The sequence below is a fragment of the bacterium genome, assembly GCA_035691305.1.
In the GTDB taxonomy this organism is placed as follows: Bacteria; Sysuimicrobiota; Sysuimicrobiia; order Sysuimicrobiales; family Segetimicrobiaceae; genus DASSJF01.
Genome location: DASSJF010000069.1, coordinates 1 through 57,671, shown reverse-complemented (window position 1 = coordinate 57,671; position 57,671 = coordinate 1). Strand labels below are relative to the sequence as shown.

46 protein-coding genes and 1 tRNA gene (1 of these 47 running past the window's edge) are annotated in these 57,671 nt (G+C 70.8%); 35 read left to right on the top strand and 12 right to left on the bottom strand.

All coding sequences use genetic code 11. The annotated features are described in order from the left end of the window. The 10 genes from VFL28_12695 to VFL28_12650 form a co-directional block, all read left to right on the top strand. A protein-coding gene (locus tag VFL28_12695; GenBank protein ID HET7265521.1) for a ribonuclease J crosses the window boundary here: on the top strand, positions 1-1,442 show its 3' portion. 355 nt of this gene lie to the left of the window's left edge; the window shows 1,442 of its 1,797 coding nt (coding positions 356-1,797); its start codon lies beyond the left edge, outside the window; its stop codon occupies positions 1,440-1,442. Between the two features lie 54 nt (positions 1,443-1,496). Beyond that, on the top strand, positions 1,497-4,073 hold the full coding sequence (locus VFL28_12690) for a DNA translocase FtsK (GenBank protein ID HET7265520.1): 2,577 nt from the start codon (positions 1,497-1,499) through the stop codon (positions 4,071-4,073). Positions 4,074-4,171: 98 nt separating this feature from the next. After that, a complete protein-coding gene (locus VFL28_12685; GenBank protein HET7265519.1) occupies positions 4,172-5,191 on the top strand; it encodes a RodZ domain-containing protein in 1,020 nt (339 codons plus the stop codon). Between the two features lie 43 nt (positions 5,192-5,234). After that, positions 5,235-6,500: a competence/damage-inducible protein A gene (locus VFL28_12680; GenBank protein HET7265518.1), complete on the top strand. Its 1,266-nt coding sequence runs from the start codon at positions 5,235-5,237 to the stop codon at positions 6,498-6,500. Next, positions 6,497-7,102 carry an RNA 2',3'-cyclic phosphodiesterase gene (gene thpR, locus VFL28_12675; protein ID HET7265517.1) on the top strand — a complete coding sequence of 202 codons (606 nt, stop codon included), beginning with the start codon at positions 6,497-6,499 and terminating at the stop codon, positions 7,100-7,102. Before VFL28_12680 ends, thpR begins: the two co-directional genes overlap by 4 nt. A 157-nt stretch (positions 7,103-7,259) precedes the next feature. Next, on the top strand, positions 7,260-8,408 hold the full coding sequence (recA, locus tag VFL28_12670) for a recombinase RecA (protein HET7265516.1): 1,149 nt from the start codon (positions 7,260-7,262) through the stop codon (positions 8,406-8,408). Positions 8,409-8,605: 197 nt separating this feature from the next. Next, entirely contained in the window at positions 8,606-9,181 is a 576-nt protein-coding gene (locus tag VFL28_12665) for a regulatory protein RecX (protein ID HET7265515.1), read from the top strand. Continuing rightward, positions 9,174-12,251 carry a UvrD-helicase domain-containing protein gene (locus VFL28_12660; GenBank protein HET7265514.1) on the top strand — a complete coding sequence of 1,026 codons (3,078 nt, stop codon included), beginning with the start codon at positions 9,174-9,176 and terminating at the stop codon, positions 12,249-12,251. Before VFL28_12665 ends, VFL28_12660 begins: the two co-directional genes overlap by 8 nt. Next, positions 12,248-13,378: a DNA repair exonuclease gene (locus tag VFL28_12655; protein HET7265513.1), complete on the top strand. Its 1,131-nt coding sequence runs from the start codon at positions 12,248-12,250 to the stop codon at positions 13,376-13,378. Before VFL28_12660 ends, VFL28_12655 begins: the two co-directional genes overlap by 4 nt. Next, positions 13,375-15,564, top strand: a complete 2,190-nt coding sequence (locus tag VFL28_12650) for an AAA family ATPase (GenBank protein HET7265512.1) — start codon at positions 13,375-13,377, stop codon at positions 15,562-15,564. Before VFL28_12655 ends, VFL28_12650 begins: the two co-directional genes overlap by 4 nt. 5 nt (positions 15,565-15,569) lie before the next feature. Here VFL28_12650 and VFL28_12645 read toward each other — a convergent pair whose 3' ends face one another. Then, positions 15,570-16,214 (bottom strand): SCO family protein, encoded by a 645-nt coding sequence (locus VFL28_12645; protein ID HET7265511.1) that lies wholly within the window; start codon positions 16,212-16,214, stop codon positions 15,570-15,572. Between the two features lie 265 nt (positions 16,215-16,479). Between VFL28_12645 and rny the strand changes: the two genes are divergently transcribed. The 7 genes from rny (at position 16,480) to selB (ending at position 23,973) form a co-directional block, all read left to right on the top strand. Then, on the top strand, positions 16,480-18,039 hold the full coding sequence (gene rny / locus VFL28_12640) for a ribonuclease Y (protein HET7265510.1): 1,560 nt from the start codon (positions 16,480-16,482) through the stop codon (positions 18,037-18,039). 27 nt (positions 18,040-18,066) lie between these two features. After that, positions 18,067-18,849, top strand: coding sequence for a TIGR00282 family metallophosphoesterase (locus tag VFL28_12635; GenBank protein ID HET7265509.1), 783 nt, complete (start codon positions 18,067-18,069; stop codon positions 18,847-18,849). A 221-nt stretch (positions 18,850-19,070) separates the two neighbouring features. Then, the gene (locus tag VFL28_12630) at positions 19,071-19,364 is read left to right on the top strand and encodes a stage V sporulation protein S (GenBank protein ID HET7265508.1); all 294 of its coding nucleotides are present in this window, start codon (positions 19,071-19,073) and stop codon (positions 19,362-19,364) included. 76 nt (positions 19,365-19,440) lie between these two features. After that, on the top strand, positions 19,441-20,301 hold the full coding sequence (locus VFL28_12625; protein HET7265507.1) for a PHP domain-containing protein: 861 nt from the start codon (positions 19,441-19,443) through the stop codon (positions 20,299-20,301). Positions 20,302-20,345: 44 nt separating this feature from the next. Beyond that, positions 20,346-20,561, top strand: a complete 216-nt coding sequence (locus tag VFL28_12620) for a zinc ribbon domain-containing protein (GenBank protein HET7265506.1) — start codon at positions 20,346-20,348, stop codon at positions 20,559-20,561. 12 nt (positions 20,562-20,573) lie between these two features. Next, positions 20,574-21,983: an L-seryl-tRNA(Sec) selenium transferase gene (gene selA / locus VFL28_12615; protein HET7265505.1), complete on the top strand. Its 1,410-nt coding sequence runs from the start codon at positions 20,574-20,576 to the stop codon at positions 21,981-21,983. 7 nt (positions 21,984-21,990) lie between these two features. Further along, complete coding sequence (selB, locus tag VFL28_12610; GenBank protein ID HET7265504.1) at positions 21,991-23,973, top strand: selenocysteine-specific translation elongation factor; 1,983 nt, start codon at positions 21,991-21,993, stop codon at positions 23,971-23,973. Between the two features lie 96 nt (positions 23,974-24,069). Here the strand turns inward: selB and VFL28_12605 are convergent, their stop codons facing one another. Then, complete coding sequence (locus VFL28_12605) at positions 24,070-24,192, bottom strand: hypothetical protein (GenBank protein ID HET7265503.1); 123 nt, start codon at positions 24,190-24,192, stop codon at positions 24,070-24,072. Between the two features lie 414 nt (positions 24,193-24,606). Continuing rightward, entirely contained in the window at positions 24,607-25,656 is a 1,050-nt protein-coding gene (locus VFL28_12600) for a DUF3048 domain-containing protein (protein HET7265502.1), read from the bottom strand. Positions 25,657-25,797: 141 nt separating this feature from the next. Between VFL28_12600 and VFL28_12595 the strand changes: the two genes are divergently transcribed. Next, positions 25,798-25,892: transfer RNA gene (locus VFL28_12595), tRNA-Sec, on the top strand. Between the two features lie 62 nt (positions 25,893-25,954). On the opposite strand, the gene VFL28_12590 is transcribed toward VFL28_12595, so the two are convergent. After that, positions 25,955-26,290, bottom strand: a complete 336-nt coding sequence (locus VFL28_12590; GenBank protein ID HET7265501.1) for a hypothetical protein — start codon at positions 26,288-26,290, stop codon at positions 25,955-25,957. A 493-nt stretch (positions 26,291-26,783) separates the two neighbouring features. Here VFL28_12590 and VFL28_12585 point away from each other — a divergent pair, with 493 nt between their 5' ends. Further along, the gene (locus VFL28_12585; protein ID HET7265500.1) at positions 26,784-27,992 is read left to right on the top strand and encodes a CoA transferase; all 1,209 of its coding nucleotides are present in this window, start codon (positions 26,784-26,786) and stop codon (positions 27,990-27,992) included. Between the two features lies 1 nt (position 27,993). On the opposite strand, the gene VFL28_12580 is transcribed toward VFL28_12585, so the two are convergent. Further along, positions 27,994-28,395 (bottom strand): PPOX class F420-dependent oxidoreductase, encoded by a 402-nt coding sequence (locus VFL28_12580; protein HET7265499.1) that lies wholly within the window; start codon positions 28,393-28,395, stop codon positions 27,994-27,996. 251 nt (positions 28,396-28,646) lie between these two features. Here VFL28_12580 and VFL28_12575 point away from each other — a divergent pair, with 251 nt between their 5' ends. From VFL28_12575 to VFL28_12535, 9 genes are all read left to right on the top strand, one after another. Next, entirely contained in the window at positions 28,647-29,183 is a 537-nt protein-coding gene (locus VFL28_12575; GenBank protein ID HET7265498.1) for a MerR family transcriptional regulator, read from the top strand. Further along, positions 29,180-30,517, top strand: a complete 1,338-nt coding sequence (locus VFL28_12570; GenBank protein ID HET7265497.1) for an efflux RND transporter periplasmic adaptor subunit — start codon at positions 29,180-29,182, stop codon at positions 30,515-30,517. Before VFL28_12575 ends, VFL28_12570 begins: the two co-directional genes overlap by 4 nt. Positions 30,518-30,593: 76 nt before the next feature. After that, on the top strand, positions 30,594-33,761 hold the full coding sequence (locus tag VFL28_12565) for an efflux RND transporter permease subunit (GenBank protein ID HET7265496.1): 3,168 nt from the start codon (positions 30,594-30,596) through the stop codon (positions 33,759-33,761). 13 nt (positions 33,762-33,774) lie between these two features. Then, positions 33,775-34,635, top strand: a complete 861-nt coding sequence (locus tag VFL28_12560) for an ABC transporter ATP-binding protein (GenBank protein HET7265495.1) — start codon at positions 33,775-33,777, stop codon at positions 34,633-34,635. Positions 34,636-34,877: 242 nt separating this feature from the next. Beyond that, positions 34,878-36,221 carry an extracellular solute-binding protein gene (locus VFL28_12555; protein HET7265494.1) on the top strand — a complete coding sequence of 448 codons (1,344 nt, stop codon included), beginning with the start codon at positions 34,878-34,880 and terminating at the stop codon, positions 36,219-36,221. A 153-nt stretch (positions 36,222-36,374) separates the two neighbouring features. After that, positions 36,375-37,232, top strand: coding sequence for a sugar ABC transporter permease (locus VFL28_12550; GenBank protein HET7265493.1), 858 nt, complete (start codon positions 36,375-36,377; stop codon positions 37,230-37,232). Continuing rightward, entirely contained in the window at positions 37,229-38,128 is a 900-nt protein-coding gene (locus VFL28_12545; protein HET7265492.1) for a carbohydrate ABC transporter permease, read from the top strand. Before VFL28_12550 ends, VFL28_12545 begins: the two co-directional genes overlap by 4 nt. 7 nt (positions 38,129-38,135) lie before the next feature. Continuing rightward, positions 38,136-39,323: an amidohydrolase family protein gene (locus VFL28_12540; protein HET7265491.1), complete on the top strand. Its 1,188-nt coding sequence runs from the start codon at positions 38,136-38,138 to the stop codon at positions 39,321-39,323. Then, a complete protein-coding gene (locus VFL28_12535; GenBank protein ID HET7265490.1) occupies positions 39,320-40,165 on the top strand; it encodes an NAD(P)-dependent oxidoreductase in 846 nt (281 codons plus the stop codon). Before VFL28_12540 ends, VFL28_12535 begins: the two co-directional genes overlap by 4 nt. 38 nt (positions 40,166-40,203) lie before the next feature. On the opposite strand, the gene VFL28_12530 is transcribed toward VFL28_12535, so the two are convergent. The 4 genes from VFL28_12530 to VFL28_12515 form a co-directional block, all read right to left on the bottom strand. After that, on the bottom strand, positions 40,204-40,929 hold the full coding sequence (locus VFL28_12530; protein HET7265489.1) for an aspartate/glutamate racemase family protein: 726 nt from the start codon (positions 40,927-40,929) through the stop codon (positions 40,204-40,206). Between the two features lie 14 nt (positions 40,930-40,943). Next, positions 40,944-41,819: a carbohydrate ABC transporter permease gene (locus VFL28_12525; protein ID HET7265488.1), complete on the bottom strand. Its 876-nt coding sequence runs from the start codon at positions 41,817-41,819 to the stop codon at positions 40,944-40,946. Then, positions 41,816-42,763 (bottom strand): sugar ABC transporter permease, encoded by a 948-nt coding sequence (locus VFL28_12520; protein HET7265487.1) that lies wholly within the window; start codon positions 42,761-42,763, stop codon positions 41,816-41,818. Before VFL28_12520 ends, VFL28_12525 begins: the two co-directional genes overlap by 4 nt. Positions 42,764-42,867: 104 nt before the next feature. Then, positions 42,868-44,364 carry a glycosyltransferase family 39 protein gene (locus VFL28_12515; GenBank protein ID HET7265486.1) on the bottom strand — a complete coding sequence of 499 codons (1,497 nt, stop codon included), beginning with the start codon at positions 44,362-44,364 and terminating at the stop codon, positions 42,868-42,870. A gap of 565 nt (positions 44,365-44,929) precedes the next feature. Between VFL28_12515 and VFL28_12510 the strand changes: the two genes are divergently transcribed. The 5 genes from VFL28_12510 to VFL28_12490 all read left to right on the top strand — a co-directional run bounded on the left by VFL28_12510 (position 44,930) and on the right by VFL28_12490 (position 50,501). After that, a complete protein-coding gene (locus VFL28_12510; GenBank protein ID HET7265485.1) occupies positions 44,930-46,120 on the top strand; it encodes an Nramp family divalent metal transporter in 1,191 nt (396 codons plus the stop codon). A gap of 97 nt (positions 46,121-46,217) precedes the next feature. After that, on the top strand, positions 46,218-47,465 hold the full coding sequence (locus VFL28_12505) for an acyl-CoA dehydrogenase family protein (GenBank protein ID HET7265484.1): 1,248 nt from the start codon (positions 46,218-46,220) through the stop codon (positions 47,463-47,465). 22 nt (positions 47,466-47,487) lie between these two features. Then, positions 47,488-48,642 (top strand): N-methyl-L-tryptophan oxidase, encoded by a 1,155-nt coding sequence (gene solA, locus VFL28_12500; protein ID HET7265483.1) that lies wholly within the window; start codon positions 47,488-47,490, stop codon positions 48,640-48,642. After that, the gene (locus VFL28_12495) at positions 48,639-49,982 is read left to right on the top strand and encodes an MFS transporter (GenBank protein HET7265482.1); all 1,344 of its coding nucleotides are present in this window, start codon (positions 48,639-48,641) and stop codon (positions 49,980-49,982) included. The genes solA and VFL28_12495 overlap by 4 nt, the downstream gene beginning before the upstream one ends. Positions 49,983-50,039: 57 nt before the next feature. Continuing rightward, positions 50,040-50,501, top strand: coding sequence for a hypothetical protein (locus VFL28_12490; protein HET7265481.1), 462 nt, complete (start codon positions 50,040-50,042; stop codon positions 50,499-50,501). A gap of 30 nt (positions 50,502-50,531) precedes the next feature. On the opposite strand, the gene VFL28_12485 is transcribed toward VFL28_12490, so the two are convergent. Next, positions 50,532-50,972 (bottom strand): hypothetical protein, encoded by a 441-nt coding sequence (locus tag VFL28_12485; GenBank protein ID HET7265480.1) that lies wholly within the window; start codon positions 50,970-50,972, stop codon positions 50,532-50,534. Positions 50,973-51,089: 117 nt separating this feature from the next. Here VFL28_12485 and miaB point away from each other — a divergent pair, with 117 nt between their 5' ends. Beyond that, entirely contained in the window at positions 51,090-52,445 is a 1,356-nt protein-coding gene (gene miaB, locus VFL28_12480; GenBank protein ID HET7265479.1) for a tRNA (N6-isopentenyl adenosine(37)-C2)-methylthiotransferase MiaB, read from the top strand. On the opposite strand, the gene mutL is transcribed toward miaB, so the two are convergent. Together mutL and mutS are read right to left on the bottom strand one after the other, a co-directional pair. After that, positions 52,430-54,226 carry a DNA mismatch repair endonuclease MutL gene (mutL, locus tag VFL28_12475; GenBank protein HET7265478.1) on the bottom strand — a complete coding sequence of 599 codons (1,797 nt, stop codon included), beginning with the start codon at positions 54,224-54,226 and terminating at the stop codon, positions 52,430-52,432. The two genes, miaB and mutL, sit on opposite strands and share 16 nt — an antisense overlap. 7 nt (positions 54,227-54,233) lie before the next feature. After that, positions 54,234-56,759 carry a DNA mismatch repair protein MutS gene (gene mutS / locus VFL28_12470; protein HET7265477.1) on the bottom strand — a complete coding sequence of 842 codons (2,526 nt, stop codon included), beginning with the start codon at positions 56,757-56,759 and terminating at the stop codon, positions 54,234-54,236. A 216-nt stretch (positions 56,760-56,975) separates the two neighbouring features. Between mutS and VFL28_12465 the strand changes: the two genes are divergently transcribed. Continuing rightward, on the top strand, positions 56,976-57,671 hold a 696-nt coding region (locus tag VFL28_12465; protein HET7265476.1), incomplete at its 3' end, for a hypothetical protein.

Sequence of the window (57,671 nt, the reverse complement as noted above, 5' to 3'; positions counted from 1 at the left end):
GCCACGGCCACGAAGACCACGTCGGCAGTCTCCCGTATCTGCTCCGCGCCGCCTCGGTGCCGGTGTACGGCATGCCGCTGACGCTCGGCCTCGCGCGGCGGCGGGTGGAAGAGACGCCCGACACGCCCGCGATGCGCGCGGTCCCCTGCGAGACGCGGCGGCCGTTCCGCGTAGGGCCGTTCGACGTCGAGTTGGTGCACGTCAACCACAGCATTCCGCAGGCGTGCGCGGTCGTCGTGCGCACCCCCGCCGGCACGCTCGTCTCGAGCGCGGATTTCAAGTTCGACCAGACCCCCATCGGCGAGCCGCCCACCGACTTCGCCCGGCTGGCGGAGATCGGCGAGGCGGGTGTCCGTCTTTTATTGATGGATTCGACCAACGTCGAGCGGCCCGGCTACGCGCCGTCGGAGCGCGTGGTGGGCGCCGCGCTGGACGAGATCGTCGGGCGGGCGCGCGGCCGGGTGTTGCTGACGACGTTCGCCAGCAACGTGCACCGGCTGCAGCAGGCCTTCGAGACGGCAGGCCGCCACGGGCGCAAGGTCGCCGTCGTCGGTCGGAGCATGGTCGACACTGTGCAAATCGCCTCCGAGCTCGGTGTGCTGCGGATCCCCCGCGGGGCGATGGTGCCGGTTGAGCACCTCAAGTCCCTCGCGGACGCCCACGTGATGATCCTGACGACGGGCAGCCAGGGCGAGCCGATGTCCGCCCTCAGCCGCATGGCGACGGGCCAGCACCGGTCGGTCGCCGTGCGGGCGGGCGACACGGTGATCCTGGCGGCCACGCCGATACCGGGCAACGAAGGCATGGTCGCCCGTACGATCGACCAGTTGTACCGGCAGGGCGCGGAGGTCCTCCACGGCGGGCCCGTCCACGCGTCCGGACACGCCTGTCAGGAAGAACTGAAGTTGATGCTCACGCTATTGAAGCCGCGCTGTTTCCTTCCCGTGCACGGCGAGTACCGGCACCTGGTCCTCAACCGGCGTCTGGCATCGTCGGTCGGCGTGCCGGAGGAACGCAGCCTGGTAGCGGAGAATGGGCAGGTCGTCGCCGCCTCCGCGGACCGGCTCATCCGCGCGGGGACGGTGGATGCTGGCTCCGTGCTGGTGGACGGGCTCGGCGGGGTGGGCCCGATCGTGCTGCGGGACCGCCGGCAGCTGGCCAAGGACGGCGTCTTGATCGCTCTCGTAGCGATCGACCGCCAAACCGGCGAGTTGCTGATGCCGCCGGACATCGTGTCGCGCGGGTTCATTTACGTGCGCGAGTCCGGCGAACTGATCGAAGACTCGAAGAAGCGGATCGTGGAAACGGTCGCCCGGTGCCGCGAGCGCGGCACCACCGAATGGGCGGCCGTCAGGTCGGCCATACGGGAGGCGCTGGGACGGTATCTGTTTGAGAAGACGCACCGGCAGCCGATGATCCTGCCGATGCTCGTCGAGGTGTAGCACTCGTCGTAGGACGGCCGTCGTCGTATTGCGTCGCAGCATAGGAGGCCGCCAGTGCCGAAGCACAAGGCGTCGTCCCAGTTCGGTTACGCGCGGGCGGTAGGCGCGGGGCTCATCGCGCTCGCCTTCCTCATCGGGGTCAGCCTTTTTCCGCACCAGCACGCGCCGCTGCCGCGGTTCATTGCGGCGCGCGGCGGCCAGGCATTCGGCCTCGGACTCTGGGCGCTTCCGTTCCTCTGCCTGCTCGTCGGTCTCGTCGTGCTCGCGCGGGGCAACTTCGCATTGAGCGCGCGAATTTGGGGCCTGCTCAGCGGATGGACCGTCGTTCTCGTCGCTCTCCATCTCCGCTATCCCGCGGGGCGAGAGCTGCTTGCCGCGTCGGGCCGCAAGGGCGGAGGGTACGCGGGCGCGTTGCTGACGCTCGTGCTCCGGCGGGTCACCGGCGAGCCGGGCTTGTGGCTTGCGACGGCTGGCGGCGCCGTGGCCGCGGCGATGCTGCTGTGGGGCCGTTCGGTCGACGACCTCGGGAAGTTCGGCCTGACGCTGTTCCTCGGGTCGGGCCGGGCCGCCGCGCGCGCGGGCCGCGCGTTCGCGGCGTGGGGCGGCGCCGCGTCGATCTCGCTCGGGCGCGCCGCTGTGTGGCTGCTGCTCATAGCGCTCGCCGGGGTTCGGGCGCTCGGGCGCCTCGCATGGCGGGCCGCGCGGGCGTTGCCGTCGTTCGCGGGACGCCTGACGCTGCGGGCCGCGACCGGAGCGGCCGCGGCGGTGCGCGCGCTGCGCAGACCCGCGGCCGCTCCGGCGCTCCCCATCGCGTCCGCCACGCCTGCGGTCTCCGCGGCGTCCGAAAGTGAATCACCGCTCCTGGCGGCGGAGGAGGGGAAGGACGGCGCCGGCGAGCTTGACGCGGCGATTCCCGAGGGTGCCTTGCCCGACGAGGCCGCTCAGGGCGAGGTGCCGGGGTCCGACGCCCCGTTCGCGGAGCGCACCACCGCCGTGGATGGTGCCCCGGATCTTACGCCGCCCGCCGAGGCGGCCTCGTCGGGAGCGCCGTCTTCGTCGCGGCGCTCTAAACGGCGGCGCGCCGGCGTTGCGCAGGAATCGCTGCCGTTTCCGGCCGAGGCGCGCCGGGCCTACGTCGTGCCGGACCTCTCGATCCTCGACGCGTACGCGGCGAAGGCGAAGGCCGGAAAGGTCGATCCGGATGAGGTGGCCCGCAACCTCGAGCGCACCCTCGCGAGCTTCGGCGTCGAGGCCAGGGTCATTCGCTGGGAGACCGGACCCGTCGTCACGCGGTATGAGCTGCAGCCGGCCCCCGGCGTCAAGGTGCAGAAGATTACGAGTCTGCAAAACGATATCGCGCTGTCGCTCGCGGCGAGCAGCGTCCGGCTCGAGGCACCGATTCCCGGCAAGTCTGCGATCGGCGTCGAGTTGCCCAACGAACGGCCGAGCCTCGTCCACTTGCGCGAGATTCTCGCCAGCGACGAGTTTACGCACGCGACGACCTCGCCGCTCACGGTCGGCGTCGGCAAGGGAATCGCGGGCACGCCGATCGTGGCGGATCTCATCGCGATGCCGCACCTGCTGATCGCGGGCGCCACCGGCGCGGGCAAGAGCGTCATGCTCAATGCCATGATTGCCAGCATCCTCTTCCGGGCCACCCCGGAGCAGGCGCGCTTTCTGATGATCGACCCCAAGCGCGTGGAGTTGACGAACTACAACGGAATCCCGCACCTGCTGAGTCCGGTCGTTACGGGCGCGCGGGAGGCCGCCGCAAAATTGCGATGGGCGATCCAGGAGATGGAGAGCCGCTACGAGATGTTCGCGAAGGATGGCGTGCGGAACATCCAGGCGTTCAACGCCAGCCATCCGGACCGGCCGCTCGCGTTCATCCTCATTATTATCGACGAGTTGGCGGATCTGATGATGGTGGCGCCGGCCGATTTCGAGGAGATCATCTGCCGGCTCGCGCAGATGACCCGCGCGACCGGGATCCATCTGCTCGTCGCGACGCAGCGGCCTTCCGTCGACGTCATCACCGGTCTCATCAAAGCCAACATTCCCTCGCGCATCGCGTTTTCCGTGTCGTCGCAGGTAGACAGCCGGACGATTCTGGACCACCCCGGCGCGGAGAAGCTGCTCGGCCGCGGCGACATGCTCTTCTCACCGCTCGGCGCGGTCCGGCCCACCCGCGTGCAGGGCGCCTTCATCAGCGACGCCGAGACCGAGCGCCTCGTGCAGTTCTGGCGCACGCAGGGCGAGCCCGCCTACGTGGACGCGCTGTTGCAGGCCACGGCCGGCGAGGCCGCGGAGGAGGCCCCGGGTCGGGACGCACTGCTGGCCGACGCGGCGCGGCTGGTCGTGCGCGCCGGATACGCGTCGGTGTCGCTGCTCCAGCGCAAGATGCGCATCGGCTACGTGCGGGCGGCCCGCCTCGTCGATCAGATGGAAGAGCGGGGCATCGTGGGCCCCTCGCAGGGCTCCAGCCCGCGCGAGCTGCTGGTCGGTCTCGACGATCTCGAGCGTCTCCTCCGGGCCGCGCCGGCGGCGGATGCAGGCGGGGACGGCGCGGCGCCCGACGCCGCGTCCCGCGGCCGGGCGCGCGCCGCGGCGATGGTGGAGGACGCCTCGTAGCGGCGCGCCCGCCGCCGCGTACGGTCGATCGAGCGATCGCCGCGGCGGCCGTGTGTACCGGAGGAAACGTCTCCCGGCCCCCAGAACATCGCAACGCCATGGCGTCAGTCGGTATCGGTGAACGTCTTCGCAACGCGCGTGCGGCCCGTGGTCTGACGCTCGAGGACATCGAGGCGGCGACGCGCATCAAGCGGCACTACCTGGAAGCCCTCGAGCGCGAAGCGTGGGACGAGCTCCCCGGCCCCACCTACGTACGCGGATTCCTGGCATCGTACGCGCGCCAGCTCGGTATCTCCGTCGACGAGATCCTGGGTTTGTACGCCGCGCCCGCGCCGGGCGCCGGCGCGGTGCGCGCGGCACCCGCGACCGTCCCGCGGCCGGTGGAGGTGCGGATCACGCCGGCCAACCCGCGGTCGCGGCTTCGCCGGATCGTCACCGCGATCGCCGTCGTGTTCGTCGCCGGCGCGGTGGTACTGGCCTATATCCTCGTGGGTCAGCTGCGTCAGTTCGCCGCGACGCGTCCGCATCCGGAGGTCTCGATCCCGAGCGTCCCCGCCGCCGGTTCGCCGCCCGGCGGGGCGCCGTCCGGCGCGTCCGCGGTGACGCCCGCGTCGGGCGGTCAGCAGGGAACGGCGCCGGGATCCACCACCGCGGGCCAGATGGTCACCCCCACCTCCGGCACGCCCGCGACCAGCGGCACCCAAGCGGTCACGACGACCGGCGCACAGGGGATCGTGGTGAGCGCGCAGGCCACGGACCGATCGTGGGTCCGCGTGGTCTCGGACGGCGCCGTGGTCTTCGAGGGGTTCTTGAGCGCGGGCGACCACCAGGTCTGGCATGGAAAGCACCAGGTCAGCGTCCGCCTCGGCAACGCGAGCGCATTGGATCTCTCTGTGAACGGACAGCCGCTCGGTCGCCTCGGCAACCCCGGCGACGTCGTCGAGCGGACGTTTTCCAGCGGCGCGCCTGCCGCGGCACCCGCGCCGCCGCCGGTCGCGCCCGCCGCGGTACCCTCGCCGCCGCCGGCCGCGCCCGCGCAGCCCGCTCCGCCCAAACCTTCGCCCCCTCAGGCCCCCGTCGTCACGCCCACGGGTCCGCAGCCGCAGGAACATCAGTGACGGCACCCGTGGCGGACCTGAGACGCGGAGAGGCGCTTACCCGATGACGCGCGCGGAACTCATCTCCGTCGGTACCGAGCATCTGCTCGGGCAGATTACGGACACCAACGCCGTTTGGTTGTGCAACGTGCTCGCGGCGGCCGGGATCGCGGTGTTCTACCGGTCGACCGTGGGCGACAACGTCGGGCGCGTGCAGGAAGTGTTCCGCCAGGCGCTCAACCGCGTCGATCTCATCGTCGCCACCGGCGGCCTCGGTCCCACCGACGACGACCTCACGGTCGCCGCCGTCGCGGAGGCGCTCGGCCTCCCGATGGAGCGCAATGAAGAGGCGTGGACCCACGTGCAGGAGTTCTTTCACCGGCGCAACCGCCCGCTGTCGAGCCAGCAGGTGAAGCAGGCCATGATGCCGCGCGGCGCCCACATGATCCCAAACACCCGCGGCAGCGCGCCCGGCGTGATCGTCGAGCACGAGGGGAAGATGCTCATCTTCACCCCGGGGGTACCCCGCGAAATGAAAGGGATGATCGAGGATCACGTGATTCCGTTCCTGCGCGAGCGCGGGCTCGCCGGGACGGACGTCATCCGCTCGCGGATCCTGCGGGTGGCGCTCGGCGAGTCCATCGTGGAAGACCGCGTTCGCGACCTGATGCGCGCCGGCACCAACCCGACGATCGCGCCGTACGCGCACACCGGCGAATGCCATCTGCGCGTCACCGCACGCGGCCAGGAGGCCGACGTCGACGGGCTGCTGGACGAGACGGAACTCCGGATCCGCGAGCGCCTCGGCCACGCGCTCTACGCCGTCGGCGAGCAGACGCTCGAAGAGACCGTCGCCCGCCTGCTGGCCGACGCCGGCCTCACGATCGCCGTCGCGGAATCGTGTACGGGCGGGCTGCTCGCCCACCGTCTCACCCGGACCGCGGGCGCGTCGATGTATCTCGACGGCGGTGTGGTTGCCTACAGCAACGCGGCGAAGAACCGGTGGCTCGGGGTGCCGGCCGATCTGATCACACGGCACGGCGCGGTGAGCGCGGAAGTGGCGCGCGCCATGGTGGAGGGCGCGCGCGCCCACGCGGAGACGGATCTTGCGATCGCCGTGACAGGCATCGCCGGACCGACCGGCGGCACGCCGGAGAAGCCCGTCGGCCTGGTGTTCATCGCGCTCGCGCACCGCGACGGCACAGACGTCCGGGAGATGCGCTACGGCACCGAGCCCGGCCGCCAGGGCGTGCAGTACCTGGCGTCGCAGACCTCGCTCGACATGATCCGGCTTCATCTCCTCGACCGCGGAGACCGCGGGCCGCGGTGAGCCGCGGCACAGACGAGGATCGCCGTCGCACCTTCATCGCGGTTTTGCTCGGGCCGGACATTCGCACGGCCGCGTCGCGGATGCGCGGGCCGCTCACGGCGTCCGCGGATCGGCTCCGCTGGGTGTCCCCGTCACATCTCCATCTGACGCTGCAGTTTCTCGGTGACATCACGGTGCGTCAAGTCGAGGATGCAGCCGAGGCGGCACGGGTCGCCGCGGCCTCTACCGCGCCGTTCACCGTCACTTTCGCGGGTCTTGGGGCGTTTCCGTCGCCGGCCGCGCCGCGCATCGTGTGGGTGGGGGTGACGGCCGGCGCCGATCGGCTGGCCGCACTCGCCGGATCGCTCGCGGCGGCGCTGCGCGACCGCCGAATCCCGTTGGATCCCCGCCCGTTCTCGCCGCATCTAACGCTCGCGCGCACGCGGGGGCAGGGCCGGCCGCCCGATCTTACGCGAGAGCAAGAGGCGCTTGCCCGCGTGGTGATCGGTGAGCAGCCGGTGACCGAACTGGTCGTGGTCAACAGCGTGCTCGGCGCGTTCGAGCCGGTCCACACCGTGGTCGCCACGGGGCGTCTTGGAGAGGGCAGCCGGGGTGCCGGGTAGCATGGTGGCGAAGTCTTTCCGCGATAACTTAGTGGCTGGGGAAAGTTCACGCCGTGGCTTGACAGACGAACAAGTGTTTGGTACCTTGTAGCCACGAATTTATTACACGAAAAGTCGCATCAGCGGCCGTCGACGCGGCGAAGGACGGTGCTTCTAGATGAACGAACGGCAGCGTGCCCTGGATCTCGCCCTCGCCCAGATCGAGAAACAGTTCGGCAAGGGGTCCATCATGAAGCTCGGCGAGCACCAGGCCAAGCTGAGCGTCGACGTGATTCCGACCGGCGTGCTCGCGCTCGATGCCGCGCTCGGCGTAGGTGGTGTGCCGCGCGGCCGGATCGTGGAGATCTACGGCCCCGAGTCGTCGGGCAAGACGACGCTCGGGTATCATATCGTTGCGGAGGCGCAGCGCGAGGGCGGCGTCGGCGCGTTCATCGACGCCGAACATGCGCTCAACACCGAGTACGCCCGCAACGTCGGCGTCGACATCGACAACCTCCTGATCTCCCAGCCGGATTCCGGTGAGCAGGCGCTCGAGATCGCCGAGATGTTGGTGCGGTCCGGCGCGATCGACGTGATCGTAGTCGACTCCGTAGCGGCGCTCGTCCCGCGCGCGGAACTGGACGGGGAGATGGGCGACGCGCACGTCGGCCTGCAGGCGCGGCTCATGTCGCAGGCGATGCGGAAGCTCGTCGGCGCGATCAGCAAGTCCCACACCACCGTCATTTTCATCAACCAGCTGCGCGAGAAGGTGGGCATCATGTTCGGCAACCCCGAGGTCACGAGCGGGGGCCGCGCGCTCAAGTTCTACGCCTCGGTGCGCATGGAGATCCGCCGGACGGAGTCGCTCAAGTCGGGCGACCAGGTGATCGGCCAGCGCGTGCGGGTCAAGGTCGTCAAGAACAAGCTCGCCGCGCCGTTCCGGGACTGCGAAGCCGACATCATCTTCCCGCGGGGCATCAGCAAGGCGGGGAGCCTGCTCGACACGGCCGCCCTCCACGGCGTGGTCTCGCGGACAGGGACTTGGTTCGCCTACAAGGACATGAAGATGGGGCAGGGCCGCGACAACGCGCGCGAGTTTCTCGAGACGAACCCCGAACTGGCGCGCGAGATCGAGGCCAGGACACGCGAGAAACTGGGCATCGCGCGGTCGCCGTCGCCCACCGTACCCGCACCCGACGGGTCGCCGAACGGCAACAGCAACGGCGTCGCTCCCGAGGCCAAGCACATCGCGCCGTCCGGGGACGGCCGGCGCGAGCCTGTGGCTGCCGCGGTGGTGAAGGGAGTGGCGCCTCGCGCCCAGCGGTGAGCGGCGCAGGGCGGGACCCTGCGGTCCGGTACCGGTCTCGCGGCCGACACCGTTCTGACGGTGTCGGCCGCGCGTCGTCCGGGGGGCCGGCTCTCGACGCCGCGGAGCCGGCGCGCATCGCGCTCCTTCGGACGGCCGGAGGGTCGAGCGCGGGCGAGGTTCGATGGCTCGTGTTGGACGGCGGACGCCGGCTTCGCGTGGACGCCGAGGAGGTCGCTCGGCTCGGGCTGGAGCCCGGCCTTGTGCTCGCGCCGGCGGTGCTGGCACACCTTGAACACCGGGATGCGTGCCGGTGCGCGCGCGAGGTTGCGCTCCGTCTGCTGGGCGCTCGGCCGCGCAGCATCGCCGATCTGCGGGCCCGTCTGCGGCGCGCCGGCGTAGCGCCGGAGGCGGCTGCACAGGTCGTCCGCGATCTGACCGTGGACGGCTATCTCGACGATCTCGAGTTCGCGCGAACGTGGGTGCGCGGCCGTCTCGCCGTGCGCGCGTGCGGCGCCCTGCGGCTGCGTTCGGAATTGCGCGAAAAAGGTGTCGCCGCGCCGGTGATCGAGCAGGCGATTCGCGAGGTGTACGGAGAAGAAGATGCCGCGGCCGCAGAAGAACGGCGCGCGCGCGATCTCGCCGAGCGCCGGCTCCGCGGCTACGCACATCTCGCGTGGGAGGTAAAGGTCCGGCGGCTGGCCGGTCTCCTCCAGCGCCGGGGATTCGCCGCACCAACGATCGCACACGTTCTTCGGACGGTGCAACGGAGCCGTGAAAGCTCGGATGCGTAGCGGGCGCGAGACGCGACCCGCGCCCGGCGGCGCGGACATAGGTCAGCTTCCCCTCGGCCTCTCCCCCGGCGACCCGGCCGCGCCGAGCGGCGCCGGCACGCTACTCGACGCGGGGCCCGTCGTGGACGCGCCGGAGCCGGCGTCACGCGCCGATGAGATTCTGGCGGGTCTGACGGACGAGCAGCGGGACGCGGTCACGCATGCCGCCGGGCCGCTGCTCATTGTCGCGGGGGCGGGCACCGGCAAGACCGCCGTGGTCACACGCCGCATAGCGCATCTGATCGCGACGCGAGGCGCCCGGCCGAGCGAGATTCTGGCCCTTACCTTCACCGACCGCGCGGCGGCCGAGATGGAGGAGCGAGTCGACCGGTTCGTCCCGTACGGGTACACCGACACCTGGATCAGTACGTTTCACGCCTTCGGCGATCGGGTACTGCGAGAGAACGCCCTCCACCTCGGGCTGACGCCGGACTTTCGGGTGTTGAGCCGCCCCGAGCAGGTCATCTTCGTGCGCGAGCGGCTGTTTCAGCTACCGCTCGACTACTTCCGGCCGCTCGGCGACCCGACCCGCCACGTCGACGCGCTTATCACGCTCTGGAGCCGCGCGAAAGACGAGGACGTCACGCCCGACGACTACGACGCCTACGCCGCCCGTCTTGCCGCGGAGTCGGCGGCGCAGCCGGACAACCCGGCGCTCGCCGAGCAGGCGCGGCAGCAGCGCGAGATCGCGGGGACGTACCGGGCCTACCAGGCGATGCTGGCCGAGGCCGGCTGCGTCGACTTCGGCGACCTGATCGTGCTGACGCTGCGCCTCCTGCGGCAGCATCCGTCGGTGCTGGCGCAGTACCGGTCGCAGTTCCGCCACATCCTCGTCGACGAATTCCAGGACACCAACTTCGCGCAGTTCGAGCTCGTCAAGCTGCTGGCGGGCGGCCACCGCAACCTGACGGTCGTGGCCGACGACGACCAGGCCATCTACCGGTGGCGCGGTGCGTCGTACAGCAATATCTCGTACTTCACGGACGCGTACCCCGACGCGCGGATGGTCGTGCTCACGCGCAACTTTCGTTCGACGCAGCTGATCCTCGACGCGGCCTACCGCCTGATCCGACACAACGACCCCGACCGGCTCGAGGTGCGGCACGGCATCGACAAACGGCTGCGCGCCGCCGTGCCCGAGGCGGGACAGCTGCCGCGCCACCACCAGTTCGAGACCCTGGCGGAAGAGGCCGAGGACGTGGCGGGCCGGATCGACGATGCGGTGCGGACCGGCCGCTGGCGCTATCACGACATCGCGATCCTCGTGCGGGCCAACCGGGACGCCGACCCGTTCTTGCGGGCGCTCAACATGAAGGGCATCCCGTTCACGTTCACCGGGACGCGAGGCCTCTACGATCGCGAGGAGATCCGGTTCCTCACCGCGTTTCTGCGCGTGCTCGCGCACCCGAACGACAGCATGTCGCTGTACCTGTTGAGCGCCTCGCCGTTCTACGACGTGCCGCCGGCCGATCTCGCGCTCTGCACCAGCTACGGCCAGCGGCGCAACCGCTCGCTCCACCAGGTGTACCGCATGCTGCCGCGTCTCGAGGATCTCGAGGTCTCGGCGCCCGGCCGGGCGGTGATTGCGCGGATCGTGGAGGACCTTGAGTCGATGGGGCGCCTCGCGGCCAAGATGCCGACCGGCCGTGTGCTCTACGAGTACGCGGTGACCTGCACCGGGTACGTCCATCGGCTCGCGTCGTCGGAGGATGCGGGCGACGCACACCGCGTCGCCAACATCGCCCGGTTCTTCGACCTCGTCGCCCGGTACGGCGCCACGGCCAAGGTCGATCGCGTGCCCGCGTTCGTCGAGTACCTGGAATTGCTGATCGAGGCCGGCGACGATCCGGCGACGGCCGAGTCGGAGGCCGACATCGACGCCGTCCGCGTGCTCACCGTCCACAAGGCGAAGGGACTGGAGTTTCCGGTGGTCTTCCTCGTGAGCCTGGTCGCCGACAAGTTTCCGTCGCGCGCGCGCCGCGAGCCGCTCGCGCTGCCGGACGCGCTGATGCGCGACCTTCTCCCGTCGGGCGATTTCCACGTTCAGGAAGAGCGGCGCCTTTGCTACGTCGGGATGACGCGCGCGCGCCGGGAGTTGTATCTCACCGGCGCCTGGGACTACGGCGGCGTGCGGCGCCGGAAGCCGAGCCGCTTTGTGCTGGAAGCGCTGGACCTGCCGAGGGTCGAGCCGGCCGCCGCGCCGCCCTCGCCCGCGCAGGCGGTCGAGCGGCACGCGCCGCCCCCCGAGCCCGCGGAAGGGCCGATCGTGTTGCTGCCGCCGTCGGACGATCCGGTGCCGCTGTCGTTCCGTCAGGTCGACGATTACACGACCTGCCCGTACAAGTACCGGTACATCCACGTGCTGCGTGTGCCGATCCTGCGCGACCACCGCATCGCCTACGGCGCGGCCCTGCACGAAGCGGTGCAGGAGTACAACCGGCGGCGCGCGCGGCGGCAGCCGGTGACCGCCGACGATCTCGTCGCCACGCTGGAGCGTGCGTGGATCAGCGAAGGCTTCCTCAGCCGCGAGCACGAGGACCGGCGCCTCGAAGAGGGCCGCGCGGTGCTGCGCCGCTTCTTCGCCTACCAGGAGGCCGGGGGGACCGTGCCGACCTTCGTCGAGCGGGAATTCCGGTTCCGCTCCGGCGGCGCGTACGTGCGCGGCCGTTGGGATCGCGTGGACATCCGCGGCGATGAGGTCGTCGTCATCGACTTCAAGAGCACCGACGTGCGGACGCAGGAGGACGCCGACCGGCGCACGCGCGACAGCGAGCAGCTCGCCATCTACTCGCTCGCCTACCGGGAAGTCCTCGGCCGCCTGCCCGATCGCGTCGAGCTGCATTTCCTCGGCCGCGAGGTCATGGTCGGCCGCGCGCACAAGGACGCCGACGACGTGGCCGAGGCGCGCGAGATGATCGAGCGGGCGGCCGCCGGCATCCGGGCCCGCCAGTTCCCGGCGACGCCGGACGCCTACCGGGCCTGCCCCTACTGCGCGTTCAACCAGATCTGCCCGTTCACGGCCGCGGAATGAGCCTGCGCCTCCTGCACACGTCCGACGTTCACCTCGGCGCGACGTTCAAAGTCCTCGGCGACCGGGGGCCGGAGCACCGGCGGCAGCTGCGCGAGACGCTGACCCGCGTCGTCGACCTGGCTGTCGCCGAGCGCGTCGACGTGGTGCTGGTTGCCGGCGACCTGTTCGATTCCGTCGCCGCGGCCCGCGTGCACGCGCCGTTCGCCGCCGAGCAATTCGGCCGGCTGGGGCAGGCGGGGATCCCGGTGTGCGCGATCGCCGGGAACCACGATCCGCTCGGCGAGGGCAGCGCCGGCGTGTGGACCGATCTCGAGCGCCGCTGCCCTGGCCTGACCGTGTTTGGACAGCAGCTCGGCGAGCGCGTCGTCGTCGACCGCGACCTCACGGTCGTGGGCCGCTCGGCGCCGCGGCGACTCTCCGCGGAGAGTCCGCTCGCGGGCCTTCCGGTCCGGCGGCAGACGCGCTACCAGGTGGCACTCGCGCACGGCAGCGTGGAGCGGCCCGAGTTCGAGGCCCAGTTCACGATGATCACCCCGCGCGAGATCGCGGGAAGCGCGGTCGACTACCTCGCGCTGGGCGACTGGCATTCGGCGCAGGACGTCTCCGCTGGCGGTGTGGCCGCGTGGTACAGCGGCGCGCCGGAGATGATCGATCTCGACGAGGGTCAATCGGGCCACGTGCTGCTGGTCACGATCCGGGAGCCGGGCCGCGCGGAGGTCGAGCGGCGCCGGGTGGGCCGCCGCCGCAGCGAGCGCGTCACCGTCGATCTTGCCACCGCGGGCGACACCGAGGCGATCGCCCGGCGCCTCCGCGAGCACGCCGACGCCGACCTGGCGCTGCGCCTCGTGCTGACCGGCCTCGGCGGCCTCGATACCCGCGTGCTGGCGGAGCGCCTGCGCGAGGAGCTCGGGCCGCTGTTCTTCCGGCTCGACCTGCGCGATGAGTCGAGCCTGCGGCCCGATGTCGCCGACCCTGGCCAGTACTCCGAACACACCGTGATCGGCCGATTCGTCCGCGAGATGCGCGAGCAGATCGCCTCGCGGGAGGGCGATGAGCGCGCGCTCGCCGAGGAAGCGCTCGCCTACGGCGTGGCGCTGCTCCAGGGCACGATGGAGCTGCCCGGATGATCATCCGGCGCGTGCGGGTGCGGGCGTTCCGCGGGTTGGGAGACGGGGACTTCGCGTTCGCGCCCGGCCTCAATGTTGTGCGCGGTCGGAACGACGCCGGCAAGTCCACGCTGCACCTTGCGTTCTCCGCGGCGCTGTTTCCCATCCGCCCCTCGGAGGCGAAGAGCTACCGGCCGTGGGGCGAGGGCGACGGCGAGGTGACGCTCGAGTTCGAGGCGGACGGCCGCCGCTACGAGCTGCGCAAGGACTTCGCCTCGCAGAAGACGCTGCTTCGGGCGGGCGGGGGCGAGTGGGAAGCGTCGAAGGACGTGGCGGCGCGGGTCGCGGCGCTGCTCGGCTTCGGGAGTCTCGCCCTATTCCGCGCGACGGCGCACATCGGACAGTGGCAGCTCGCCGCGGTGCAGGATGAATCACGCGAGATCGGCGCGCATCTCTCGCGAATCATGACCGGCACCGACGGCGATGCGGTGCGCGTGCTGCGGGCCGTTGCCGAATGGATCCGGCGCCAGGAAGTCGGGTTGCGCGGCCGCCCGGCATCGGCGCCGGGGCCGCTGAAGCGCGGGCAGGATCGGCTCAAGATGCTGACCGACGAGCGGCAGCGCCTCGCCGCGGAGGTCAAGGAGATCGAGGGGGCTGCGTCCGAGCGCGAGCTGCGGGGGGCGCGGATCAACCAGTTGGAGGTCGCCGTCGCGGAGGACGAGGCGCTGCTCGCGGCCAACCGGCGGCTCCTGGAGCTGGATCGGCGGTGGGATGATGTGGGACGCCGCGCCGCCGATCTGTCGGCGCGGCTCGAGCGGATTGACGCCGCCGCGCGCGATCTCGCCGCGGCCGGCCGCGACCCGGCGCGGCGCCTCCAAGACATTCCGGATGAGACGCTGGCCGCGCTGCAGCAGGCCGCGGCGCGGGCGGACGTGCTGCGGCAGCAGGCGGAACAGGCGGATGCCGGAGCCACCGGGACGCCCGCGGGCGCGGACGCGCCACGGCAGGGACCGGCGGCGCGCCCGGCCGCCGGTCTTTGGACGCTCGCGGGGCTTGCCGGCGCGGCCGGCGTCGCGGGGGTCGCGCTGCTCGCGGCGCACCATCAAGTTGCGGGCGGGATCTCTCTCGCGGCCGCGGCCGCGGCGGGCCTCGGGCTGCTCTATCTGCGGGGACGCGCCGCCGCGCTCGGACGACGGAGCGATCTCGAGAACCGGCAGCGCGTCGAGCAGGCCCGCCGTGTGCTCGAACGGCTGCGGGAGCAGGCGGGTGCCGCGGCCGACACGGTGCGGCGCGATCTGTCGGCCCTCGGCGTGGACTCCATCGACGCGGCTATCGCCCGGCGCACGGCGGCACGTGAGGCGCGCGAACGCGGGCGCGCGGCCGGCCGGCTGCTCGAAGGCCTGCTGGGCGGGCAGTCGCGCGACGCCATCGCCGACGAGCACCGGCACGCGCTGACCGAGCTCGGCGCGGTGCAGGCGCAGCGGGAGGAGCCCGATCTCGCGCTGCGGCGGCTGGAGGCCGCGGCCTTCCAGCGGCGGCAGCTCGAGGCCCATCACCGGCGACAGGCGCTCGACCAGGAGAGGGCAGCCGTGCAGCGCCTCGAGGGACGGCTCGCCGGACGGTCGCCGCACGAGGCCCTCGCGCGCGTGGAAGAGGAACTCGCCGACACGGAGGGGCGGCTTGCGCGGCAGCAGCGCCAGGTCGAGGCCCTCCGGCTTACACACGACGTGCTTGACCGCGCCCACCGTGCGACGATCGTGCCCGGCCGGGCCCGCCTCGAGGAGCTGGCGAGCGGATACCTGCGCCGGCTGTCGAACGGCGCGTACGATCGCATCACGGTCGACGAGCTAACGCTCGCGCCGCGCGTTTGGGTCGGCCCGCCCAAGGACTGGGCGGACGTCTCGGCCCGCGAGATCGGCAGCGGCGGGGTGGACCAGTGTTATCTTGCGCTGCGGCTCGGGCTCGCCGATCTCCTGGCCGACGGCCGGCAGCCGCCGCTGTTCCTCGACGATCCGTTCCTCGCGTACGACGACGACCGGCGGGCGTCGGCCATGACGTTCCTGCGCGCCATCGCACGGGGCCGGCAGATCTTCCTGTTCACTTGCAAGACGGAGTACGATCCCTACGCCGACCACATCGCGGTGCTGGTCGAACGCCGCGCGTCAGCGGAGCCCGCGCCGGCGGCGCCTTCCTCGACGGTTTCGTAACGGCGCTAACGCGCGCTCCTTGCCAGCAGACGCACGTCCGTCAGGAGATCGTTGGCATCGAAATTGGCAGGCAGAAAGACGCGGACCTGTCCCTGCGGATCGATGACGTACACGATCGTGGTATGGCTGACCCCGACCGCCGCGGCGTGGCTTGCCGAGATCCCGTCCTGCCCGTCGCTCGCGACAAAGTAATGCGCCCAGACCGGCCGCAGCTGCGCGCCCGTGCCGCGGACATACGTCAGCACGCCGTCGACGTGGTGCGCCCGCAGAAACTCCCGGACGGCCTCCGGCGTGTCGCCCGACGGATCAACGCTGACGGCGACAAACGCCACTTTGTCGCCTAGCGGGCCGAGTTGGGCATGGACCTTGGCGATCTGGTCGGCGACCAGCGGACAGTAGTCGGGACAATGTGCGTAGAGAAAGGTGAGCACAACAACCTTGCCCCGCAGTGCGGCCAGCGAGACTGTCCGCCCTTCGGCGTCGGGCAGCCGGAAGTCGTAGGCGCCGACGGACGGGGTCAGCACCGCGCCCTGGAGCGGCGGCGGCGCGAGCCGACTCCGGGCGTACCAGCCGGCGCCGGCCAGGATCACGATGAGGGCGGCGGCGATCCACCACCACCGTCTGACAACTGGTCGCCCCGCGTTCGTCATCGCCGCTCCTTTCACCGCCGTCCTTCCATACTATACTCCTATACGCCGGGGCGGTGTCCCCGGATGCGGGGCAAACGGGTGTTGCCCTCCGGCGCGGCGCGGGATAGAATAAGTTGCAATTGTAGCGCCGATGTTCAGGAACCGTGATCTTTTCTGAAGGTCCGTGATAGGCGATCGCACCGGCATATGAGTCATCGGCTCTTTGCGGGGCCGGGATGGAGGTCTCACAGGCCAGCAGCGACGCACTACGCAACACCAAGAGGGGGTGACCACCACGAGCACCGTCCAGTACCTTGTGGCCGGCGTGATCGGGTTGGCACTCTTCCTGCTTGGGTACCTTCTGCGCAAGTACGCCGGGGAGGCGAAGATCGGCAGTGCCGAAGAGGCCGCCCGGCGGATTCTCGACGAGGCAAAGCAGGCTGGGCAACGGGAGGCGGAGAGCAAGCAGCGAGAAGCGCTCCTAGAAGCCAGGGACGAGGCGTTCCGGATCAAACGGGACGCCGAACGGGAGATTCGGGAGCAGCGCGCCGAGCTGCAGCGTCTTGAGCGGCGTGTGGTCCAGCGTGAGGAAATGCTGGACCGGAAGTTGGAAACGCTCGAGAAGCGCGATCAGGCCCTCGCCCAGCGAGAGCAGGAGGTCACCAAGGTCCGGGAAGACGTGCAGCAACTGCACGACGCACAGCAGCGTGAGCTCGAGCGGGTCAGCGCGCTTACGCTGGAGCAGGCCAAACAGGAATTGTTGCAGCGCGCCGAGTCGGAGATCCGCCACGAAGTGGCGCAGACCGCGCGCAAGATCGAGGCGGAAGCCCGGGAAGACGCGGAGCGGCGGGCGCGGGAGGTCGTGGCGCTCGCGATCCAGCGGTGCGCCGCGGACCATACCGCGGAGGTCACCGTGTCCGTGATCCCGCTGCCCAACGAGGAGATGAAAGGCCGGATCATCGGGCGCGAGGGCCGGAACATCCGCGCGCTCGAGAGTCTGACCGGCGTCGACTTCATCATCGACGACACGCCGGAGTCTGTGACGCTGTCGTCGTTCGACCCGATCCGGCGCGAGATCGCGAAGGTCACGCTGGAGAAGCTTCTCGCCGACGGCCGGATTCATCCGGCACGGATCGAGGAGATGGTGGAGAAGGCGCAGCGCGATCTCGACACCCGCATCCGCGAGGCCGGCGAGCGCGCCGCCTTCGAGGCGGGCGTCCACGGCCTGCATCCCGAGGAGCTCAAGCTGCTCGGCCGGCTCAACTTCCGGTTCAGCTACGGTCAGAATCTGCTGCAGCACTCGATCGAGGTCGCCCTGCTCGCCGGGCTCATGGCGACACAGCTCGACGCGGACCCGGAGCTGGCGCGGCGGGCGGGCATGCTGCACGACATCGGCAAGGCGCTTACGCACGAGATCGAGGGCACCCACAGCGACATCGGTATGGACGTGGCGCGCCGGTACCACGAGTCGCCGGAGGTCCTCAACGCGATCGCCTATCACCATGGGGACGCGGAGGCCACCTGTCTGGAGGCGATCCTGGTCGCCGCCGCCGACGCCATTTCGGCGTCGCGTCCCGGAGCGCGCAAGGAAACCGTCGAGATGTACGTCAAGCGCCTGGAGAACCTGGAGCGGATCGCGACATCGTTCACCGGCGTGGATCGCGCGTACGCGATTCAGGCGGGCCGCGAGATTCGCGTGCTGGTGCGGCCGCAGGAAATCGATGACCCCGCCGCAGCGCTGCTCGCGCGGGAGATGGCCAAGAAGATCGAGGAGGAACTCGAGTACCCCGGCCAGATCAAAGTGACGGTGCTGCGCGAGACCCGCGCCGTCGAGTACGCGAAGTAGCCGGCCCGCTCCAGGCAAGAGCCGCGGATGAAGGTGTTGTTCGTCGGAGACGTGGTCGGACGTCCGGGGCGCCGGGCGGTCACCCAGTGGCTGCCGGCGCTCCGGCGCGAGTTGGGGGCCGACTTCGTGATCGCGAACGGCGAGAATTCCGCGGGCGGGTTCGGCGTCACGCCGGAGACGTTCAAGGACCTGATCGACGCCGGCGCCGACGTCGTCACCGGCGGCAACCACATCTGGCACACCCGCGAAGCGCCGGCGCTCCTCGACGCCGAGCCCCGCCTCCTGCGTCCGGGCAACTACCCCGCCGGCGCGCCGGGGCGCGGGGCGGCGGTCTTCGCCGCGGCCGGGGGCGCGCGCGTCGGCGTGCTCAACCTGGAAGGCCGCGCCTTCATGCAGCCGCTCCTCTCGCCGTTCGACTACGCCCGCGAAGAGGCGGAGCGGCTGCGGGCGGAGACGCCCGTGATCGTCGTCGACATGCACGCGGAGGCCACGTCGGAGAAGGCGGCGCTGGCATGGCACCTCGACGGACGTGTGTCCGCGGTGATCGGGACGCACACGCACGTCCAGACCGCGGACGAGCGCGTGCTGCCGGGCGGCACGGCGTTCATCACGGACGCCGGGATGACCGGGCCGCGCGACTCGATCATCGGCATGAGCCGTGAGACCGTGCTGCCGCGGTTTCTCACGCTGCTGCCGGCGCGGTTCGAGGTCGCATCGGGGCCGGTGCAGCTGAACGGTGTGCTCGTGGAGATCGATGCGCAAACGGGCCACGCGGCCGCGATCCGGCGCGTCAACCGGGTGGAGGAGTGAACCGAGCGCGGCCGGTATCGGCTAAGTCAACCTGGCTAAGTCGAACAGGTTTTCGTACGTACGTTCGCCTCCTGGGAGGGATTGTGAACAGGACTCGCGAATCAGCAGGCTTCGCCAGCCACACCGCCGGCGGACCGGTTCTCGCCGGCCGCGATGTCATCAGAGCAACGGACGTCACGCCACAGTCGACGCTCTCCCTCGAGGAGGCTCGAAGCATGGAGATGCTCAAGGTCGCAGTGAAATCGACCGGCACCGCCGACGTGCTCAAGGTCGCCGCCAAGTCGAATCCGACCGCCGTCGCGGGCGCCTTGGCCGGCGTGGTCCGAGAGCGGGGGACCGCGGAGCTGCAGGCGATCGGCGCGGCTGCCATCAACCAGGCGATCAAGGCGATCGCGATCGCGCGCGGCTACGTGGCGCCGAGCGGCCTCGACCTGGTGTGCGTGCCGGCGTTCGCGGACGTGCAGATTGACGGGCAGGACCGGACGGCGATCAAGCTCATCGTCTCACCCAGATAGAGGGCGGCGCCGCGCGCTGAAAGCCGGATCGAACGCGAACCGCGATGCATCTCGCGGACGCTCATCCCCGATACCCGTGGGGCGGCTAGGGCCCCGAACGGATCTCCACACCCACAGCACCGCGTCGGACGGGCTGCTCCCGCCTGCGCGCCTCGTCAGAGCCGCCCGGGAGCACGGCGTGGGGACGCTCGCCCTCACGGACCACGACACGACCGCCGGCCTCGAGGAGGCGATCGCGGAGGGACGGCGCGTCCACATCGAGGTCATTCCCGGCGTCGAGATCAACACGGACGTCGACGAGCACGAAGTCCACATGCTCGGCTACTATGTGGATTTCGCCCGCGCCGCCTTCCAGGCGTTCCTCGCACGGATGCGGGCGGGGCGCGTGGACCGCGCCCGCACGATGGTCGACAAACTGCGCGCGCTCGGGGTACCTGTGGCGTGGGAGCGGGTGCAGGCGATTGCGGCCGGCGCGTCGGTCGGGCGGCCGCACGTCGCGCGCGCGCTCGTGGAAGCGCGCCGGGTCGCCACGGTGCAGGAGGCGTTCGAGCGGTTCCTGGACCGCCGCGGCCCCGCGTACGTGCCGCGGATCAAGCTGTCGCCCGAGGAGGCGGTCGAAGCCGTGCTCGCCGCGGGCGGGGTGCCGGTGCTCGCGCATCCCGGGTGGGCCTCGAGCGGTCCCGTGATCGAGCGCGTGCCGACGCTCGTCGCGCACGGCCTCGCCGGCCTCGAAGTGTACTATCCGGACCATACCCCCGAGATGACGACGCGCTATCTCGAGGTGGCCCGCCGCCACGGCCTCGTCGCGACGGGCGGCACCGATTTCCACGGCGGAGGCCAGGCGACGCGCGTGCCGCTCGGCAGCGTCGCGGTGCCGCCGGAAGCGGTCGCGGCACTGCGCGCGCGGTGGCAGCAACTGGGCGTGCCGGCGCAGTAGAATGGACACGGCGGCCACCGCCGCCGGTTGCGGAGGGTATGGGCATGCGTTGTCCCCGATGCGGGGTCGAGAATCCGGAGGGCAAGATCGTCTGCCGGGCGTGCGGCGCGCGTCTGCGGCCCGCGGGTGCCGCGGCGGGCGCGCCCCGCGAAACCGAAGGCGAGCTGCGCGGGCGCGTCTCCTACGATCTCACGAGGATCGTGTGGGTGGCCGCCATCGTGATCGCGGTCGGCCTCGGGCTCGGCTTCCTCGTCAGGTAGCGGCGGTCCACGATGAATCACTCGTCGTTCCGGCGGCTGCCCTCGATTGAGCGGCTGCTGCAGAGCCTCGAAGCCTCCGGCGACCTCGGCCGGCATCCGCGCCGCCTCGTCGTCTCCTGCGCGCGCGAAGCCGTCGACCGGGCCCGGCGCCGGCTGGCCGCGTCACCCGGCGGGAGCGCGGCCACCGTAGAGAGCCTCGTGGTCGAGACCCGGGCACTGCTCGCCGAGCGCGCGGCTCCGTCGCTCACCCGCGCGATCAACGCCACCGGCATCGTCCTGCACACCAATCTGGGGCGGGCCCCGCTCGCCGAGGCGGCCCGGCGCGCGGCCGCGGAAGCCGCGGGGTACGCCGTCCTCGAGATTGACGCCTCCACGGGGGTGCGGGGCTCGCGGCAGGCGCACGTCGCCGGCCTGCTGCGTGAACTCACCGGCGCCGAGGAGGCGCTCGCCGTCAACAACAACGCCGCCGCCGTGCTGCTCGCGCTGACGTCGCTGGCCCGCGGCCGCGACGTCATCGTGTCGCGCGGCGAGCTGGTCGAGATCGGCGGCAGCTTCCGGATGCCCGATATCATGGCCGCCGGCGGCTGCCGGCTCGTCGAGGTCGGGACGACCAACAAGACGTATCTGCACGACTACGAGGCGGCGCTCACGCCGGAGTCGGCGCTGCTGGCCAAGGTGCACCGCAGCAACTTCGCCATGCGCGGGTTCGTGCACGATGTCGGCGCGGACGAACTGGTGTCGCTCGGCCGCCGCGCCGGCGTCCCCGTGCTGTTCGACATGGGGAGCGGCGCCCTCGTGGACCTCGGCGCCCGCGGGCTTCCCGCCGAACCGACGGTGACCGCCGCGGTTGCCGCGGGCGTCGACGTCGTGACCGCGAGCGGCGACAAGCTGCTCGGTGGACCGCAGGCCGGGCTCATCGTGGGCCGCCGAGAGGCGCTGGCGCGGATCCGTGCCCATCCGCTCGCGCGCGCGATGCGCATCGACAAGCTCGATCTCGCCGCGCTCGAAGCCACGCTGCGGCTGTATCGCGATCCCGACGGTGTGTGGAACGACGTGCCGGTGCTGCGCATGCTGGCGCGGGAGGCGCCCGCGCTCGAGGCCGCGGCGCGGGATCTCGCGGGGCGCGTCGCCGGCCGCCTGGCGGGCGCCGCGGACGTCGACGTCGTACAGACGGTCTCGGAGGCGGGCGGCGGGGCGCTGCCGGGCGCGGAACTCCGGTCGTGGGCGGTGGCGCTGCGTCCGGCGCACGATGGGCCCGAAGTGTGGGACCGACGGCTGCGCCGAAGCCGGCCGCCGGTATTCGCCCGGATCGCGGAGGACCGGCTGCTGCTGGACGTGCGGACGCTCGAAGCGGAGGACATCGAACCGCTGCTCTCCGCGCTGCAGGCGGCCGCGTCGCCGCCCGCCACTCCCTCCACCTGACGGTCGGATGAGCCGCGCCGGCCGGCAGGCGGCCGGCCATCATGAAATCACACCGCCGCGGGGCGCTCCCCGAGCCGGGGTCATCGGTACCGCGGGGCACATCGATCACGGCAAGAGCGCCCTCGTCCGCGCGCTCACCGGCATCGACCCCGACCGTCTGGAAGAAGAGAGGCGCCGCGGCATGACGATCGACCTCGGCTTCGCCCATCTCGACCTCCCGGGCGGCCGCCGCGTCGGCGTCGTGGACGTCCCGGGACACGAGCGTCTCGTGAAGAACATGCTCGCCGGCGCGGCCGGGCTCGACCTCGTCCTGCTCGTCGTCGCCGCCGACGAGGGCGTGATGCCCCAGACGCGGGAGCACCTCGACATCCTGCGCTTCCTGCACGTCAGGCGCGGCATCGTCGTGCTGAACAAGATGGACCTCGCGCCGGATCCGGAGTGGCTCGCGCTCGTCGAGGACGACCTGCGTGCGCTGGTCGCCGGGACGTTTCTCGAGGGCGCGCCGGTCCTCCGGGTCTCCGCGCGCACGGGCGCCGGCCTGGCGGATCTCGTCGCCGCGATCGGCCGCGCGCTCGGAGAGGCGCCGGCCCGCGACCTCGCCGCCCCGGCCCGCCTGCCCGTCGACCGCAGCTTCACGATGGAAGGCTTCGGCACCGTGGTCACCGGCACGCTGTGGAGCGGGCGCATCGACGCCGGCGATCTGCTGGAACTGTTGCCGGGCCGGCGGGAGGTCCGCGTGCGCGGGCTGCAGAGCCACGGCGCCGTGGTCGGCGAGGCCGCCGCGGGCCAGCGGGTCGCGCTGAACCTCGCCGGCGTCGGCAAGGACGACGTGCGGCGGGGCGACGTGCTCGCATCCCCGGGCACGATCGCGCCGGCGCGCGTGCTCGACGCGCGCATCCGGCTGCTCCGCGGCGCGCCGCCCCTCCGGGACCGCGGACGCGTGCGGGTGTACATTGCCGCGGACGAGGTCATCGGGCGGGTGCGGCTCGCGGACCGAGACCAACTCGAACCCGGCGAGTCGGCGGCCGCGCAGATCCTCTTGGAGCGGCCGGCCGTCGCGCTGCGGGGCGATCCGTTCGTCTTGCGCCGCTACTCGCCGATGACGACGATCGGCGGCGGGGAAGTGATCGCCGCGCCCGCGCCGCTGCGCCGCCGCGGGCCCGCCGCCGCCGCGGAGATCGCGGCGCTCGAAACCTCCGGGCTCGACGTGCGGCTGACGGGCGCGATCCGCGCGGCCGGGACGGCCGGGACGTCCGTGGACTCGCTTGCGCCGCTGCTCGGCGAGACCCGCGACCGCGTCGCCGTCGAGGCCGAGGCGGTCGCCGCCGCCGGACAGATCATCGCCGTTCGAGGGCGGCTGTTCGCCGCGTCCGTAGCCGCCGGTGTGCGGGAGGCGGTGCTCCGGGCGCTGGCCGCGGGCCACGCGGAGGCGCCGTGGCGTATCGGGCTGCCGCGGGACGAGCTCAAAGCACGGGCGTTTGCCGGCGGGGACGACCGCCTGTACGGGCACGTTTTCGACGCGCTGGCCGCGGCGGGTGACGTGGAACTCGCCGGGGGGTACGTGCGGGCGCGCGGGTTCGTCCCCCAGCGCGGCGCCGCGGACGGGGCCGCCGCGCGTGAGATCGAGCGGGCGTACCGCGACGGGCGCTATGCCCCGCCGGACCGCGCGGACGTGCTGGCCCGCGCCGCGGATCGCGGCGCCGCGGAGCGGATGTTCGCCGCGCTGCTGGATGAGGCCGTCCTCATCGACGCCGGCGGCGGGGTGGTGTTCCACCGCGACGTTCTCGCCGACGTGGAGGCGCGCGTTCGGGCGCATCTCGAACGGGAGGGAGAGATCACCGTCGCGTCGCTTCGCGACCTCCTCGGAAGCAGCCGGAAGTTCACCTTGGCGCTGTTGGAGTACTTCGACGCACGGCGTGTGACGCGCCGGGTCGGCGACAAGCGCGTGCTGATTCGGACGGCGCCGGCGTCGGACGCGAGCCCGGCGTAAAGAGAGGGTAGGGAGCGAGGGCTCTCTACCCGATACGCGCCGCGCGGCCGGGGTGCGGCCGCGCGGCGCGCTTTTCGCCAGCCTGTCTTCTCTCGCCTACAGACGGTCCCGAGTGACCGTCGTGCTGCTGCCGGCACTGCTGCGGGAAATCGCGACGATCGCCACGATGATGATCAGCACGATGATCAGTCCCACGATCACCGCCGCCGTCGTGCTCATGCCGAGGACGGATCCGCTCGGGGCCGGCGGTTGCGACGGCTGCGCCGGTTGGGCGGGCTGTGACGGCGGCGCGGGCTGCGCCGGTTGCGACGGATAGGACGGTTGCGCGGGCTGCGCCGGTTGCGACGGATAAGACGGTTGCGCGGGCTGTGCCGGTTGCGACGGATAAGACGGCGGGGCGGGCGGCGGCGCGGTCTGTGCCATCGCCGCCGTGCTCGCGAAGGTCAACAGAACGATTGCCGTCAGCAGAATCCTGCCGGCGGTGCGTGGGGACGCGAAAATCCCGTGAGCCATAGTGAGGATAGCCTCCTTTGGAAACCTGCTCCGCCCGGAGACCGGTCAGTAAATTGTTCCTCAAGGGAGCGGCGCCGTAACCACGGCGCCGCTCTCCGAACGGGCGCTCCGGCGGCGGGGCTACTCGAAAACCGGCGTCACCGTAGGCGGAACGATCTCGATCCACTGCGGGCCGCGGTCCATCGCGATCTCCGCGCCGCCGCGGTCGGTGAAGAAGAGCCGCGCGCCGCGGGAGGGCTTGTGCCAGGTCGCGGGCGTGACCACGCCGTCTTCGACCACCCAGGCCGGGCCGGAGCCGACGTCGTCGTAGGTCCACGTGTCTTCGTGGATATGCGTCCGTCCCTCGACGCGCGGGACGACCATGATCGAGACCGTGGCGGCGCGCAGCACCGTGCCGGTGCCGGCGTCGACGTCGGGCCTGCCCGCCAGCTCGCGCACGTAGTCGTTGGTGTCCCGGCGGTAGAGCCAGCGCACGCGGTAGAGCGGATCCGAGAAGTTGATCGTGACGGCCTGCGCGGCCGGGCGCTGAGACAGGGGCGCGTCGTCCTTCCAGGCCGGATGTGCAACCGCGGCCCATTCGCCCCAGCCGTGCTCGTCCGCCACGTCGCGAAGCGCCGCGGTCGAGGTGAACATCGTGTGCTCGTACGCGATGCCGGGGCGCGGAATGCGCCGGTACGCCCCCGGGAAGCGGAACTCGTCGAGGTTGGTCACGTGCAGTTCCGGGATCAGATCGAGGGCGTCCTCGTTCCCGCCGACGTGCGCGAGCGCCGCGCCGGTCTCCATGACATAGTTGAGAAACTGCGTGCGGATCGACCGGACCGGACCCACTCGGTCGACGTCCTGCGGGCCGAACAGCGCGAGGTACCGGGTGATGGGGCCTTCCGTCAGGGATTCGTAGACGCGCGCCGCGCGCGACAGGCCCCACTGCGGCCGGGCCTCCGGATGGTTCTCGACGATGATCGCGAGAGGCCGTTGCGGCGCCGCCCCCCGCGGCACGGGCCGTCCGTCGAGCGGGCTGTCGACAACTGTGGGGATCACGGTGGGGTACGGGTGAGGCGCTCGGGACGTTGGGCGCACCGCGCAGGCGCTGAGGCCGAGGACGGCCGCGAGTGTCAGCGCTGCGAGAATCGACGTGAATCGCGGACGCGCTTTCGCCGAGGGGGGGGTCACGTGATGACTCACACTTCGTTGTTTCCCGAATGCGCGGCCGGTTTCTTGCCCGTACGGGGCCTGCGCCGCCATAGCCGCCGCCCGAGAATAGCACGGAGGAGAGGGGGGTACAAGACGCCGGATCGAAGCGTTACCGATCGTGGAGGGGCATGGATCCTGGTGGGTCTCCTGGTCTTCAAAATCAGCGGCGGGCCCTTCGGGTTCGCGGTGGGTTCGATTCCCACACCCCTCCGCCAAGTAACGTGGCGTGTGATATAGAGGGGTCCGAAATCTCCGGACCCCTCTAAGGCGCGACCGCCTACCTCTGACCGTCTCGGGTCGCTTCGATACTGGCCAGATATTCTTGGTTTCGGCGCCGGACCGCCTGAGCGTCGGGCGCCGCCGTCAACCCTTCGACGCGCGCAATCCCGGCGTCGACTTCCGTGTACGTCACGTCCACGCGGTCGCCTTGACGCCGCTTGGGTGTCGTGGGGAGCATGCGCAGACGAAATTCTTTGCCGGGAACCTCCTCGAGATGAAAGACCATAAACGTCGAGCCGTTTTCCGCTGTGATCTTCGGGTCGTCGGCGATGCGCGCGACGACCTGCACGGGCCGGCGGCCCGCGCCTACGCGCAGTCTGTCAAACCATCCCATGGTGTTCCTCCCGAGGCCGCGGGCGTTCATTCGCCCGTCGAGCCGGTGCGGTTGAGCGTTAGGGCCGGATCGGGTCCTCGGGTGGCGGGAGTGAGATCCGCGTAATGTGAGACGGAGTGGGGCGCTCACAGGGCGCGCCGGCGGGGCCGTCCTGGGGCCGCCGCCACGGCGGTGTGCCCGACGGCGATTCGGCGGCGAGGGCGGCCGCGTCCGCCGCGGGGAAGTCGGGGCCGGGGAAATCGTCGGGTACCCACGTGAGCCAGTCCAACGTCCTCGCGCGCGACGGCGCGTGCGGGCCGGAGGCTCTCGCGCTGGACGCCGCGGCCAGGAGCACCGCGCATACGAGGGCCACGGCAATGATACCTGCCATCGCCGCGCGGACGGGAGGCCCGAGACGCTCGATGCGGTTCATGGTGGCCTTACCAGTGTATACGCAACCGCCGCCGGCGGCGTTCTCAGAGGGAGTGGCGTCTCGCGGACCAAAGGAATCCGTATGACCGCCGCTCCGCTCACCGGTCTGCGCGTCGTCGACGCATCGCGCATCCTTGCCGGACCATTTTGTGGCATGCTGCTCGGGGACCTCGGCGCGGATGTCGTCAAGGTGGAGCGCCCCGGCGGCGGCGATGAGACGCGCGCGTGGGGCCCGCCGTTCCTCGAACAGCCCGCCGGCACGGGCCGCGATGCGACGTATTACCTGTCCATCAACCGCAACAAGCGCAGCCTGACCTTGAATCTGAGCGCCGAGGCCGGCCGCGCGGTCCTCGAGCGGCTCGTGCGCGGCGCCGATGTCTTCTTGGAAAACTTCCGGCCGGGCACCCAGGCCGCGCTCGGCGCCGACTGGGAGACGCTGTCGCGGGTCAATCCGCGTCTGATCTACTGTTCGATCTCGGGATTCGGGCCGGTCGGGCCGGACGCGAATAAACTCGGCTACGACCTGCTGATGCAAGGCGCGACCGGGCTGATGTCCACGACCGGCGAGGCCGGAGGCGCCCCGGTGCGCGTCGGCGTCGCGGTGATCGACCTCGCGACCGGCTCCTCGGCGCTGGGCGCGATTCTCGCGGCCCTCTATGCGCGCGAGCGGACGGGGCTGGGGCAGCGGATCGACTGCTCGCTGCTCGGCACGGGCGTCGCCTGGATGACGTACGCGGCGCAGAGCTACTTTGCGACCGGCCGGCAGCCGCAGCCGTCGGGGTCGGGGCACCCCAACCTGGTGCCGTACCAGGCGTTTCGGGGATCCGACGGACGCTGGTTTCTCGTCGCCGTCGGAACGGACGAGCAGTGGCGGCGATTCTGCCGCGCGCTGGGACTCCCGCACGGCGCCGACGCGCGGCTCGCGACGAACGCCGGCCGCGTGGAACACCGCGGCGAGCTCGTCGCGGATCTCGCGCGCCGGTTTGGGGCGGGGCCGGCGGCGTCGTGGATCGAGCGTCTTGAGCCCGCCGGCGTGCCCGCGGGTCCGGTGCGCGGCCTCGCGGAGGTTTTCGAGGACCCCCAGGTCCAGGCACTGGACCTCGACGCGGCGCTCCAGCACCCGGCGTACGGGGTGCTGCGCACGGTGGGCACAGCGTTCCGGTTCTCGGAGACGCCGGCGGCGCTGCGCCTTGCGCCGCCGCTGCTCGGCCAGCACACGGACGAAGTGCTGGCTGAGCTCGGGTACGGCGCGGAGGAGATCGCGCGGCTTCGTACCGCGGGCGCGGTCTAGTTTAGAACCCCATCGTCGTGACCTTCGACGGCGTGATCCGGATCGTCACGCGCTTCTCCGGCGCGTCACCGTCCGGATAGGCGTACGGGCTGCCGACGTAGCGTTGCGAGAGACGGTCGATGTCCCGCGCGCCGCTCTTTTCGTCGAACGCCGTGACCACGCCCTTGATCTGCACGTACTGATAGGGATTTTCCCGGTCGACGATCGCGAGCGCGACTTCCGGGTGTTTGTGCATGTTGCGCAACTTGACGCGTCCTTGGGACGAGTTGAGGATGACCTGTCCGCCTTCGTACAGGAACCACATCGGCGTGGCCTGGAGGTCGCCGATTCCGCGCGTGGCGAGCACGGCGAAGTTCGGCTTCTCGAGAAACTTGCGAACGGGTTCGGAAATCGGCGCTGCCACCTGACATCACCTCTCGTCGCGTCAAGACGGGTCACCCGCGGGGGTTCCTTCGAGTGTCTTTAATGCGGGCGCCGCGGAACCCTCGGCTCCGAACGCGCCACGCAGTTCATGACTTTGTGACGAGTGGCGTGTAGTTTTTATCGTAGTCGCACCTTCCGCGCTCATCCCGCGGCCGCCCGAAGTTGACCGCGACCTAACGCACACGGCAGGGTATTGACACGAACGTCAGGGCCTCCCTACAATGGCGCAGCATGGGAAACTTCTATCAAATCGGGGAAGTCTGTCATGTCACCGGTTTGACTCCTCGGACCCTCCACTATTACGACGAGATCGGCCTGCTCGTCCCCAGCGAACGGCTGGCGGGCGGGCAGCGGCTATACACCGCGGGCGATCTCGAGCGCATCGAGGAGATCAAAGAACTCAAGCGGCTGCTCGGTCTTTCGCTGAGCGAGATCAAAAGGCTGTTGGACGCCGATGACGCGCGCAAGCGTCACCTCGCCGCGGCGAGTCGGGCACCCGACGAGCCGGCCCGGCGCGCCGCGCTCGAACAGGCGCTCTCGGTGGCTGAGGCGCAGGCCTGCTCCGTTCAGGAAAAGATCGACCAGCTGACCGAGTTCGGACGAAAGTTGGGCCGGCACGTGCGTGATCTGCGGCGCCTCCTCAAGAACGGGAGCGGAACCGCGGTCAGGCTGAAGGCCGCGTCCGCGGCCGGCGACGCCCGCGCATACCGCGGGCTGGTCCCCGAAGGGGGACGCTCCGCGGTGAACAGGGCGGGAGGCGAGCGGTGAAGCGAACGGTCTGGATCTGGGTGGTCGTCGCGGCGATCGTGCTCGCGGCCGGCCTCGTGGTCAGCCGCGGGGCGACACTCAAGCCAACCCCCCCGGCCGCACAGAGCGGCGGAAGCCGGCGGCAGGCGCCGCTCGTCGTGACCGGTCACGCACAGCGCCGGTCCCTCGCGCGGACGCTGCAGCTGACGGCGAGCATCACGTCCCTTACGCAGTCGGTGATTTTCCCGAAAACGTCCGGGTATCTACTGGCCGTGACGGTGCGGCCCGGCGACCCGGTAAGGCAGGGCCAGGTGCTGGCGTTGATCGACCACGCGCAGCTCGACGCCCAGGTCGCACAGGCCCAGGCCTCGCTGACCGCCGCCGAAACCGCGGTACAGACGTCGCAGGCGCAGCTGGCGGCGGCGCGGGCGCAGCGGGTCAACGCCGAGGCCGGCGTCGCGAGCGCGAACGCGGCGGTGGTCAAGGCGGAGGCGTCGCTCGCGAACATGCAGGCGACCTACAACCGCACCGACGCGCTGGCCAAACAGGGCGCGATCGCCCAGCAGAACCTCGACGACGCCAAGGCGCAGGTGGTGACGGCCCAGGCGACGCTCGACGCCTCGCGGGCGCAGGTGGGACAGGCTCGGGCGCAGGTCGACGCGGCGCGCCAGCAAGAGGCCGCCGCGGCGTCGCAGGTCAAGACGCAGCAGGCGCTCGCGAACAACGCCGCCGCGGCGCTCGAGAACGCGCGCGTGCAGCTGCAGTACGCCACGATCACGGCGCCGTTCTCCGGCGTGGTCGTCAGCCGGCAGCTCGATCCCGGCTCCTACGTGACCCCCGGCACGTCGACGTCCATTCTCACCATCGCGGACCTCGACCATCTCGACGTCGTGGTAAACGTCGGATCGCCGGACCTTCCGATGATTCGCAAGGGCGACGCGGTGAACATCCTGATCGACGCCTATCCGGGCCGGGTCTTTCCGGGCGCGATCAGCCGGATCGCCGGCGGCGTCGATCCGGTGACCCGAACGGTGCAGGTCGAGGTCGACATCGATAACCCGCAGCACCTGCTGCGCCCGGGGATGTACGCGACGGCGCAGCTGTCGGCCGGCTCGCGGCCGGCACTCGTCGTGCCGCTGTCGGCGGTGCAGTCCTCCGGTTCCCAGCACTGGGTCTGGCTCGTCGAGAGCGGCAAGTCCGTGCAGCAGTACGTCAACGTGGGACAAGCGACCGGAGAAGTCATCGAGATCATCGGCGGTTTGGAGACGACGGACACGCTGATCGTCCGCGGCGCCGATCTCGTCCGGCAGAACCAGCCGGTGCGCACCGCCGCGCCGTCCGCGGGGGCGCCCTGATGCCGGCGGACCGCCTTACGGCCGCCTCGCCGGCTGCCATGATATCGACGGCGGTGGCCGAGGAGAAGGGAGCGCGATGTTTCTAACCCGCGCGGCCACCAAGAATCCGATCGCGATCTTCATGGTCTGCATCGCGGTCGTGGTGCTGAGCACCATCGCCCTGCAGCGCCTCCCGCGCGACCTGTTCCCGAAGATCACCGTTCCCGTTATCTCCGTCTCCGCCCAGTACAGCGGGGCGAGCCCGGAGACGATGGAGCGGACCGTCACGTATCCGCTCGAACAGGCCATGACGCGCGTCGCCGGCGTCCAGCAGATGCTTTCGACGACGCGGACGGGCACGACCAACATCCAGGTGTGGTTTGACTGGGGCACGGATCTCAACAACGCCGAAGTCGAGGTCATTCAGAACGTTCAGCGCGTGATGCGCACCCTGCCGCCGGGCGTCACCCAGCCGTTCGTCGTGAAATTCGACATCTCCAACATCCCGGTCGCGCAGGTCGTGGTCGGCGGCGGCGGCCTCGACGCGCGCCAGCTGTACGACCTTGGCTACAACACGATCGAGCCGCAACTGGAGCGCCTCCCCGGCGTGTCGCAGGCGTTTGTGAACGGCGGGCTCGTCCGCCAGCTCAACGTCAACGTGGACCCCACCCGGCTGGTCGCGACCGGGATGACGCTGCAGAATGTCATCACCGGGATCTCGAAGTACAACGCCCTCATTCCGTCCGGCGACCTCCGGAATAACCGCATCGACTATCAGCTCAACGTTCCCAGCCTGGTGCAGAGCGTGCCGGCGATCCGGAACGTCGTCCTCGCGACACGCAACGGCGTTCCGATCCACGTCGGAGACGTCGCGCAGGTGCAGGACGCGGCGGCGGACCAGGCGCAGATCGTGCGGATCAACGGCAAGCCCGGCGTCACCATGTTCGTGCTGCGCGAACCGGACGCCAACACGATCCAGGTGGTCGACGAGCTGCGGAAGGCGCTGCCGCATCTGTCGGGCATCCCGCGGGGGGTGACGCTGCAGGTCGGCTTCGATCAGTCGCAGTACATCCGGGCGGCGATCGCAACGCTGGAGCGCGAGGCCCTCATCGGCGCCTTCCTGACCTTCCTCGTGGTGCTGGTCTTCCTGCGCAGCCTCTGGAGTCTCGTGATCATCGGCGTCGGCATTCCGCTGTCGGTCGCGACGGCGCTGCTGCTGTTGTACTTCACGGGGCAGGGGCTCAATATCTTCACGCTCGGCGGCCTCACCCTCGCGATGGGCCGGTTGGTCGACGACGCCATCGTCGTTCGGGAGAACATCACCCGGCATTTATCGAAACCCGGGACGCCGGTGCTGCAGGCGGTGCTGACGGCCACCCAGGAAGTGGGCCTTCCCGTGCTGGCGTCCACCGCGACGACGATCGCCGTGTTCTTCCCGGTGGTGTTCTTGAGCGGCATCTCGCAGCGGCTGTTCGTGCCGATGGCGCTGACGATCGTGTTTGCGCTGTCCGCCTCCTACGTCGTCTCGATGACGATGGACCCGATCCTCAGCATTAGGTTCCTCCGCGCGAACACGGCCGGTCCTCAGGGGCAGGGCGCCGCGGCGCGCTTCGTGCGGTGGAGCGAGGGGATCATGGACGGCCTGGACGAGCGGTATCAGCGGGCGCTCAGGTGGACGCTGGTCCACGCCGGTCCCGTTGTGGCCGGCATCGCGCTGGTCTTCCTGGTTTCCCTCGTGGCGGCCCGGGGCATCGGCAGCGAATTCTTCCCCGATACGGACGAGAGTCAGTTCTCGGTGGACGCGCAGGTGCCGCAGGGCACCGCGGTCCAGACGGCGTCCAACATCGTCGAGCAGATCGCCGACGTCGTCCGCCGGACGGTGCCGGCGAAAGATGTCCTGGCGATCTACACAAATACCGGCGCCAACCCCGGGGGGTTCGGTTCGAACGCCGGTCCGAACTACGGCAGCGTCGAGATCCGGCTCGTGCCGCCGACGCGGCGGCGCCACTCCTCGACGGAGTGGGCCAACGCGGTCCGCGCGGCGCTCAACGGCAAGTTCCCCGGCGTGCTGATGTTCCTCGACGTGGGCGGGCTCGAACACCGCATCGTCAACGTGGGGGCGAGGGCGCCGATCGACATCCAGCTCATCGGATACAATCAGCAGGCCGGCGCGCAGTTGGCGCAGCAGGTGGCCGCGATGGTCTCCGGTATCGAGGGGACCGCGGACGTCCAGATCACGCCGCGCGGACAGTACCCGAACTTCAACGTCAACATCGACCAGGAGAAGGCCGCGCAGCTCGGGCTCTCCTCGGCGGACATCGCCAGCGCCGTCAACACCGCGATGGCCGGCAACGTCGCCACGGCGAGCCAGTTCATCGATCCGGTCACCGGCAACGAGTACAACATCGTCGTGCGGCTGCAGGACGCCCACCGGTCGCATCCGGAGGACCTCGGCGGCGTCCCGCTCAACGTGCTCGCCGATCCCCCCGCGGGCGCGCCCACGCCGGCGGGCACGACGCAGCCGATGGTGCCGATCCTGCTGCGCGACGTCGCCCGGATCACCCTCGGCAGCCAGCCGCTGCAGATCAGCCGGAAGAACGAGCAGCGCGTCATCGACGTGACCGCCAACGTCATCAACCGGCCGCTCGGCGCGGTGTCCCAGGACGTCATTCGCGCGCTCGACCGCACCTCGTTCCCCGAAGGCTTTACCTACCACATGGCGGGCCAGACCGAGCAGCAGCAGGGCGCCTTCTCGAGCCTCGGCTTCGCGCTGCTGCTCGCGCTGATGCTCGTCTACATGATCATGGCGAGCCAGTTCATGTCGCTCGTGGATCCGTTCATCATCATGTTCGCCGTTCCGCTGGGGTTCATCGGCGTGATCTGGATGCTCTTGCTCACGCATACGACACTGTCCATCATCTCCTTCATGGGCGTCATCACGATGATCGGCGTCGTCGTAAGCAACGGCATCCTGCTCGTCGACTACGCCAACAAGATGCAGGAGCAGGGGATGCCGGCCCACGAGGCCGTGCTGCAGGCGGGCCGCATCCGGCTGCGTCCTATTCTGATGACGGCCATCGCGACGATCCTCGGCATGATTCCGATGGCCACCGGCCTCGGCGAGGGCAGCGAGACCAACATGCCGCTCGCGCGCGCGGTGATCGGCGGCCTGACGGTCAGCACCGGGCTCACGTTGCTGCTGATCCCGGTCCTGTACGTGTTCTTCGAGCGCCTGCTGCCGCGACGCCGGCGCACCGAAGCGTAGCACCGCGGCCCCGGTGCCCACCCCTGCCGCGTCCGGCGCGGCGCCAGATCGGCCGCCGGCTCCACGCGGGGAGCTGCGCGTCGACGGCCTGAGCGTCGCGCTCGAGCGCGCTCCGCAACCGGGGGCGGGACGCGCGCCCGGCCTGCTGCCGATTCTCGAGGACGTCTCCCTCGTGGTTCCGGCGGGGCGCACGGCCGCCCTCGTCGGCGCCTCCGGGGCGGGCAAGTCGATGACCGCCTATGCCGTCTTGAAGCTGTTCCCGGTGCCGGCCCGCATTACGGCGGGCCGGATTCTGCTCGACGGGCTCGACCTTACCGCGATGTCGGAGCGCGAACTGACCGCGGTCCGGGGACGCCGCGTCGCCATGATCTTCCAGGAGCCCGGGGCCGCGCTCGACCCGCTCATGACCGCCGGCGACCAGGTCATGGAGGGCATCGTCGCCCACCTCGGCCGGCGCGGCGCGCGGGAACGGGCCGTCGAGGCGCTGACGCGTGTCGGCCTCGACGGGACGTTTTTCCGGCGGTATCCGCACGAGTTGTCGGGCGGCCAGCGCCAGCGGGTGTTGATCGCCGGCGCGGTCGCGCCCGGCCCGGACCTCCTGATCGCCGACGAGCCGACCGCGGCGCTCGACGTCACGGTCCAGGCGCAGATCCTGGATCTCCTCGCGCGCCTTCAGCGCGACCTGGGAATGGCGCTCCTGCTCATCACCCACGACCTTGGGGTCGTCGCGCAGACGGCCGATCTCGTCCACGTCATGCGCGGCGGCCGGATCGTCGAATCGGCCGAGACCCGCACGCTGTTCGCCTCTCCGCAGCACCCGTATACTCAGGCGATCGTCACCCAGGCCCGGCGTCTCGGCCGCTGGGCCGAGTGACGGCGCCCCTTGCGGGGACCGACCAATCGTGAGGTGTCCACTTTGGACGGTCACCCGTCAGCGCCGGCATCGCAGGAGGAGTCCCCGGAAGCCGGGGCGAACCCCGGCCCACCACGTAGGCTTGCTCCAAAGAACCCGTTTTCGAACGTCGTCGTACTGCAGGTTACGGCGGCGCGTCGGGTGAGTGTGTGGCTTCCGCGCGCGATCGTCGGGGTGGACAAAGTGCCACAGGGGGTGTGGGGATGGCGAAACGTGCAGTGAAGCAGTTTGCTCGGACCCTGACCCGTCGGCGGCTGCTGACGGCGGCCGGGGCGGGTCTCGCCGGGGCGGGGGCATCGCGTCTTGTCGCACCGTGGAAAGCGGGTGCCGCGCCGGCTCAGATCCGCGGATCGTCCCTTCGGATCTTGACCTGGAGCCACTTCGTGCCCGCGTACGACACCGCGTTCGACAAGTACGCCAACGATTGGGGTGTCGCGAACGCGGTCACCGTCCGCGTGGACCACATTCCGATCGACCAGTTGCCCGCCCGGATCGCGTCCGAACTGGCCGCCGGCGCCGGCCACGACATCTTTCAGATGAACGGCCAGATTCAGACGACCCTCTACTACAAGAACATGGTCGACGTCTCGGACATCTGCAACAAGCTCGGCCAGGACGGGGGCGGCTGGATCTCGATGGCGAAGAACTGCTGCGTCGTCAACGGCCAGTGGTACGCGATGCCGGAGTTCTACATTCCGCAGCCGATGATGTGGCGCGCCGATCTGTGGCAGCAGTACAATTGTCCGGCGCCGAGCACGTGGGAGAATCTGCGCACGGCGGCGCGGATCGGCAAGTCGAAGGGCCATCCGGCGGGATTCGCGATCTCTCACTGCAACGACTCCAACCACAACTGGCGGGCGGTGTTCTACGCCTTCGGCGTGCACGAAACCGACCCGTCCGGCAAGGAACTGGCGTGGGACTCGAAGGCGCTCCGCGACGCGATGCAGTTCAGCAAGGCGCTCTGGTCGGACGGCATGACCTCCGAAGTGTTCTCCTGGGACAACGTCTCGGACAACCGGTACCTCGACTCCGGCGTCGCAATCTACATCCACGACGCGCTCTCGTCGCTCTTCTCGGTGGAGACGAGCAACCCGACGCTGTTCGGCAACATCAACGCCGGCGTGCCGGGCGGCGAACCGAAGGGCTCCGTCCGCAGCGCCGCGGTCGTCGACCCGACGATCCTCGGCGTCTGGAAGTTCTCGAAGAACCAGGCCGCGGCGAAGGCGTTCCTCGAGGCCTACGGCGCGGACGTGAAGTTCTCGCTCTCGGCCAGCAAGGGCTACAACATGCCGTACCTCAAGAAGTGGTACGCGAAGCCGATGCCCGGCCTCGGCGCGCACCTGCCCAAGCTGGAGCTGATTCAGGACTGGGACAAGATCGCGCTGGTGTTCGGTTACCCCGGGCCCGCCACGGCGCCGGCGTCCGAGGTGCTCTCGACCTTCGTCGTTCCGGATATGCTGGCGCGATACTGCCACGGGGAGAGCCTGGAGAGTTCGATCAAGTGGGGTCTGGGGCAAATTAAGGGTATCTACGCGAAGTACAAGTAGGCCGTTAGCGCGTCCCGGGGGGCCGTTGAGGCTCCCCCGGGATTCCTCCGGCGAGGTCACCCGATCACGGCGCAGCCGCGCGTAGCCGACGTCGAGTTGCTGGGGGGCGGACACCCGACCGCCCGCCGTCGTGCGTTTACGCGAGAGCGCCTGGTGTTCGGCTATTCGCTCCTCGCGCCGGCGGTTCTTTACATGGTGCTGCTCGTCGGGATCCCGTTCTTCTTCTCGCTGTACCTCGCGTTGAGCGACGCGACCGTCGGCAACCAGGTCGCGAGCTACGTCGGCCTGGCGAACTTCGTCGCGATTTTCAACGACGGGTCGTTCCGGCAGGCCCTCCGGAATTCGATCGTGTTCACGGTCGTCGCGGGAATCTTCAAGATCATCCTCGGCACCCTGATGGCGTTTCTGCTGGTCCAGGAAGTGCGCGGGAAGAAGTTGATCCGGTCGCTCGTCGTCATCCCCTGGACGTTGCCGGTCGCGATCAGCGCGCTTGCCTGGAAGTGGATGTACGACCCGCAGTTCAGCGCGATCAACTACGTCGGGACCCGGTTGCACCTGATCCAAGGATGGCCGAACTGGCTCGGCGAGCCGGGGCTCGCGATGGCGGCCGTGATCTCGGTCAACGTCTGGCGGGGGTTTCCGTTCGCGGCGATCGTGCTGATGGCCGGGATGTCCGCGGTGCCGGTCGAGCTGCTCGACGCCGCGAAGGTGGACGGGGCGACGTTTCTCACGCGGTACCGCTTCATCATCATCCCGGTGATCGCCCCGATCCTCTTCGTCGGCCTCCTGTTCGACACCGTGTTTACCTTGTCCGACATCAGCATCGTCTACCTGCTGACGTTCGGCGGGCCGATGGGCTCGACGGAGATCCTGCCGACGAAGGCGTTCGAGATCGGCATCCAGGCCGGCGCGCTCGGCCGCGGCGCCGCGATCTCCCTCGTATTGTTCCCGATCCTGCTGCCGGTCGTCTATCTGCTGCTGCGCAACCTCCGGAGACGCGAGGCGCTGTGAGCAGCGTCGGCGTGCTGGGAGACCGCGCCCCCGCGGCGGATCTGCAGGAGCGGCGGGCACGGGCGCGGGAGCTCCGCCGGCAACTGCTGATTTACCTCGGCTTCCTGCCGTTTTTCCTGATCGCGGTCTTCCCGGTGTTCTGGATGGCGATCACCGCGTTCAAGACGGACGCGGATCTGGTCAACCCGACCGTGTTCCCGCTGTGGTTCCACCAGCCGCCCACGTGGGAGCACTTCACGTACCTCTTCCAGCATACGTACTACGGGTACTGGATCACGAATACGATCGAGATCGCGGCGTCGGTTTCGCTGATCACCCTGCTGGTCGGGGTGCCGGCCGGGTACTCGCTCGCGCGGCTCGGGCTGCCCGGCGCCGAGAACATGGGCATCGCGATCTTCCTCGGTTACCTGATCCCGCCGATCCTGCTGTTCATACCGCTCTCGCGGGTCGTCGCGATGACCCACCTGATCGACACGAAGTGGGCGCTCGTACTCGTGTATCCGACGTTCACGGTCCCGTACTGCACCTGGCTGCTCTCCGGCTTCTTCAAGACCGTGCCCCGGGAGATCGAGGAGGCGGCGCTCGTGGACGGGTGCGGGCGGCTCGGCGCCCTGATCCGGACGGTGCTTCCCGTAAGCCTCGCCGGGATCCTGACCGCCGTAATCTTCGCGTTCACGCTTACGATGCAGGACTTCTTGTATTCGCTGGTCTTCGTCTCGGTGTCGGACCAGAAGCCGGTGCCGCTCGGGGTTGCCAGCGACCTCATCCGCGGCGACGTGTATTTCTGGGGGTCGCTCATGGCCGGCGCGCTGATCGTCGGCGTCCCGGTGGCGATCCTCTACAGTTTCTTCCTGGACCAGTTCATCTCAGGGATCACCAGCGCCGCCGTCAAGTAGGTCCCCGGTGCTCCGGCTCGAGGCGGACGGGCTGATCGACGGCGTCGCGGAAGGCGCGCATCGTCCGGGGCGCCTGTGCATCACGAACGGCCGCGTCGCGCCGCCGGACGCCGCCGGCCCGGGGGAGTTTGACGTGTCGCTGCCGGGCTGCACGCTCTTGCCCGGCCTCGTGGACTTCCACACGCACGCCGGCATCGACACCCGCCGCGGCGATCTTCGCGGGCAGGCCCACGCGCCGGGACCCGTCGCCGCGGGCGAGGCCGTCGGCCGCCTTCAAGACGACCTGCGCGCGGGCGTGACAACGGCGCGGCTGTGCGGGGACATCGGGGGACTGGACCTCCGGCTCCGCGCCCAAATCGAGGCGGGCCGGGTCGTCGGGCCGCGGCTCTTTGTGGCCGGGCGGGCGATCAAGTCGTCCCGCGGGGGCGGCGGCGCCGTCGTCTCGGTAACCACGGACGATCCCGAGGAGATCGGCCGGGCGGTAGAGCGGAACCTCGCCGAGGGCGTCGACCTCGTGAAATTGTTCGTTTCCGACGGCGTGGGGGACCCGGCGCAAGAACCCACCACGTGCTACTACGGCGAAGCCCACGTGGCCGCCGCGGCGCGGCGCGCCCACGCCGCCGGCCGGCCGGTGGCCGCCCACCTCCTCGGCGGGGCCGGTGTCGCGACTGCGATCGGCGGCGGGCTCGACGTCCTCGAGCACGGATGGTTTCTCACGGACGCGGACTTGGATCTGATCGCCCGGAGCGGCACGTTGATCACGCTTACCCTCGGCGTCTTGTGCGGTCCGCACGCGCACGCGTTCGGAGACGTGACCGAGGAGCGCGCGCGGCTCGAGCGCCTCGGCCGTGACGCGTGCGAGACCGCCCGCAAGGTCATCGCGCGGCGGCTGCGCTACGTGCTCGGGACAGACGCGGTGCACGGCCGGTTGGCGGACGAGGCCGTCTGGGCGGTTACGTTGGGCGAGACGCCGATGCGGGCGATTCGGGCGGCGACCGCCTGGCCGGCGGCCGCGCTCGGCGCCGGCGACCGCCTGGGGACGCTTGAGCCCGGCAAGGTCGCCGACGTCATCGCGGTCGAAGGTGATCCGCTCGCCGACGTCCGTGCGCTGGGACGGGTGCGGATGGTTGTGCGCGATGGACGAATCGTGTATCACGCGGGCACGCGGCCCGCGGGGGAGGTGACCCCGACGTGACGACCGTAGCGATGATCGGGCTCGGCGAGATGGGGCTGCCCATGGCGCGCCGGCTCCTCGGCGCCGGCTTTCGCGTCGCCGGGTACGACGTGCGGGCCGAGGCCGTCGGGCGGCTGGCGGAGGCGGGCGGTCAGGCGGCGGCGTCCGCGGGTGACGCGGCGGCGTCGGCCGACGCGACGATCATTATGGTCAGAACGCCGGCGCAGGCGGAGTCCGTGATGTTCGGCGAGGTCGGCGTCCTCGCACGCGCGAGGGCCGGGACGCTGCTCACCGTCATGAGTACCGTCGGGGTGCCGTGCGTGCGCCGTCTCGCCGACGCGGCGTCACGCCGCGGATTTCGCTTCCTCGATGCCCCCGTCAGCGGCGGCCGGGCCAGGGCCGAGGACGGGACGCTGACCATCATCGTCGGCGGCGTCGCCGCCGATGTCGAGGCCGCCCGTCCGGTGCTCGCGGCGATGGGGACGCAGATCGAGCACGTCGGCGAGGCGGGCGCGGGCACGACCGTGAAGATGGCCAACCAAGTGCTGCTCACCGTCAGCCTCCTCGCCGCCCGCGAGATGGCGAACCTGACCGGCGTCGCGGGGATGCGTGCCGAAGCCGTGTGGAACGTCCTCCGCACCTGCACCGGCACGACCTGGGTCGTCGAGCACTGGCCGGTGGCCCGCGAGTGGCTCGAGACTTACCCGCGCGGGACGTCGCTCGATATCCTGGTCAAGGACACCGGCCTGGCGTTGCAAACCGCGCGCGAGGCGGGTGTGCCGGCGCCGATGCTCGGCCTCGCGTCGCAGTTGATCCTTGGTCTCACACGCGAGTTGGCGGGCGCCGCGCGAGACCGGGTCTGAGACGGACGGCCCCCGCCGCCGGTTCCCGGGGCGGGTCCTCAGTCGAGGACGAACAACCGTCCGAAGCCCGGCAGCGGCGCGCGAATCCCGGCCAGCCGGAGCGTCCGCCACGCCGTCGCGGCGAGCGAGTCGACGACCGGCCGGCGGGTCTCGCGTTCCACTTCGTCGATCACCGCCGCCGCGGCGAAGTTGGTGCAGACCGTCACGATTCCCTCCGCGTCCGGGACGGCGACCGCGCGCAGCAGCGCGGCCACCCGCGGCCGCGGCACCTCGGCAAACTCTTTGTTGACCGTGACCCCGAGGCAGGCGGACGCCACGACCTCGAGGCCGGCCGCGGTGTAGACGCGCCGGATCGCCTCGTGGATCTCCGCTAGATACGGCGTGGCGAGGCCGCACCGCGTGATGCCGAGCGCCCGGCAGGCTTCCAGGAGGTCGAGGGTCGACGTCGTGGCGGGGACCCCCGTTTCCGCTTCGAGCCGCCGGACGAGCGCGCGGTCGGCGTCGAGCCCCTTCCACGACCCCGAGGTGCCGTTCCAGGCGATCACGTCCATGCCCGCGTCGGCCAGCAGGCGCGCGGCCTCCACCATGGGCGCGTCGTCGAACTGTCCGAGCGAGCCCGCGTCGAGGGCGATCCGCGTCACCCGGATCCGCGTGAAGTGCAGCGAGACGGCGTCGCCGAGCGGCTCGAGCATCCGCGCCGTCAGCGGCTCGACGACCGTGTTGGATGAGGGCGTGATCATGCCGATCCGCCGCGGACGGCTCATGACGGCCGCGATGTTCAGGCGCCTTCGAGCATCGCGGCGGTGAGGCCGCGTACATACGTCGTGGCGAGGGCCGCGGCGACGAGCAGGACCGGCAGGCCCCCGAGGCTGACGCCGGAGACGACGGTCAGATCCTCCAGGCTGACGTCCATCGTTGCGAGGCCCACGGCGATCGTCTGATGCCATGTGTTCGGCAGGAAGACGCCCGCGAGCATGAAGTCGCTGCTGATCACGCCGAGCGCGAAGAGGCCGCAGGCCACGGCGACGGGCCAGCTCATCGGTAGGACGATGCGAAAAAACGCGGTGAGGCGGCTCGCGCCCTCGATGTAGGCGGAGTCTTCGATGTCCGGCGATAGTTTCTGAAAGTACGCCGAGAACAACCACACGCAGAACGGTACGGTCAGCATCGGATACGTCAGCACGAGGGCGCCTAAATTGTCGTCCAGACGCGCGTGGTAGACGAGCTGGTAGAGGGGCAGAAACAGGATCGTCTGCGGCACGAGAAACGTCGCCAGCAGGAGGCGCCGCCAGGCGCGCCATCCGGGCGGCCGCAGCCGGCCGAGCGCGTAGCCCGCCGCGAGGCTCGTGCCGAGGATCAGCGCGAGCGCCCAGGCAAACGCGATGCCGGTGTTCTTCGCCCATACCATGAACGGCACGACCTTGGTCATCACGGTGCCCTTATGCGACAGCCAGCCCTGCTCTTCAAACAGGCCCTCGTACCATTCCGTCGTGGGATGCCGGACGATGAACGGGCTGCCGTAGACGTCCTCCTCGACCGTCTTCAACGATTCGATCGTCATCATGTAGATCGGGAAGATGCTGTAGGCGGCGAGTAGCAGGAGCAGCACGACGTGCATGCCGCTCGAGACGCGCCGGCGAATCGCGGTCTTCACGCGAGCTCCTCGAGCGGTTCGAACAGACGGTAGCAGAGGTACAGAATGGCGCCGAGGACGGGCAGGAGGATGAGCGCCTCCGCGGCGGCTTTGCCCCACAGCCCGCCGATGATCGCGAGCTGGAACGCCTCCGTCCACGTCACCGAATAGGTAATCCGAAGTCCCGAGAGCATATAGACGTTGCCGAGATCACTCACCGCGCTGACGATGGCGAGGAACGCCGCCAACGCCAAAAACGGCCGCAGGATCGGCACCGTAACGTACCAGAACCGCCGCCATCCGCTCTTGACCTCGAGCGACGCGTAGTCGAAGAGATCCTGGGGGATGCCGTTGAGCGCCGCGAGCAGGAAGACGCCGACGAACGAGCCGCCGCGCCACGCGTTGAAGACGATGAGCGTCGAAAACCGCCACGTGCCGTCGCCGAAGATGCCGTCGAACCAGTAGCGGGCGTCCGACATCGCGGCCGAGTACACCGTGTGAAGCGGCGGGATCATGAACCAATACCATCCCACGAGTGCGAGGCCGGACGGATAGGCCCAGGGCAGAAACGCCGCGAGGAACGCGAGCGGCCGCATCCGGGACGGGCGCGCCAGAAGCAGCGCCGCCCCGACGCCGACGGCAAGCTTCAGCACTGTCGTAATCACGAGATACCCAATCGCGTTCGCCGCGCCGCGCCAGAATGCCGGATCGCGGACCAGTTCGACGTAGTTGGCCAGCCCGACGAACGTGGTGGTCGAGTTGCCGACGAACGAATCGGTGAGGCTCGTCCAGATCTCCCACGCCAGGGGATAGGCGAGGACGCCGAGGACGAGGACCGTCGCGGGCGCGAGCAGCCAGTAGGCCACGCGGATTTCGTGTCTGCGCCGCGCGCTGCCGCTTTGGCCCCGGCCGTGGGACGGCGCGCCGGCGCGGACGTCGGACGCGGCGGGCATGACGTGCAACATCGCCTCGGTCTTCCCATTTTGTCGAAACAACTCCTGCGCTGGTGGGACGGCGATGAGACCGCGGACGTCTTGGGCGACGCCGCGCGGCGTCAAGACCATCCGGCTCAGCGCGCGAGAATCACGCGTTCGTCTCCCGCGTTCCAGCGGACGGAGAGGGCCCTTGACGCGCGGGCGACGAAGCCCGGAAACGCGCGACGAAATGTCCCCCGCCACAATACGAGCGCCCGCACCCGCGGATCAGCCAGCGCCGCGGTGAGATCGCCCTCGGTGATCCATCCCGCACCTGTTCGCATCTCGGACGTATCGCACAACTGCGGCGGGACGTCGCGTCCGGCGAGGAACGGCACGATCGGGTCATCCGCCACCACCCACCCGCCGGGCGGTACGCGGCGCGCCGTCGCGGCCGCGGCGGCACGCAGCGTGCTGGACGTCTCCGGCATGATCGCCGCCGCGGTCCCCATCAACGCCGCGAGCCACGCGACGATCAGGATCGCCCCGCCGGCTCCCCGGATCACCGGCGACGTGCCGCTGTTTTGGGGGGACGGAGCCCATGTCTCGATCGCCGTACCGCCGAGTAGCGCGAGCGGGGCGACGAGAATGACGAGGTGGTGGGGCCAGACCGGCCTCCAGAGGAAGGCTGCCGCGAGATCGGTGCCCAGCCAGGCCGCGATCGCCCACCGCGCGGCGTGGTCGCCCGGCACCCGGCCGCCGCGCCGGGCTGTGCCGGCAGAGACCAAACCGCCAAGTCCGACGAGGACAAGCAGCCAGTTCGCCAGGCCGAAGCCGAGAAGCAGCGACGCCGTGCGGGTCGGGTCGACGGCGGTCACCCGCGCGACGGCACTGTGGAACTCCACAGCCTGGTGCCACATCGCACCCGGCGGACTTCCCGTCCACAACATCGCGGCGGCGGCCGCCGCCGCGCCTCCGGCACCCAGCGCGGCTGTGCGAAATGCGGCCGCGCCTGCCGACGGCCTGCCGGATCCGACCAGAGCGATGACGGCGATGGGCACGAGGCATGTGGCGGCGGTGAACTTCGTCATCACGGCCAGCCCCGCGGCCGCGCCGGTTCCGGCCCACAGCCAACCGGCGGCGCGGGCAAGACCGTCCTTGGAGCTGGCGCCGCCCGCAGTGAGCGCGAGGGCGACGGCGGACGCCGCAAGCGCTTCCGACGGCGCTTCCATCTGCACCGTGTGCGCCGCCAGGGCGAATGCGGGTGCCGATCCGGCGATGACGACGACCCAGAGGGCCGCGCGATGCCCGCCGGCGCGTGCGGCGGCCGCCGCTAGCGCCGCCAGCCACAGCGCCGAAAAGGCGACCACCACGCCGCGCGCGGTTTCGAGCGATCGGCCGAAGAGATCGAACGCACGGCGGAGAACCTCGATGAGCAGAGGCGGTTGACTCAGGAAGACGGTCTGGTAGAGGCGGTAGCCGGCCGAAACCGCCGCCGTCTCGGCGTAGACGCCCTCGTCGTAATCGTAGCGGGCCGGGTATGGCGCGGCGCCGATGGCCCACGCCTGCCACAATACGTGCGCCGCAATCAGGACGGCCACGGCGATGAAGACCAATGTACGGCGTCCATATCCTACGTCCGGCGAGGCCATCACGGTCTTCAGCGTATCATTGGCGAGAAACCGCGCACAATCGTCTCGGACGCGGCATCGCGGGGATTGACAGATCCAGCGGCTCGGGCAGACAATAGGCTTGAACGTGCTGCCGGTGCGTACGGCCAATAACCGGGGCCGTCGGCAGGATTGAACAAGGAGGCGGGACGATGCGGGCAAGAACGCGTCGGTCACGTCGAAATACGGGCACAGCCGAGGAGCGGCCACCGAAGCAGTAACGGAGCGGCGGCGGGCCCGAATCCTTCCGCCGCTCCAAGCGAACCCCTCGCAGCCCTTCCGACAAGGGGACGTGTCCCCCAACACAGGCGACTGAGAGTCGCGAAGGCGGGAGCGAGGGTAACGAGAATCTGATGGCGAGGCCGGCGGCGCGCGAACGCGCCGCCGGCCTCGCGTGTTCTATCGAGAGACGGCCGGGCAACGGCTGGGACGGAGCAGGGACCTCGCGTTCGAGACCTGAACCGATCACGCTGTGCCTGCCGTCGCCTCCCGGCCGGAGAGACGCCCGCGTCATCATCGGCGGACGTGGCGGCGGTTTTTCCGGGTGATGGGGCCGGGCGTCGTCTCCGGCGCCGCCGACAACGACCCCGCCGGCGTCATCACCTACATTCAGATCGGCGCTACCACCGGTTTCAGCCTGCTGTGGCTCATGCTGCTTTCGACCCCGATCCTCTACTACCTCGAAGACATGTCCGCGCGGCTCGGCATCGTGGGCAAGCGCGGAATCGGACGCCTGCTCTGCCGCCGGTACGGGACCGCGGCGGCCCTCGTGATCGTGATCCCGACGCTGTTCTCGAACGTCATCACGATCGGCGCGGATCTCTCCGGCACCGCGTCCGCCGTGCAGCTGCTGACCGGCGTGCCGTGGGTCTGGTGGGTCGTGCCGATCGCGGTGCTACTCGGCGCGCTGCTCTTCGGCGCGGGCTACGAGGCGGTGAGCCGGGTGCTGCTGATCCTCACGCCGCTCTTTCTGCTCTACGTCGCCGTCGGGTTTGTCGTCCGCCCGCGGTGGGCGAGCGTGTTGGAAGCGACGTTCCTCCCGCACTTCCGGTTCGCGCCGACGTACCTGGCGGCGGCGCTGGCGCTACTCGGCGCGACGTTGACGCCGTACATGTTCTTCTGGCAGACGACCGAGGAGGTGGAAGCCCACCGCCGCGTCGCCGATCTAGCCGGGGAACGGCTGGACGTCGCCACCGGTATGATCTACGCCAATCTCGTCTTCTACTTCATCATTCTCGCGGCGGCGGTGGTGATCCCGGCGGGCGCCGCCGGAATTGGAACGGTGCTCGAGGCGGCGCAGACGCTGCGCCCGGTGGCGGGTCCGCTCGCGACGCTGCTGTTCGCGCTCGGCTTCTTCGTCAGCGGAATCATGGCTATCCCGGTGATGGTCGCGTGCTCCGCGTACACGCTGGCCGAGGTGCTGGGCTGGGCCGAGGGGCTCGACAAGCGCGTCTGGCAAGCCCGCGGATTCTACATGCTCCTCGCGGGGGCGCTGCTGGTGGGGGCCGTGGTCGCCCTCGCAGGCATCCCGCCGGTTGCGTTGATGTTCTGGTCCAGCGTCGTCAACGGACTCCTGCTCGCGCCGTTGTTTCTCGTGCTGCTGATGCTCTGCAACGACCCGGCGGTCGTCCGCGGACACCGCAACGGTCCGGTGGCGAACATCGTGGCCGGGGGCACCGTTCTATTGACGCTCGCCCTCGGCGTGCTCACGACCGTGCAGCTGCTGCGCGGCCACTGAACTCTGCATTCCGGACTCCTGATCGCGACCGCGCACAGGTCCGCCCCGACGCGGCATTGAAGCCGTAGGCGCAGGACACGAGCGGAGGAGATCGCCCATGCCGCAGTCCGGTCGCCGCCCCGACTACTTCGGAATCGAAGAACTCCTGACCGAGGACGAGCGGCTCACCCGCGATACGATCGCCCGCCTGGTGGACAAAGAGGTGATCCCGCGCATCGGCCGGGCGTGGCTCGCGGGCGAGTTTCCGCGCGAGCTGATCGCGTCGCTCGGCGCGCTCCGCGTCTACGGCGCCAACCTGCCGCAAGAGTACGGCTGCGCCGGCGTAAGCAACGTCGCCTACGGCCTGATGATGCAGGAGCTCGAACGCGGCGACAGCGGCCTTCGGTCGTTCGCGTCGGTCCAGGGCGCGCTTGTCATGTACCCGATCTACGAATTCGGCAGCGAGGAGCAGCGCCGGCGGTGGCTGCCGGCGATGGCCGCGGGCGAAAAGCTGGGCTGCTTCGGGCTGACGGAGCCGACCGCCGGCAGCGATCCCGCCGCGATGCAGACGCGGGCGCGGCGTCGTCCGGGCGGCTGGGCGCTCACCGGCACCAAGATGTGGATCACGAACGGTTCGCTCGCCGACGTGGCGCTGATCTGGGCCAAGGACGAGGAAGGCGTGATTCGGGGGTTTCTCGCCGATCCGCACGCGAAGGGGTTCAGCGCGCACGACATCCACACGAAGGCCTCGATGCGGGCGTCGGTGACCAGCGAGTTGGTGCTGGAGGACGTGTTCGTCCCGGAGGCCGACGCGCTGCCGCGGGCGACGGGGCTGGGCGCGGCGCTGCGCTGCCTGACGCAGGCCCGCTACGGGATCGCGTGGGGCGCGATCGGCGCGGCGGCGGCCTGCTACGAGGAGGCGCTTGCCTACGCGAAAGAGCGGGTCGCGTTCGGGCGCCCGATCGCTGCGACCCAGTTGATGCAGGAACGCCTGGTCGACATGCTGACCGAGATCACGAAGGCGCAGCTCCTCGCGTACCACCTGGGACGGCTCAAAGACGCCGGCACGCTCGCGTACACGCAGGTCAGCCTCGCCAAGCGTAACAACGTGCGCGCCGCCCTCAACATCGCGCGCTCGGCGCGCAGCATCCTCGGCGGCTACGGGATTACGCTCGAGTACCACGCGATGCGCCACGCCGCGAACCTCGAGACGGTCGACACGTACGAGGGTACCTACGACGTCCACACGCTGATCCTGGGGCGCGACATCACCGGGTTCGACGCGTTCGGCGTGCCTCAGCCGGAGGCGGGCCGAGGCGCCGTGACCGTCGCGGACGCGACGAAAGGGATGCGGCGAGGCGAGTGACCGTCCGGGAGCGGCGGCGCCGTTGACCTACGACGCCATCGTCGTCGGGCTCGGCGCGATGGGGAGCGCCGCGGCGTACCACCTAGCGCGTCGCGGCCGCCGCGTGCTGGGTCTCGACGGGTTGCCGCCGGGGCACCGCCTCGGATCCTCCCACGGTTTCACGCGTATCATCCGCAAGGCGTACTTCGAGAGCCCGGCGTACGTGCCGCTGCTGCAGCGCGCGTACGAGTTGTGGGCGGAGCTGGCGGAAGAGTCGGTCGAGCCGGTCTACCAGCGGACCGGCGGCTTGTGGCTTGGAGCGACGTCCGCCGCCGTGATCGACGGGGCGGTCGCCAGCGCCCGAATGCACGGCATCGACTACGAGCTGCTGACTCCCGCCGGCGTGCGGAAGCGGTTTCCGCTGTTCACGCCGCGGGACGACATGGTCGGACTGTTCGAGCCGGACGCCGGCGTCCTCTTCCCGGATCCCTGCATGCTCGCGCACCTGAGCGGGGCCACCCGGGCGGGCGCCCACCTTCGGTACGATCAGCCGGTTCTGCGATGGGAGGCCGGGTCCGAGGGCGCGGCCGTCGAGACGCCGGCCGGTCGATACGAGGCCGCGGCCGTCATCGTGACGGCGGGGCCGTGGGCGCCGTCCGTGCTGAACGAACTGGCCCTTCCGATCGAGGCGACGCGGCGCATCGTCGCCTGGTTTGCGCCCGCGTTCGCCGAGGCGGCGGCGCTGCTGTCCGCGGACGTCTGCCCGGTCTGGATCTGCGAGATGGATGGGACGAACATCTACGGCATCCCCGAGGTCGGCGACGGCCACGGCCTCAAGGCCGCGATCCACGAGCGCGGGCCGGCGTGCACCCCGGAGACCTGCCGCCGCGCGGTCGGAGAAGACGAAATCGCGCGGCTCGGCGCGGTGCTGCGCCGCGTCCTGCCCGCGGCGGCCGGCCGCCTGCTCGAGGCCGAAACCTGTCTATACACGATGTCGCCCGACTGGGACTTTATCGTGGACCGGCCGGCGGACCGTGCGCTCGTGTACGCGACGGGGTTCAGCGGCCACGGCTTCAAGTTCGCGCCTGTAATCGGGGAGATTCTGGCCGACCTCGCCGTGGACGGCCGGACGTCCCACGCGATCGACTTCCTCTCGCCCGCGCGATTCACGAGCGCCGCGCCGCCGCTCCGGACGTGAGGGATCTGCGGCCGCCGTCGGGCGCCACCGGCGTACGCCGGCGCGCGCTGCACCACCGCGTGACGCTCATCGCCGGGTTGGGCTACGGGGCCAACGGGATCACGCTCGGCGTCGTAAGCTTCGCGCTGCTCGGTCTTGCGTCGGCGTGGCGGCTCAGTCCCGGACAAGCGAGTCTCATCACCGCCGCCGTCGGCGCCGGTCAGCTGATCGGCGGCGTGAGCGCCGGCTACATCGCCGACGCGATCGGACGCCGCGGCGCCTTCGGACTCACGATCGCGTGCAGCAGCCTCTCCGCCGCGGCCGCGGCCGCCGCCCCGACGCTTGCGTGGCTTGTCGCCGCGATGCTGCTCATGGGCGTCGGATTCGGCGGGGTGACTCCGGTCGCGACCAGCCTGGTGAGCGAATTCGCGCCCGCGGCCCGCCGCGGCGCCCTGCTCGGATGGACGCAGGTGCTCTGGGCGACGGGGTGGGTCGTCGCGGGCGTCGGCGGCGTGCTGATCGCGGGAACGCTCGGCTGGCGCGGTACCTTTGCGATCGGCGCGCTGCCGCTCGCGCTGGCGGTCGCGGGCCCGCGGCTCATCCCGGAGTCGCCGCGCTTTCTTCTCGCGCACGGGCGGCGGGGAGAGGCGGAAGCGCTGACGGCGGCGCTCGGCGAGCGGTACGGCGTCGCGCTCGACCTGCCCGATCAGGAGCCCGCGTCGCCCGCGTCGATGGCGGCGCACCTGCGCGAACTTTGGAGTCCGCGCTTCCGCCGGCGGTCGTTTCTTCTATGGAGCGTCTGGTTCGTGATGATCGGCGCGTTCCAAGGACCGATCATCTGGATTCCGGCGATGCTGGGCGCCGCCGGCGCGTGGCGTCCCGCGGAGGCGTCGGTGCTCGTGGCGTTGATGATGGTGCCGGCGACGGTCGCCACGACGTTCACGCTCGACCGCGTCGGGCGGAAGCCCGTCATCGTTGCCGCGCTCGGGGTGGCGGCGGCGGGCGCCGTTGTCGTGGCCGTCGCGCGCAGCGAGGCGGCTCTCGTCCTGGGCGCCGGGGCGCTGGCCGGCGGGGTGCTGGCGTCGTGGCCGGTAATCCTGGCGTACGCGGCGGAGATGTATCCGACGCGCATCCGCGCGACCGCGACGGGTTGGGCGTCGGCCGCCGGCCGCGCCGCGGGCATCGCGGCGCCGCTCCTGCTGGCGGCGCTCATGCACACGTGGACGACCGGCCGCTTCCAGGCGCTGAGCGTCGTCGCGGCGTCCCTCGTCGCCGCCATCGGGATCGTGATCGTGTTCGGCGAAGAAACGGTCGGCCGCCGCCTCGAGGAGGTGGCCGAATCTCGCGCCGAGGTGATCTGATCGCCGTCACCTGCTACTATGGACATCGACGCGCGTCGAGAGCGGGAGGTGGGGGTAATGCGCAACACATGGCGGAGGGCGTTCGCCGTCGGAGTGATCGTCGGGGTCATGGCCGGCGCCGCCGGTTCGGCGGCGGCTCAGGTCTCGATCGGATCGCTCATCAAGCTGTTCGGGATCGGCTACGTCGTCAAGCAGTTCGGGCCGCAAATCAACTCGGCCATCAACACGCTGATGCTGAACAACCAGGCGCAGAACAGGGAACTCACCAAGGTCGTGCCCATTATCAGCGTCGGCGTAGGACTGGGGACGTCCGGCGGCGCCTACATCGGCGCGGTGCAGGTGCAGGGCCCGAAGGCGTCGCTCGACAAGGTGCAGGCCGTGGCGCAGCTCGAGGGATCATTTATGAACCAGATCCGGCTGCGCGCGCTCATCCCGGTGGATAGCCTGACGCCGCTGCCGGGGAAGCTCCACCGTGTCTACGGCGTCGGGGTCACGGCGCTCGTGGATTTCTCACTGTGACCGCGGCGCGAGCGTCGGCGCGCGGCGGACCTAGGGCCGGGACGATCCCCCCGCCGCGCGCCGCAGGCCGCGCTTGAGCGGCACGCCGCACGTCGCGCAGTAATGCTGCTCCGGATCGCTGATCCGCGCGCCGCATTTCCAGCAGTCCGCGGCCACTTCTGTCCCGCAGCGCGGGCACCGCGTTTGCATCGCGGCCGCCGAGACGCCGGTGACGCCCCAGTCGCACTCCGGATTTCCGCAGACGAGCACCAGCGGGGCGGCCTCGCGCCGCGGCAGGACCCGCTTTAGAGGAACGCCGCATGCCCGGCAGTATAACGCGCCGGCCTCCGGAACGTCCGCGCCGCACTTCCAGCAGGCGGTCACCATGGGAGAGCCGCACTCGGCGCAGGTTTCAGGCAGGGCGTCGACGCGGAGCGCGGTCGTCGAGCGGGTGCACTCGGGGTTCGAGCAGACTGCGAAGTACCTGGACATCGCTGGTCCCTCCCGGGACACACGTGTCGTTGGGCGGTGTTCGGGGCAGGCCGAAAAACTCCTCCGGCGTGCGAACACGTCAATCCTATGGTACCCTCTCCGGCGAGGGTGATCGCGGTGGCTGAGCGGTTTCACATCATCACACAAGGCTGCCAGATGAACGTCCGCGACTCGGAGGCGATGGCCGGGTTGCTGGCGCGTATGGGCTACACCTCGGCCGACGATCCGGCCGACGCGGACGTCATCATCCTCAACACCTGCACGGTGCGCGAAGGGGCGGAGGACCGCGCCTACGGCCGCCTCGGCGAACTGCGGGCCCTCAAGCGGCGGCGGCCCGGCCTGCTCCTCGGCGTCGCGGGCTGCCTCGTGCAGCAGGAGCGCGAGCGTGTGCTCGAGCGCGCGCCGTGGCTCGACCTGGTCTTCGGCGTCCACAACATCCACCGGCTTCCCGACCTGCTGCGCGAGGCGCGGGACGGCTGCATGCCCGCCTACGAGGTATGGGACCGGTCGGACACGGATCGTCCGCTGCCGGTGCTGCCGGCGTCCGCCTCGGGCGCCGCCGCGGTCCGCGCGTTCGTCAACATCATCCACGGCTGCAACAAATTCTGCACGTTCTGCATCGTGCCGTACGTGCGGGGCCGTGAGCGCAGCGTCGCGCCGGAGGACGTCGTCGCCGAGGTCCGCGCCCTCGCCGACCAGGGCGTGCGCGAGGTGACGCTGCTCGGCCAGAACGTCGACAGCTACGGGCACGACCTCGCGCCGCGCCGCGACCTCGCGGGACTGCTCGAGCTGGTCCACGAGGTCGACGGGATCGAGCGGATCCGCTTCACGACCAGCCACCCGCGGGACATGACGCGCCGGTTGATCGAGACCGTCGCGCGGCTGCCGAAGCTGTGCGAGCACATCCACCTGCCGGTGCAGGCGGGCGACGACGAAATTCTCCGGCGGATGCACCGCGCGTATACCGCGGCGCAGTACCGCGAAACCGCGGACGCCGTTCGCACCGCGATGCCGCGGGCGAGCCTGACGACCGACGTCATCGTCGGCTTCCCGGGCGAGACCGAGGCCGCGTTCGAGCGAACGCTGCGCTTTGTCGAGGCCCTGCGCTTCGACGCGGTCAACACGGCGATGTACTCGCCGCGCGCCGGCACGCCGGCGGCGGATTATCCCGACCAGGTGCCCGACGGCGACAAGCGCCGCCGGCTCGGGGCGCTCAACCGCCTCCAGGAGCGGATCGCCGCGGAGATCAACGGACGGCTCGTCGGCACGGTGCAGGATGTGCTGGTCGAAGAGCCGGGCCGCAAGGGCGGGCTGCTCGGGCGGACGCGGACGAACAAGATCGTGACGTTTGACGGGGAGGCCGGGCTGATAGCTCGCACCCTGCCCGTGGAGATCGCCGAGGCCGGTTCGTGGGTGCTGCGCGGGGCGCGCGTGACGGCCGAGCCGGCGCCGGCTTCTTACACCTTCCGGTAAAACCAGCGCTCGAGGTCACGGCCCCGCAGGCGTACCATCGTGGGGCGACCGTGGAAGCACGAGTAGGGGTCCTCGGCGCGCGCCAGTTCCTCCAGCAGCGCCGCCATCTTGGTCTGGTCCAGCCGGTCCCCGGCGCGCACCGCGGTGTGGCAGGCCGTTGCGATCGCGAGCCGCTCTTCGAGGCTGCGGCCCGCGTGTTCGTCCCGTCCGGCGCCGAGATCCGCGAGACACTCGCGGAACAGGGTAATCGCATCGCGGTCCGCGGCGATCGCCGGTACCGCGCGCAGGCGGACGGTTGCGCGTCCAAAGGCTTCCACCTCGAAGCCGAGTGCGGCGAGCGGGCCAGCAAGTTCCGGGAGCAGGGCGGCCTCCGCCGGCGACAGCTCCATGACCGCGGGCGTGACGAGCCCCTGCGCCCGCGCGCCGCCGGCGCGCCGGCGCGCGAGCAGCCGCTCGTAGAGCACGCGCTCGTGCGCCGCGTGCTGGTCGACCAGCACGAGATCTCCGCCCGCCTCGCCCACAATGTACGTCAGCGCGAGTTGGCCGAGCACCCGGATCGACGGCCACGCCGCGACCGGCGGCTGCGGCGTCCACAGCGCGGGCAACACGGCGTCCAACTCCGCGGCCGTGCCCTGCCCATATCCTGAGGCGGACTCGGCAACGCCGGCCGCGGCGCCGATCAGTCCCGCACCGGCGTCGCGGCGCGCGGGCAAGACGCCGGTCCAGCGGGCGGCGTCGGGCGCCGTGTGGACCAGGGCGGCTCCGTGGAGCGCCCGCCGCACCTCGCGCACCACGTCGTTGAACACGAGGCGCTCGTCGGCGAACCGCACCTCGGCCTTCCGCGGGTGAATGTTAACGTCGACTGAGTCCTGCGGCACCCGTACGTGCAACACGGCGGCGGGGACACGGCCCTCCGGGATGAGCGTGTGATAGGCTTGGTCCAGGGCGCGGGCCAGCATGGGACTCCGCACCGGACGGCCGTTCACGAGAAACCACTGGTGGCTGCGCCGTGCCTGCGCCGCCTCCGGCGTCCCCAGGACACCCGTGATGCCGGTGAGGCCGCGCGCGTCGATCGGAAGCGTGCGGTCCCGCAGCGCTGCCCCCAGTATGCGGCGGGCGCGGTCCTCGTAGGACTCGGGCGGCATCCATGCGATCTCTCGGTCGCCGTCGACGAGGCGAAACGCCACCGACGGCGCGGCCAGCGCGAGCGCCTGTACCGTCTCGACGATCACCGCGGTTTCGCGCGCGGGGGACTTCAGGAAGCGCCGCCGCGCGGGCGTGTTGTAGAAGAGGTTTTCGACCGTGACGGTGGTGCCGTCGGCGGCGCCGGCGGCGGCCGGGGCCGCCCGGGCGCCGCCCGCGACCGTGAGAGCGGCGGCGGTGTCTGCGCCTGCGGGCCGCGTGACGATCGTGACGCGGGCGACCGCGGCGATGCTCGGCAGCGCTTCGCCCCGGAATCCGTAGGTGTTCACGCGGCGCAGGTCCTCCGCGGACCGGATCTTGCTGGTCGCGAACCGCTCGAACGCGAGCGCGAGCTGCTCCGCCGGGATGCCGGCGCCGTCGTCGCTGACCCGGATCAGCCGGGAGCCCGCGCCGTCGATCTCGATGGTGATGCGGCGCGCCCCCGCGTCGAGGCTGTTCTCGATGAGTTCCTTGACGACCGAGGCGGGGCGCTCGACGACCTCGCCCGCGGCGATGCGCTCGGCGGCCGCCCGGGGGAGGACCTCGATCCGGGGCCGCGTCACTGCCGCCTGATCGCCCGCGGCGAAGCGGCGGACCATCGCGTGATCACCGGCGGTCGCGGGGCATGGGCAATACGAGCTGTTGACCGCGCGACGGCCCGGGCCGGGCCCGGCCGCCGCCGCGCTTGCGGCGCGAGTCGCCCCGGGTCCCTTCGGCCGCGCGCTCGAGGCCGTCGAGGACTTCGCGCGCGCGGCGGGTCACGGCGTCGGGCACCCCGGCGAGCCGGGCGACGTGGATGCCGTAGGACGACGCCGCGGCGCCGTCCGCCACCCGGTGCAGGAACACCACGTCGTGGCCCTCTTCGCGCACGAGCACCTGGACGTTCGCGACGCGATCGAGCTGGGACGCCAGCTCCGTCAGTTCGTGATAGTGGGTCGCGAACAGCGTGCGGGCGCGGACGCGGTCGTGCAGATCCTCGACGACCGCCCACGCCAGGCTCATACCGTCGTAGGTGCTCGTGCCGCGGCCTACCTCGTCGAGGATGACCAGGCTGCGCTCCGTCGCCTGGGTCAGGAGCCGCGCCACTTCGATCATCTCGGAGAGGAACGTGCTGCGGCCCGCGGCGAGATCGTCGGTCGCCCCGACGCGCGTGAAGATGCGGTCGACGAGCCCGATCTCCGCCTCGCGCGCGGGGACGAAGCCGCCGAGCTGGGCCAGCACAACGAGGAGCGCGGTCTGCCGGATGAACGTGCTCTTGCCCCCGAAATTGGGCCCGGTGACGATGAGGACGTCGCGGCCGGCCGTGCCGAGCGCCGCATCGTTGGCGACGAACCGCTCCCGTCCCAGCGCTTCCTCGACGACGGGATGGCGACCCGCGACGACGCGGATCTCGCGGCCCGCGGTGACCTTGGGCCTGACGTACGCGTTGCGCACCGCGACTTCCGCCAGCGCGGCGTAGACGTCCATCTCGGCCAGCGCGCGTGCGCAGGTTTGAAGGCGTTCGGTCTCCGCCCGCACCGCGGCGCGCAGTTCGCAGAAGACCTCGTACTCGCGCGCGTTGATCTTGTCCTGGGCGCTCAGAATGAGCGCCTCGCGCTCTTTCATCTCCGCGGTGATGTACCGCTCGGCGCCGGCGAGGGTGCCCTTGCGCACGTATTCCGCCGGCACGAGGTGCGACTGCGACTTGCCGACCTCGATGTAGTAACCCATCACCTGGTTATAGCCGACCTTAAGGCCGCGGATGCCGGTACGCTGCCGCTCCGCGGCCTCGCGCCCGGCCATCCATTCCTTGGCGTCCTTCGCGCCGTCGCGCAGCCGGTCGACTTCCGCGTCGAAGCCGGGCCGGACGAGGCCGCCGTCCCGCGGCGAGAGCGGCACGGCGTCCGCGAGCGCCCGGCTGAGCCGCTCCGCGAGGCCGGGCGGGGGAAGGAGGAGGGGCATGAGCCGCCGCAGCGCCGGGGCCTCGAGTGGCGCGGCCGCCGGCGCGACCGCGGGGACGGCCTCCAGGGTGTCGCGCAGCCCGGCGAGGTCGCGGGGACCGCCCGCGTCGTGGCTCAGCCGGCCGAGCATCCGCTCCAGGTCGCCGAGGGCCCGCAGCGAGGCGCGGATCCGCTCGCGGATCGCACCCGTCTCCGCGAGCGACTGGACGGCGTCCTGGCGTCCCTCGATCGCGTCCACGTTGTCGAGCGGCTGCGCGAGCCACCGCCGCAGGAGGCGCGCGCCCATCGCGGTCTCCGTGAGGTCGATCACATCGAGCAGCGTACGGCCGCGCGCTTCGTCGCGCGTCGAGCTCCACAGGCCGAGCGCGCGGCGCGTGGCGTCGTCGACCAGCATGCCGTCTCCGGACCGGAGCAGGCGCAGCGTGCGGAGGTGGCCGAGCGACCCGCGGTGGGTCGCGCGCAGATACTGAATTAGCGCGCCGGCCGCCGCGGCGGCCAGCGGCGCGTGGTCGAGCCCGAAGGCGTCGAGCGCGGCGACACCGAGATGACCGCGGAGTTCGCGCGCGGCGACGTCCGGATCAAACCGCCAGGCCTCGTACGGCGTGACCACCGCCGCGGTCTCCTCAGGAAACGTCGGTGGGATCTCGTCTCCGGCCCCGTCGCGGTCCGGCACAACGAGCTCCCTCGGGCGCCACCGCGCGAGGATCTCACCGGGGCGCTGCGGCGCCGCGCCGTGCGCGGCCACGAACTCGCCCGTCGACACGTCGGCGAGGGCGATGCCCCACGTCTCGCCCCGGGCGGCCGCCGCCGCGACGAAGTTGTTCTCGCGCGCCGTGAGCAGATCGTCTTCGATTACGGTGCCGGGCGTGACGACGCGCACCACCTCGCGCCGGACGAGCGTCCGGGCCTGCCGCGGATCCTCGACCTGGTCGCAGATCGCCACGCGGTGGCCGCGGTCGATCAGACGGCGAAGGTACGTCGGCAGCGCATGATGCGGAATGCCGCACATGGGGATGCGGGTGCCCTTGGCGACCGGCCGGCTGGTCAGCGTCAGCTGCAGTTCCCGCGACACCAGCTGGGCGTCGTCGAAGAACGCTTCGAAGAAGTCGCCGAGCCGAAAGAGGAGGATCGCCCGCGGGTGCTCATCCTTGAGCGCCTGGTACTGGCGCATCATGGGCGTGAGCTCTGTCATTTCTTGTGACTTCGTCGCACCGAAGGGGGGTCCTGTTCGTATCCCGGCGGCGGGTTGCGGGACCAACTTCCGCGCGCGGCGAACCTGTGTCTGGTGGACGAGACGCACGACACGGAAATGAACGCGCCCCGACCGAGGCGCCGTGGACGGCGGGGGGGCGGGTCGGCACCGGCGGCGCGGCCGCCGGCGAGATCGCCCATCCCGCCCGCGACACTGGTGCCCACGCCCTCGGCGGCGAGCGCCGCGGAAGAGCAGGCGTGGGAACGGACGCATCTCGAGCAGGTGATGTTTCGGCTCGCCCGCGAGCACGCCGAGTCCGCGGCGCGCGGCGCCGCGGCCAAGCCGCCGGATCGCGATCAGGAGCGCACCCACAGCCTGCTCGCCGTGCTGATGGCCTACTTTGCCGTCGAGGCGTTCATCAACATGGTCGGGCAGGATCGCCTCGGCGCGCGCTTTCGGCACTACGATCGGATGTCGCCCGAAGGCAAGTGGCTCGAGGTCACGCGCCTGGTGAGCAAGACCGGCCGTACGTTTGACGAGGACGGCAGGGAGCTCTCGGCGCTGTCGACGCTCCGGTCCTGGCGCAACACGCTGACGCACTACAAGGGCCGGTACGAAGATACCCAGGCCGGCGGCGAGACGCAGGTCGACGCGCTGCTGAGCGCCGAGCACGCGAAGCAGGCCGTCGACACGGCCACGATGCTGTATCGCGCGTTTTATGAGCTCGACCGTCGCTCGCCGCCGCGCCAGTTCGTCTGGCTCGACGACCGCGCGCCGGCGCGGCCCGCCCTCGAGCCGCAACCGCCGGCTCCCTCGAGCCAAGCGCAGACCCAGCGTTCCGCGCCCGCTCACCGGGCCACGGCACAGCCCCACCGGGCGCCGGCTGCCCCCGCCGCCCCGCAGCCGCCCGCC

What these genes read in the sequence shown, in the direction of transcription:
- VFL28_12685 (HET7265519.1), top strand. Translation starts at nt 4,172, where the DNA reads ATGGCGTCAGTCGGTATCGGTGAACGTCTTCGCAACGCGCGTGCGGCC.
- selA (HET7265505.1), top strand. Translation starts at nt 20,574, where the DNA reads ATGAATCACTCGTCGTTCCGGCGGCTGCCCTCGATTGAGCGGCTGCTG.
- VFL28_12650 (HET7265512.1), top strand. Translation starts at nt 13,375, where the DNA reads ATGATCATCCGGCGCGTGCGGGTGCGGGCGTTCCGCGGGTTGGGAGAC.
- VFL28_12680 (HET7265518.1), top strand. Translation starts at nt 5,235, where the DNA reads ATGACGCGCGCGGAACTCATCTCCGTCGGTACCGAGCATCTGCTCGGG.
- recA (HET7265516.1), top strand. Translation starts at nt 7,260, where the DNA reads ATGAACGAACGGCAGCGTGCCCTGGATCTCGCCCTCGCCCAGATCGAG.
- selB (HET7265504.1), top strand. Translation starts at nt 21,991, where the DNA reads ATGAGCCGCGCCGGCCGGCAGGCGGCCGGCCATCATGAAATCACACCG.
- VFL28_12485 (HET7265480.1), bottom strand. Translation starts at nt 50,972, where the DNA reads ATGTCCAGGTACTTCGCAGTCTGCTCGAACCCCGAGTGCACCCGCTCG.
- VFL28_12505 (HET7265484.1), top strand. Translation starts at nt 46,218, where the DNA reads ATGCCGCAGTCCGGTCGCCGCCCCGACTACTTCGGAATCGAAGAACTC.
- VFL28_12635 (HET7265509.1), top strand. Translation starts at nt 18,067, where the DNA reads ATGAAGGTGTTGTTCGTCGGAGACGTGGTCGGACGTCCGGGGCGCCGG.
- VFL28_12645 (HET7265511.1), bottom strand. Translation starts at nt 16,214, where the DNA reads ATGACGAACGCGGGGCGACCAGTTGTCAGACGGTGGTGGTGGATCGCC.
- VFL28_12515 (HET7265486.1), bottom strand. Translation starts at nt 44,364, where the DNA reads ATGGCCTCGCCGGACGTAGGATATGGACGCCGTACATTGGTCTTCATC.
- VFL28_12575 (HET7265498.1), top strand. Translation starts at nt 28,647, where the DNA reads ATGGGAAACTTCTATCAAATCGGGGAAGTCTGTCATGTCACCGGTTTG.
- mutS (HET7265477.1), bottom strand. Translation starts at nt 56,759, where the DNA reads ATGACAGAGCTCACGCCCATGATGCGCCAGTACCAGGCGCTCAAGGAT.
- VFL28_12605 (HET7265503.1), bottom strand. Translation starts at nt 24,192, where the DNA reads ATGAGCACGACGGCGGCGGTGATCGTGGGACTGATCATCGTGCTGATC.
- VFL28_12510 (HET7265485.1), top strand. Translation starts at nt 44,930, where the DNA reads ATGGGGCCGGGCGTCGTCTCCGGCGCCGCCGACAACGACCCCGCCGGC.
- VFL28_12590 (HET7265501.1), bottom strand. Translation starts at nt 26,290, where the DNA reads ATGGGATGGTTTGACAGACTGCGCGTAGGCGCGGGCCGCCGGCCCGTG.
- VFL28_12655 (HET7265513.1), top strand. Translation starts at nt 12,248, where the DNA reads ATGAGCCTGCGCCTCCTGCACACGTCCGACGTTCACCTCGGCGCGACG.
- VFL28_12630 (HET7265508.1), top strand. Translation starts at nt 19,071, where the DNA reads ATGCTCAAGGTCGCAGTGAAATCGACCGGCACCGCCGACGTGCTCAAG.
- VFL28_12585 (HET7265500.1), top strand. Translation starts at nt 26,784, where the DNA reads ATGACCGCCGCTCCGCTCACCGGTCTGCGCGTCGTCGACGCATCGCGC.
- VFL28_12555 (HET7265494.1), top strand. Translation starts at nt 34,878, where the DNA reads ATGGCGAAACGTGCAGTGAAGCAGTTTGCTCGGACCCTGACCCGTCGG.
- VFL28_12565 (HET7265496.1), top strand. Translation starts at nt 30,594, where the DNA reads ATGTTTCTAACCCGCGCGGCCACCAAGAATCCGATCGCGATCTTCATG.
- VFL28_12520 (HET7265487.1), bottom strand. Translation starts at nt 42,763, where the DNA reads ATGTTGCACGTCATGCCCGCCGCGTCCGACGTCCGCGCCGGCGCGCCG.
- VFL28_12490 (HET7265481.1), top strand. Translation starts at nt 50,040, where the DNA reads ATGCGCAACACATGGCGGAGGGCGTTCGCCGTCGGAGTGATCGTCGGG.
- VFL28_12660 (HET7265514.1), top strand. Translation starts at nt 9,174, where the DNA reads ATGCGTAGCGGGCGCGAGACGCGACCCGCGCCCGGCGGCGCGGACATA.
- VFL28_12620 (HET7265506.1), top strand. Translation starts at nt 20,346, where the DNA reads ATGCGTTGTCCCCGATGCGGGGTCGAGAATCCGGAGGGCAAGATCGTC.
- mutL (HET7265478.1), bottom strand. Translation starts at nt 54,226, where the DNA reads ATGGTCCGCCGCTTCGCCGCGGGCGATCAGGCGGCAGTGACGCGGCCC.
- VFL28_12530 (HET7265489.1), bottom strand. Translation starts at nt 40,929, where the DNA reads ATGAGCCGTCCGCGGCGGATCGGCATGATCACGCCCTCATCCAACACG.